Genomic DNA, 56,994 nt, shown 5'->3' with positions numbered 1-56,994 from the left:
CGACGGATTTAAAAGATTTTTAAAAGGGGGAAGGAGGGGAAAGGGAAATTAGCTTGCAGGTGTACAAATGTACACCTGACCTGACTATTATATCTTTCTTTGTTCCAATTAAGGGTTTCCATGTAGACGCATAACATCGCGCATCAGTTTGTCGTACGCTTCTTGTTTGAATTCAATCGGTTTTAATGGCGCACTCTCAATTATTTTTAACTGATCGGCAGTCGTAATCGTTACGAAATAATGTAGTTTATCATCCAAAAAGGATGGACTACCGATAATTTCTCCTCTTACATCAACAGCATTCGCATAGCCGATATTAAACTGAATCAAATAGTCACTAAACTGTTTAGCAAAATAGCCTGTTTGTAAACTAGCTTGATGCATATAAAGCGGATTATAAAGAATTTTCATTTTTTCTTCATACCAATCGATTGCTTTATTCGCTTCTGTTTTCATTAAATAAGCTAAAAATTGGTTGAGCACTTCTTTATTATTATAGTAAGCATTAATTACAATATTATTTGCCTGCTGATTAGAACCCTTTTTCGGTAAAGTTATATTAAAGCTCGGATTATTATTAGGGTTGTGGAAAAATGATATACCGTTTACATTATCGTACCGTTCATAGTTGGTTGAATTTAACTTCAAGTCTTTCTTTACAAATTGCTCTACTTCATCAGGAGTAGGCATGCTGTAATTGGAATGTTCGGCTATTTTTTTAGCCACATCATCTGAATAATAATATTCATTTTCACCCGTTTTCATTAAATACTTCACTGGTTTTACTTCATAACCTAAAGAGGGTGTCCAACTAGGGAATAATGGATGGATGACATGAGATGGTCTGTTATCACCCATAATTAAGTACTCATAGGCGAGTACAAACCGACGATAATCTTCACTTGTGTAATTTGTCGGTAAAAAGATGTCACCGGTCAACTCAGTTCCTGGCATCTTACCCATTTCTCGCAGTGCACGATAAATAAAAGCAGTGTAATGAGCGCGTGTTAAATACGTGTTTTCACGAAACGTTCCATCTTCATAGCCCGATGTCACATTTGCTTCGTAAAGTGCCGTTATATAAGAATTGTATTTCGAGGATACATCGCGGAACGGATGTTGTCCTGTTGTATCTAATTGATAAGCGGTAGTAATGATTTTCGCCATTTCGCCACGTGTTAATGGAGCATCGGGTTTAATATTACCCTTCTTATCCAGCTCCAATAATCCAGCTTCCATTAATATTTTCATATCATTGTAGTATGCGTTCTTTGTTAATAAATCTTTAGGTGCTTTAAACACGGTTGTTTTCGGCAATGTTTTGACGGTACGCGTAATAAGTGCCGCTGCATGTTTTCGAGACAATGTTTGATTCGGTTTGAACGTACCATCAGGATAACCACTAATAATTCCTTTATCTGCCATCAAGTGAATGATTTCAAAGTTTGGATTCTTTATTGTTACATCTTTAAAAAGTTTTGTATCAGTAGCCGCATCTGTTGTAGTTGGTGCGACGAACACAGGCGTCATTAAAGATAACGACAATGCCATTAATGCGACTTTATTATGTCGTAATTTCATTTTTTATCTCTCCTAAGTGAAGAATTGGTTTGTTGGTAAACTTTTTATTACTAAATACTAATATACTAGTAGAGAAATATAATTTCAATTTTTAACAAAAAAATCCATACATTTTGTTAGTTCAATAAAAAGTAAAACAAAAACGCTACTGCAAAATTTGGAATGGCAATCAATACCGAATGGAAAACAGTACCATTTCTTTGATTTCTATCTTCGACTGATTCAGCAGCTAAGTTAGCCCGCATTCGATCTCCACTTACAAATGCACCTGAAATAAGGAATGAGATTACAATAAAAAACAAGCCAATTCCACCTGTAATAGTAGTAACCATTTCAATATCCCATATCACAATAGATGCTAACGTCCCTATCAGAGCCAGAAGCGTACCAACTAATAAATACTTCATTTTATCCCCCCTAAGAGTTACTACGGCTATGTTTGGAAAAAGTTACAATCATTGAAGTATTTTGTTTCGTTAGTTTTAAAAAACTTAACCCAAAAAAATCGTAGGGAGAACCTAGTGGAACAATATATCATTTTCAAATTTTTCACTTGAACCTCAAGTTGCTTGAGGTTTTATAATAAACTTATACTTTTGTTGGGAGGAATTTTGATGAATAACAATAACAGGTTTTCCATTGGGGAGTTTTCAGAAAAAACAGGAGTACCTATTCCTACTTTACATTACTATGATGAAATTGGTTTATTACGACCAGAAAAGAATCCTGCTTCAGGGCATCGCATTTACAATTACCAAGATATTATAGTATTACAAAAAATTCTAAGTTTAAAATTCCTAGAATATAGTCTGGATGAAATAAAAAATTTATTAAATAAAACAAGCTTTACCGTTGATTTAAAAGAAAGCTTGTCTCTCCATTTTCAAGCTTTAGAAAAACAGAAAAAACAAATCGAACAATCAATGAAATCTATTAATAGAGTAATTAGGTTAATTGAGGAAGAGGGAACAGTGGATAGTAACTTAATACTTAACCTTATTCACGGTATGCGTATTCAACATCTACAAGAAGAATGGATGGATCGCCATATGTTAACGGATATCGCGGAAGAGTTAGAAAAGAAATCGGAAGAAGATAAAATCTCTTTAGATAAAACGATTTTTCAAGTGTCTAAAGAAGTGAAACAATTATATGGTAAACCTGTAGAGGACCCGGAAGTACAAAGAATGATTAAGAACTATGTAGAAGAATTTTTTTCATTTCTTGGTGAGGATTTGATGCAAAAACTCGCTGATAAGAAAATAGAAGGAGAAGTTGATATGCAAGAACTTGAAAATATGACACCTTCTCCATTTACAGAAGATGAACAAAAATGGTTTGATCAAGCGATGGAATATTATATTCAGCAAGAAGAAACGGAATAGATCGGTATCATATTAAAATAACAAATAAAACCTGTATCACTTCGTATGCCCCAATCTATTATGTATTTCAAAGTTGATGGCAAATTGTTTCATTTACTTTTACTTTTTGATGCATGAGGGAGGTTTGCCCAATTAAATATTACAAATGCTAAGAAAACAATTACAATAGCAATTACTGTAAGGGATAAATTTTCCCTCCATCTAATATTTCCACTTGTAAAATATTGACCAACTGTTGCAATAATAAAATATATTATAGGATAAATAAGATAGTATAATTGATTTTTTCTCATATAACCCCTCCACTTATTTCCAATCATACTATTAATAATAAATGAAAATGGGTTAATAAATTTAATTATCTTAAACTTGACAGAGAAATAACTAAGTATTAATATTTTTATATATTGTAAATAGCGTTTTATCCTTAGTTTGGTAGTCAATATTTTGGACATTGGTTATCCATTCAAAAAGGAATTAGAAAAATAATTTTAAATAATAGGTAGACATTTTAGAAAACCTAGATTAGGTTAGTTAAAAGTAAACCGACAATTTTAAAAGTAAATGGTTTGATAGTTGAAACCATTATTTTTGGATTGTCGGTTTTTCGTTTTTTAGAAAAGGTACAGAGAAAAAATATTTATATATGCATATGGGAGAAGCTAGAGGTACCATTGACTATAAAATAAATGTATAACAATTAATTGTGAAGTGGAGGGGTGGAAGTCACGATGGATAAAACAAAAGGTGCTCTTGAAGCCGAAATCAGTAAAGTGTTAACTAATTGGGAGAAAAGTTATCTAGGGCGCGGTTCCGTATCGGTTAAATCAGATATCTTGCGAGATATGGTAGTTGTGGTGTTAGGAGGGGTCTTAACACCTGCCGAATATGCAGTATGCCAAAATAAAGAGGGCCTATTATCAGTCAAAAAAATGCGAAATAGCCTAGTGGAATCTGGTGTAGAAGAAATAAAAGAAGCAATACTTACCATAACAGGTATAGAAGTCGTTAGTTTTTATAGTGATTTGAGTACAATCACTGGGGAACGCATTATGGTTTTTAAGCTTTCAGAGGATTTACAAAGTAAATTATGAGTAACGTAGTAGTGAATTAATAGTCTTCCAGGAAAAGAAAAGATTTATATCCCACATTATAATAGCGGAAAAAGGAGGTTTAAATTGATATGGAAAAGAATAAGACATCAGTACCTCACTTAGATACAAAACTTTACGATAATGAAATCCATCAAAATATAAAGGAAACGATCGCTAAAAATAAAGAAATAATAGAGGAAAATCGCGAAATTACGGAAGTATTGAATTATATATCCTCTAAATTTGCTGACGACTTGAAAAAAACAACATAATAAGTTTTCTTTCGTCCTTAAAAAAAATGTTCCAATAATAAACCGGTAAACGCTGTTACACCAACGTTTACCGGTTTTTCTATTGCCTTCAAACTTTGATTTGGGAATGTTTATTAGATAACAAATATCAACCGGATTCCACTTTTGAAAGTGCGTTTTTGGCTTTATAGACAAAGAATAATAGAATTGTAATGAGCAATAATGTAAATAATACACCTAGAATTTTAAAATCACCAAATACATTATGAAGGAATAAGTCATAATGTAGACTAATTCCGAACGATCTTAAAATAAACGACACCAATAATCCCGTAAGTACTCCTAACAATAACAAAGTATTCGTTTTTATAGTTTTCACCCCCTTTCAAATTACTATAATAGTATGTTTATAAGTAAGGGATATTAGTCCTTTAAAAAAATGAAAATAATATATGCCTTATCTGATAGGTTATTGGTGATTTTGAAACGAAAGCTATGTAACCCCGTCTAATGATAAAAGGAGGAGTGACTAAATGAAAAAAATAACAATAATTTTATCTTTCGTATTTATATCAATTATTTTATTTGGTTGCCAACAAAGTAATGACAAGAAGCTTGATAATGAGGTGTCCTACACGGATAAGCTGGAAACACAGGCCGAAGTCACAGAGGGGGATTTTACCTATCGACTTGTAACCGAGAAAGCAGAGTATAGTGAAAATGAGCCGATAAAAATATATGCAGAACTAGAATATACAGGTGATAAAGGAGAAATTGAAATTTTCCATGCTGCTTCGCCATTTTCTTTTCCAATGGTTGAGACTACAAGAAATTATGAAATTGAATACGCAATGGATATGCCATTATTAAGTAAGACATTAGTTAAGGGAGAACCACTTCGAGGAGAATATGTTGGTAGTGGAGGATATAGTTCCGAAGACCAAAATGAATATCAAGATTTCATGAAACAAATTATGAATAAAGAATTCCCTGCTGGATATTATGTCGTAAATGGTATTGCTGATTTTGATATTAGAGTTTCAGAGGGGACTGAATCAGAGGAAAAGTACCAATTAGAAGCACAGGTAGGATTTAGTGTTATTAATTGAAATCACATTATAGTTATTCAACAATCTGATGCTTTTCTTAAAAAGGAATTGCGCCTTATTCAGCTAAATATCCAATTTCTTGAGTAAGATTTCAAAGAACTTATTTTTTACTCTAAAACATGGGTCTAAAATATTTGTTGGGGATATAGAGTAATGGAGCATTGTTCATAATTTATAAAGAGGATGATTTAAATTAAACTGGAATATTTATAAAGAAGGACATGGGCAATGTTCTATCCCAAAATGAGGGGGGAATGGTTTTGATAAAAAAAGAAGCACCAATACTTAAAACGCATGATCATCGAAAAATTTATAAAGATATATACCAAATCAAACCGGATAAAACTATTATTCAGCAGTTGCCAGAACTTAAGTATGTCTCGCAGCAAATGACAACTTCATATAATATGAACTGGGACGGACGACCTGAACCGATAGATGAAAAGTGGTTGGCTTGGAAAGTTGTGAATCAAATAAAGCAATTTACTAAAAATCAGTTAGATTATAAATTTAAATTAATGCCGCCCGAAATCATCTGGCATGAAGAAAAAGAGAACAAATGGCTAGTCGATCAAATGATGGTCGTCGCGGATTGTGTGACGGATGACATTTATGAGTATGCACTGAATCGAGTAATTAAAAATTTACGTGTAAGTGATTTACCTACACTTACATTTGTGAAAAGTACCCCAATATTATGTGCTCAAAGGTTACATGTAGGTGATTATAAAAAAACAGTGGAAACGCTAGCAGTGCTAAAAGAGGATATAGAAAAACAAGGCTACCGCGTAAAAGGTCCTCACCGTGAAATCTATTTATTGCCTGCAATGGGCTGTTATCCTGCTGAGAAATGTCATACGATTGTAAGGGTAGAGTTAGAAGCCTTGAATTAAAGAAGTAAAAGCGTCATTAAAGTTATATCTAAGTGCAATAAGATAAAACAAAAAACCACTGAGATCATTCTTCAGTGGCCTCTTTTTGTTTCTTTGATTCAAGAATTTTACGGTTTTGCTCTATTATTTCTTTATTCTTCTCTATTGTAACCTTGATGTTTTCAAGCATTTCTTTATCTTCATTACTGCTAGTTTCAGAATTATTCTTTAGGTGTTCATCTAAATGGGATGATCTTGTATCTTTAATAATCATTAAATTCACCTCTCATACTATATTTTTAGTATAAATGATAAAAAGTAACTTTTATATTAAATTTATGTATCATTTTTAAAAAGTAAGTTTATTTTACTCATATGATGGGTAAAAAGTTGCTGTTTTCGGAGAACGAAATAGCTTCTTTTCCAATCTACTACTTCCTGTTCCTGTCCTTTTATGTATTTATTTTTTATAAAATATGTTCTTCTTACTAAAAACACGAAGGAATCAATTTAGATTCCTTCGTATTTTTTATCAGCTTAAATTTAATTTACTGAATTTGAACTTTAATAGGGTCTAACCGAACTTGCTTAGAAGGGCTATCGCTGTTGATTGAACGATAGTTCGCTTTGACTAAATTTCCATCTTTATCTACATCAATTATATCGTTTTCAGTGAGCGTAACAATTGGCGTTAAATAAAGAGCCTTCGCACGAGCATCCAATTGATCGTAAGTAGCAAGCCAATTTTCCGTAAAATCTGTTCGCGCTCCATGATTTAAGCCATTTAAGGAAGTATATTTATTTCCTAAATCATCCTCTATATCTACAGATACGAAAATATTGTCCCATTGATTAGACAGACCGGCTGTAACGCTTGTTTCATATGAAAGAATGAAGGACATTGGAGTGACAGTTAGGTTTTGTGCTGTAAATGTAAGCCCATCTTCCTGTAAGGTTTCATTTACTACAATCGAGTTAGTATCGACTGCAGATAGTTGGAAGTCGAAATTCCAGCTGCCTTCATAAACGGTACCTGAATGGTTAATACCTGTTGAAATGCTCGTAATATCCCATTTCACGTCGATATCAGTTAGCGGGTGACCAGCATAGTGATCAATTGTCATGAGACTAATATATTTTCCTTCCTCGGTTTTTACTAGCTGTTCACTACTTACTAGCCCTGTATCGCCATATATCGGTAAACTATTGATAGCTGGCTTTTCACCTAAATCATTGTCTGTTTCGATTGTGTACGTAAGGAATAGCGTTTTTCCATCGAAAACTCCATCTATAATACTAAGCTTTATGCCATTGCTTTCTTCAACGAGGTGAAGCTTTTTAGCATTTTGTTCATAAGCTACATAGCTACTATTAGAAGTAAATAATTTGAAAATGCTTCCTAGTAAAGGAATATCTTTTGCATAAGTTGTGGTAGAGAGACCTGCAATGGAACCTGTTAGAATGACTAATGCAATAATAGATGCGACTAAATTTCTTTTTCTTTTCTTTTTTACTATTTTACTTTTTAAAGCTTTCGTTACCTTTTTCTTTTCGAATTCAGAGACAGGGGCAAAATCGTCATCAGATAGATCTACGTTAATATCATTTAATAGCTCATAAATATCCTTCAATTGATATTTCCTCCAATCAGATTAATTGCATAATGTTTTAGCTTTTTCTTCCCTCGAGATAAGCGACTGTCGATAGCTGACTTAGAGATTCCAAGTTTCTCGGAAATTTCATCTGATTTCATACCAAGGAAAAGGCGCATTATAATTATTTTTTGGTCAAGTGGATCTAATGTGTGGATATAAGCGAGTATTTCTCTTTTATTTTCAGAAGAAATTATTTGCTCTTCGACGACGTCACTTTGAACAAGCTCAATATCCTCAGTTGGTACTACAGTGTTTTTAACTGTTTTGCGATAATAATCAATCGCTTTAAATTTAGCAATCGAAGCAATCCAATATTTAAAGTTGGTCGTGTCTCCTTTGAATTTACTAGCATGGTTCCAAATGGATAGAAATATATCATTGACGCATTCATCGATTAGCCCGTCATTTTGAAGTGGACTAAGAATTTTTAATGAGATGCCTTTAATGAGTGGCAAATATTGATGGACGATATATTCAAGTGCATCTTCTTTTTCCATTTGGAGGCGTTCAACAAAATTATGTTCATTTGATTTATTCAAAATTAAACCCTCCTATTTTATTGTAAAAGCTTTTACATATAATAAGACGAAATAAAAAATCAAAATTTGCAAAATTAGTAATTTTTACAGATATTATACTCAATGTTTATGGAGAGAATATTGACTCTTTTCAATATGAAATAAATGAAGGCGTTTTTATAAAAGATGTAATCCTTACAAAGGAAGAGGGAAAAAGCTTAAAGAACACGAATTATATATGTTCTCTAAGCTCTTTTATTAGATGCTAACGGGAAGATTTATTGGTTGCAAAATTGTTTCAGCAATATCTTCTATTGAGATTTTTTTGGAAGCATATTGCTGCACTTCATTATCACCTACACATACACTATAGGCTGCTTTTTCGAATAAACATTGGTCGTTGCTATCGTTTCCAAAAGCAATAAAATCATGGATGTTTAATTTTTCAAGACCGACTACTTTATTAATACCTAATGGACTGATATCAATCGCATTTTCTTTTTTATAAGTTGTGATTGAAACAGGTAATTGTTCAAGCTGAGTGATTACTTGTTGTGCAGGATTAAAGATGACTAATTTGCAGATTTTCTCAAGCTCTGTAATAGCTAAATTTTTTGCGGAAGTTTGGTTAATATTTTTATAAATAGGGTGTTCAAAGCTGCCAGTGAATGCATAATCCCATTCGCCATCCGCTAAATAAGTAAGTTGATATGTATGGATTATTTCATGTAGCTGCTCTCTTAAAATAGAATCAAAGAAAGTAGAGCTAACTTGACCGTTTACGGAAGTGTAACAACCGTTACCACCAACTAATTTCCCCTTGATAAATTGGGCTGGAATAACGGAAACTAAATCCCGAATCGGTCGTGCAGATGCAAAAATAACTTCATGGCCAGCATCGGATAATTTGGTTAAAGCATCTATTATCGATGGATGAATCGTTTTTCCATCAAAGCAAAGTGTACCATCAATATCAAAAACAAAGTTCATTCGAATCGCCTCCTGTAAATAGTATAATAAGAAGAAATGGCTGCTGAAAGGACAGGTGTCTTCAGGTAATGGATTTAAAAAAATTTGCGCGCATTATATATGAAATATAGAAATGTGGGCATGAGATCATAAGCAAGTATAAATTATTCATACGATGATTATCATCTTAGGTATTATACAATTAAAGCATCCGATATTTGAATCGCTAGGTGTATAAAATAAGTATACTTCTTTCTTCATTTTGTACTTATTTTTATAAAACATTTGGAATATTAAAATAGATAGTGAACTATGCATACTTATTAATCGGAGAAATTAAAATCTGTATTTTTTAATATCCAAGTCACTGATGTAAAGTTACATAAGGAGCATTCCTGTTAGAAAGATTTTCGGGGACTTGAAAATAAAAAAGCCCTCTTGTATGATGCTTGAGTGTCAACGGTCATTGACTCATACATCTACAGAGAGGACTCCATTCCAATGAATTTTAATACGAATGAGAAAATTAATCAAGTTTCTGAAAATACTCTAGTTATCGGCATCGACATTGCTAAACATAAACATTATGCATGTGCAATTGATGATCGAGGTCGAGTGCTCCAAAAATCATTTCCAATCGCGCAATCACGTATTGGTTTTGAAAACCTTTATGAACGCCTAATGGCGCTTAAAGCAACTTATGATAAACATGAAATTCTCGTTGGGTTCGAGCCAACGGGTCACTACTGGATGAACTTAGCTGCTTTTTTAACGAACTATGGGATTCCATTTGTGATGGTCAATCCAATGCACGTCAATCGTTCGAAGGAATTAGATGACAATCTGCAAACGAAGAATGATCAAAAGGATGCGCTAATCATTGCTCGCCTTATGAGAGACGGTCGTTTCAGCTATCCCCGACATCTTGAAGGAATCGAGTCTGAGTTACGAAATGGAACGACTTTACGTTCAAAGGTTCAAGAAGATTTAAATGCCCTACAAAATCGCATTATCCGTTGGCTGGATCGCTTTTTCCCTGAATTCACACAAGTGTTTAAAAGCTTTGGGAAAATGGCGTATGCGGTCCTTGAAATGACACCGTTGCCAACAGATATTGTAGGCAAATCACCAGAAGAATTACTATTTTTATATCGGCAGGTAGAGGGTATGAAATGCCCGCAGTTACCAAAGGCAAAGCAATTAGTCGAGGTTGCAGAAAGCTCAATCGGACTGACAGAAGGTTTAGTGATGGCCAAATTCGAAATTGCCACGCTTCTTTCACAGCACAAATTGATGCAGGTTCAGCTTGATGAATTAACAGCTCAGCTCGTAGAGTTAGCCAAACAAATGACGGATTATGAATATTTAGCATCGGTACCTGGAATCGGTGATGTTACAATTGTCGATTTATTATCAGAGGTAGGTTCCTTAACGCAATATGCACATCCACGCCAATTAATTAAACTAGCGGGACTCACATTGCGTGAAAACTCTTCTGGTCAGCAAAAGGGAAAAAAAAGGATTTCCAAACGAGGGAGAAGAAAACTTCGCGCCCTCCTCTTTCGAGTAATGATGCCTTTAATCTTGCATAATCCAGCGTTCAAACAACTACATGAATATTACACTACACGCACCATCAATCCGCTTCGAAAGAAGCAGTCCATCGTCGTGTTATGTGGGAAGTTACTGAAGATTTTACATGCCCTATGCAAAAAGAAAACAATGTTTAACGAACATCAAATGATGACCGATTTCGCTAGTCTCCAAACGGCTGCTTAATATCACTAGTAGAAGTCAAAAACAAGAGGATGACACAGAGAAGCCGGCATTATTTTCACCATCCGACCGTTGAATGAATTCAAATGAGTCCCTAAAGGAGCATCGCCAGCCTCTGCCTTATGAATAGACCGAACGAAGGAATGTACGCGCAATTAGACGCCTAGAGACATGGGAGGGTCCGTCATCATAAGCAACGCAGAGATCCAAATGTGCATCAATATACGGCACTAGATCAGGATAGCTATTACCAATTAATGGATCATCCTTTAGCGAAGCGTTCGGACGCATTGTAAAAAAAATCAAGAATTACAAAATAACGATAGATGTATGTGTCATAAAAAAATTTTTTGACACTCAGAAATGGCGCTAGCCATTGATATATCAACATTTATAGAGGGAGTTGAAAATATGTTCGAACAAATTGATTTAAAGAAACAGATGTTGGATGAAAAAAGACCGCTACCGAAATATACAGTGCAAAGTTTACGTGAAAAGCTTTTTCTTGAATGGACATACAACTCAAATGCCATAGAAGGTAATACACTAACAATTAACGAAACAAAAGTTGTGTTAGAAGGTATTACAGTTGGCGGCAAAACGATGCGAGAGCATTTAGAAGTGATTAACCACCGAGATGCGATTTCGTACGTTGAGGATGTTGTGCATAAAGAAGAACCTTTTTCGGAATGGCAAATTAAAAACTTACATCGTCTTGTTTTAAAAAGGATCGATGATAGCTATGCAGGTGTTTACCGAGATCAGCAAGTATTTATTTCAGGTGCAGTGCATACACCCACGCCACCATTTAAAATTCAAGAAGAAATGGATGCGTTAATGTCATGGTATAAAAGTGAAGCACAAAATTTACATCCAATTGTACGTAGTGCAATGTTACATGCAATCTTTGTTGGCATTCATCCATTTATTGATGGGAACGGTCGTACTTCACGACTTTTATTGAATTTAGAGTTAATGAAGTCTGGTTATCCACCAATTATCATCCGAGTAGAAAACCGATTAGCATACTATAATGCTTTAGATAAAGCGCATACAACGACGAACTATGATGATTTTGTTGAGCTTGTTGCAAAAGAAGTAGAAGCCTCATTAGATTTATATTTAAGTGCAATATAAAACCGCATGCTCATATTATGGAGAACCGTAACATTAAAAACACAGAAAAATTAATCTGTGTTTTTTATGTTATAGGTTACTATTTTCTTCCACAAGTACGCCCGTTAGTGCTAGAACATTTCCTCTATTGATTTAAAAGTCTTGTAATAAACCCATCATCTTCATCCGTCACTAGAAAATCAAAGCCTAAATACGCGGCACCGCCAAGTGAAACTGCCCAAAATGCGATGCTTGCTGTCATTAATACTAAAGTTTTTAGGCGTGTACCACCAAAAGTGACAGCTAGTAATGCTGTTAAATGAGTACCTATAAAAAACGGACCGATAAACGCTAAACCTGGTAAACCATATTTATCGCGAATTTTCTTCGCACGTTGATGACGTTTAGAATCATTTGTTTCTACATTTGTTTTTCTCTTTTTACGCCAATTACGGATCGAGTCTACAAATATAATAAATAAAGCAACCGTTAATAAATTCCCTAAAATGGCAATAAGAATGACTGGGATTGCCGGCATACCCCCGATAATGGCAATGGGTACGATCATTGTCACTTCAAAAAAAGGAATTGCAGCTAATATAAAAATAATAAAATATGTCCAAATCATTTATAATCCCCCTTACTCAATTTCTCCTTAAAAGTCCTCGAATTTCTTCTTTGCCTTCTGTTTTAATTTAAAACCAAACCGGCCAGTATGCTCATCGTTATTAACCAATAATTGATATGCGGAAAGAATGGTAAGACCACGTACCGATATATAAAGACCAACAGCGATTAAAAAGACAAAGATCGGATAATAAGGAACCAAAATGCCCATCTCTAATTTGTTCTCTAAGGCGAAAGCTAAGAATCCCACCGCAAGTAAACAAGCACCAATCACCATTACTCCTGAATATTTTCTTTTAAAGCCTTCGTATCTTCCTGTTAGCTCTTTGAAATAATTGGAATCAAACAATAAAACTTCTTTTTTGAGAATGGAATATTGCCCCTGATCAAAACCTAGTGTCGCAAAAGAAATGATTCCTAAAGTCGCAATGACAATAATCAAGAGAACCCCTAGCATTGAATTTGTTCCCATAATTAAGTACGGTTCAAATGCCAATGCAAAAAGTCCAAATCCCAACGCAATATGTTTCGCAGTTTTTTGTGTGCTTAATAAAAAACCTTCTGCCATCTCTTTGCTTACATAATAACCTTCTTCATTTCCTTCATTGTTTTCAACAGAATCTTTTAATAAGTAATCAATCGATACCTCAAAGATATTTCCTATCATTAAGAGCTTTTCTGTTTCAGGAAACCCTTGACCGTTTTCCCATTTGCTAATTGCCTGTCTTGAAGTGTTTAGTTTTTCAGCTAAAGCTTCTTGAGAAAATCCTTTTTCTTTTCTTAGCTTAAGTAGTTTTTCACCAAATCCCATTTATTTCAACTCCCTTGTATTTTGTTAGTTATAATGTATAAAAACATGGACCCTTTTTCTATCATGTGGGGAATGCAAATTGTCAAATTGAGGTTGCATTGTTGTTATAACGGGCTTTAAAAGCCTTTTCCACAAAAAAAGTTTGAAAAGTAATTTACGATAAAAAAATAAATTAAGGAGCCAGTTATTTATCATTATAGGGCATATCGAGGAGTAACTTTAAATTAAATTGGAAATTTATGTTATGATGAATAAGATTTAAGGAGGCAATTAATGAGGAAGATACTTATTGGAATATTAATATTAACGGGATTGATAACGTTATTTTTAATTTATAATCATAAACAACTGCCGACAGAAGAAGATGTATTTAACATGACGGACAAATGGTCTTTAAGAACTGAAGAGGTCTATTTTGTGAGGGAAATAGATGGGGACTGGTTAACCATGTTTAGAAATAGCCATTCAATTACGGTGGCTCGGTTAGAGCAAAATTGGTTGGGGAATTGGAAGGTGAGAGATGAAGAGGGATATGAATCTACATTAATTTCAACATCTTATCCGCCTAGAGAAGAGGATGAAATTACTTGGGCAAGCTCAGGTTCAAACGGTAAAAGCCTTTCATACTACTTTGGTCAAATTCTCAATCCAATGATTTATCGAATAGAAGTAGAAACTAAGAAAAACGTCTTTGAAGATGCTTTAATCTTTAGTCCCCAAGGATTGCGATTTTTCTTTATTAAATCCGATGAAGATATGTTCTTGCCTGTAAACATTCGGGCATTTTCTGAAGCTGGAGAGTTAATTTATTCTACAGTTAAATAAATTAAAGAGAGTAAATTAATTTAAAAGGTTTTTCAACTAACCAGCATTCACCTGAAACCCATTATACAAAAGAAGCGATTTTTTATGATAGTGATGGCTCTTCTTATGATAAAACATACAAAAGAATGGATTTAAGGAAGTTGTTGAACTAATGAAGAGCATAAGTCACGATAGCGCAATTCTTGAAAAGGAATTGCGCTTTCTTTAGCAATCTGGACACTTTTCATGAATAAGACATAATAAAGGAATTGGATATTTATGTTAAAATCAAGGGGTGGATGTTAATTACACTTTGGTATGGATGAAACGCTTTAGTTCAGGAGGGGAGTTTGTATGGACTTTACAATTCGTAAAATGCAATCAGAAGATATCAAACAAGTACAAGATGTAGCAAAAACAAGTTGGAATGCTACTTATGAAGGAATAATTCCTTTAGAGGTGCAAGAGAAATTCTTGAAAACTGCTTACAGTAATGAAAGAATGCAACAACGTTTAGAGCAATCTTTTCTCTTCGTGGCAGAGAGAGCAGGTAAAATTGTTGGATTCGCTAACTTTTCTCCAGTAAGAGAAGATGGTAAAGCTGAATTAGGTGCTATTTATCTCTATCCTGAAGAACAAGGTAAAGGAATAGGTTCAGCATTGTTACAACAAGGAATCGATAATTTAGACGGTATAAAAGAAATTTATATCAACGTAGAAAAGGACAATAAAATAGGAAAGACTTTTTATGAAGCAAAAGGTTTTGACGTTGTGAAAGAATTTGATGATGAATTTGATGGCCATATTTTAAAAACGGTACGAATGGTTTTAAAAGTTTAAATCTAATTGGATAAGCGTTTAGTATTGTTTCATGGAGTGAAAGGATCATTCTTTTTTGAAAACAGTTTATTTATTGCGAGAGGGCTTACGAAATAATGTACTTAAATGACCGGGAGCTGATAAATTGACTAATTTATATTTTGTTAGGCACGCACATTCTATATATACACCTGATGAATTAAATAGACCTTTATCGGAAAAAGGTTTTGCTGATGCAGCAGTTGTTACAAAATTATTAAAAACAGAGGAAATTGGTATTGTTGTGTCCAGTCCGTATAAACGAGCTGTTCAAACAGTCAAAGGCATAGCAGAATACATAAATACAGAAGTTGAAATTATAGAGGGTTTGAAAGAGCGTACTTTAACCACAGTCCCAGCCAACGATTTTACTCTTGCAATAACAAAAGTATGGGAGGACTACAATTTTTCGTGGGAGGGTGGAGAGTCTAACATCGTCGCTCAAAAAAGAGGTGTAGAAACCACTTTTAATATATTAGAGAAATACAAAGATGAAAATGTTGTTATCGGAACACATGGAAATATAATGGTTTTAATCATGAATTATTTTGATAGCCAGTATGATTTTTCCTTTTGGCAAAATCTCGATATGCCAGATATATATAAATTAACTTTTAAGGGTAAAGTGCTGAAAAACGTTGAGAGAATATGGGGAAGAATATAATATAATTGTTCGACAATCCCGCCAGATTGTTGAATAACATTTTTTAGGTGATTGTTAGAAAAGATGCGGATTTATAACGATAAGTGATTAGCTATACAATTTTTTATGCAAATTAAAGAACAAGCACAGAAAGTATAAATGTTGCTGGATCATTCGTTTGCGCCATTTTTATAAAAGCTGTATAAGCAATAGTCCTCAAAAAAAGGCACGAACGTTGATTTTACAACATGTGTGCCATTCTAGTGTCTTCCCTAACTTTTATTTGGGAATGTTATTTCAATTTTCGATACACGAACATACATTGAAAAACTTTTTGAAATGTATCGTGCTAATATAGAAGGAGATTTTCGTTTAAAAAAGGAGCAATCAATTATGTTTTCTAGAGAAAAATTAGAAAATAATCAAGTTTGGTTATATGTTGTCGTCATTCTGTTGGCAGCTGGATTTGGCTTGTTATTTCCTGAATTCGGTACAAAATTAGACGGTACGATTTCTATTATTATTGCGATTTTAATGTATAGTATGTTTTCGCAAATTCCGTTCACATCATTAAAAAAATCATTCTCTAATCGCCGTTTCATTTGGGCGTTACTAACAGTCAATTATATTGCAGTGCCGATTGTGGCATGGCTATTAACAAGGTTATTACAAGACTATCCGCCGTTACTCTTGGGCGTCTTTTTAGTTTTACTTACACCTTGTATTGATTATGTCATTGTTTTTACAGCATTAGGTCGTGGAAATGAAAAACTAATGCTTATTTCTACACCCATTCTCTTTATTACACAAATGCTTTTATTACCGCTATATCTAGTCTTGTTTATTGGAAAAGAGGCAGCCTCGATTGTAGAAATCGGTCCATTTCTTGAAGCCTTTTTAATGCTTATTGTTATTCCTTTAGCAATTGCGATTCTTGTGCAATTGTTTATGAAAAAGTCATCTGTTGCAAATAAAATCATCGACGCTTCAGCTTGGCTTCCTGTTCCATTTATGGCACTTACGCTTTTCGTTATTATCGCTTCTCAAATCGGTAAATTATCAATGTACATAGATGAAATACTCAAGGTAATTCCTATCTATATTCTCTTTATGATGATAATGCCTTTTGTTTCAAAGCTTGTTGCAAAGTGTTTCAAACTGGATGTTCCATCAGGACGAGCATTAATATTTAGTGGCTCCACACGGAATTCACTTGTAGTGCTTCCACTTGCTTTAGCTTTACCTGATAATGTGAGTACAATGGTCGCAGCAATCATTGTGACGCAAACAATTGTAGAAATTGTAGGGGAAATAATTTACATTCGAGTGGTACCGAATATAATTTTGCGTGATAAGGATTCTTTAGAAAACAGTTTATAAAGTATGGATATAAGGTTCCCAAAGCGATGTTTGGGAATATTAATTTCATAAACTTTTGGACGAATAAAGCTAAAGGCATTCGTTATTCAACAATAAGGCACTATTCTGTAATAAGAATCGGCGCTCTGTTTAGTTATAGGGCCATATCGTTGAATATAGGTTTGTATTGAAAAAATTAATTAAACAAAAATGAAATAAAGACATACTGTTTTAAATTCAGTAAAATTATGTAAAAGGATTTTTGGGGGTTAATACTTGAATATTGTAATTTTAAGTAATACTGATAAAAAGATTAAAGCGAATGATTTAATTAAGTTGTATCAAAATGTAGGTTGGTGGGAGGAAAGAAAACAAGATGATATTGAAGATATGCTACTAAAAGTAAAATCCGTAGGTGTGTGGAAAGACGATACCCTTATTGGTTTCGCAAGAGCAGTTTCAGACGGAAAGTTTAGAGCGTATATTGAAGACGTAGTTATACATAATTCCTATAGAGAAGAAGGTATAGGAACAAAAATGGTATCAAAATTGTTAGATGAGCTATCACATATCGATGTAATCAGTTTGTTTTGTGAAGAAAGGTTATTACCATTCTACGAGAAGAACGGTTTTAAATACAGCAAATCACAATTTATAATGCATAAGAAATAATCGCGTAAAAAAGTTTAATGTTCAATAACATCTTATTCATTTAATAGAAGCTATAGTTGGAAAAGTATCTTTAACAATCGGGCACGATTCTTTATACGCAAGGCGAAAACAACCAGCATATAAGTTGCTGGTTGTGATTGGTAACTATTTATTTGTTGTTTTTAACTTGTCGGATTTTCTGATTCATTTTTTTAATATCCGTCTCATTTCCGAATTCTGCATTAGAATTCGAACGGGAAGCTTGTCGTTCTTCAGCTTCAATATGTTGGATTATTTGCTTAACTTGGTCACCATCAGTCCCAAATCTTTCATGTGCTTTTTTGTTGTTTACCATGGCTTTCACCTCCTGAATTTAGTCTTTACAGAGGCTTTTTAATTATGCATTTCAAATGATTAATGAAAGGTATTAAAAATTTGGACCATATTGTGGAGTAACTTTTTTTCTTTGGTGATTGTTAGAAAGGATGCAGATTTATAACGATATAAGAAGCGCTATACAAGTTTTTATGCAAATTAAGTATCGTCTCCACCAAGTATAAAAGCTAATTTTAACAATGTTCCAATAAAAAATAGGTAAACGCTGCTACAACAATGTTTACCGATTTTTGTTTTGACAGCAAACTTTTATTTGGAACGTTATAGGGTATGTATAAGTAAATAATTGGTACTGTTAGTTTAATTTTTGGATACTAAAAATTCCACCAAGTTTGGGGATTGATTATATTTAATTGCAGCTTCCTTATCTTTTTCGATAATTGCTTTTGTTAAATCAATATTATTTACACTTGCAATGGCAATTGCATAATGTAAAACATCAACTAACTCTTTTTCTAAGGAAGCATGTAAGTCGATTTTCTTTCGACCTTCTAACTGGTTTAGTACTTCAGCAACTTCACCAATTTCTTCTACTAATTTCATAAATAATGCAGAAGAAGTACGTCCTTCCTTGTATTTTAATGCTAAGTAGTTTTGTAATTCACCAAATGTTAATTGTTCCATATTAATACTCCCTTAAATATACTTTTAATAAATATACCAATAAATTTCCATAATAGTAACTTGTAAAGTGCTAAATAGATTCCCAAAGCGGTGTTTTCCCCAATTATTAGATACAACTAACAGGTGATGGTTTACTTTCCGTTATATAATTTGAATTGAAAAATAGAATAAATTTTACAAATATTGTTATTAGCGTTATGTTCATTATATAAATTTCTAATTGCATAAAAGGGGGAATAGTTAAATGAGGAAACTACTTTTAATTTCTATACTTTTACCGCTACTGACTGCCTGCTCTATTACTTCAAGTAATAATACGGACGAATTTTTAGAAAGTGTTCCATATCCAAAGTCAACAGAGATTTTAGATAAACAGCAAAAGGATGATTATGAAATTGTTTTCTATAAAGATGAAACCGGATTTCGTATTGGATATAAAAAGTTGGATTATGATTATTGGACAAATACTTCCAACGGGGAGATAAATCCAGAAGACGGTTTTGACTGGGTAATGATTAATAACCCAAAAATACCGATAACTTTGTTTGGTGGAATTATTACAAATGAACAAATTACAACTGTTCTTGTAAAACAAAAAACAATAGAGAAAGAATCAACAATTGTTGAAACGAATGAAGGGTTTAGAGGTTGGTATGTTACCTTTGATTCTTTAGAAAATGCAAATCCTGGTGAACCAGACCCATTGAAAATCGAAGCATTTGATACTAATGGAAACATATTGTGGAAAGACGGCGTGTATGAAGATGAGTAAGTAATTAACCTAAATTTTCTAACAAAACCAGCTAATTTGAATTTGCGCGGACGCCTACAAAGGAAACGCTATTTGATTAAAACTCTAGTCGTCATAAACGTATTAAAGTAAAAAGATAAATGAAGAATGAAAAAGATATATCGTTATGTATCTTAAGGGGGAAGTAGTATGAAAAAGTCTTTATTGATTTTTTTAGTAGTAATATTAGGGCTAATTATTTTAAGTGGTCTAATGGCTATTGCATTGTTTTTTAAATATATTTAACTATCTCAAAGGGGTGCAAGTCATATGGATGGATCGCTTATTATCTTATATTTTATAGTTAGTAATCTTTTAGCCTTGTATTTATACCGCAAAAAGAAAATTCAATTATGGATTTCTGGAATCGTTATGGCTCTTTTAGTTCCAGTAATAACCTATAGTTTTATATCATTAGACATTTATTATAGTAATAAAAATACCGGAGATGGTTATAGTGATGCATCTTTTGGGGGAGGCACTATAGCAATAATCCTAGCTCTCAATGCAATTGTTATGTTTGTCATAGGAGTTATTTTAAATATTTTCACATTCATTATAAAGAAACGAAAAGCAAGAGAAAGCCATGTGTTAGAACGATAAAAATACATCCCAAAAGGTATCGGATCACAGATTTCCAACTGTGTTCGATGCTTTTTTACTGAAATTTCTTTCAAGTGTATTTTAATGAAGACAAGGTCTAAATAAAAAGGAGATGCCGTATTCAAATTGAGACATCTCCTTTTTACTATTAATAAGTAGTTACTTTCGCTATTTTTTGTGCCATGTAAATCCAGCGCTGCCACCAGGAGAGGTTATCCTGATATTCTTCCACATCAAGCGTGTAGAGGGCATCTTCATTTTTCCATAGCCGTTCAAAATAACTTTCCATATCCAAGGCAAGCGCGCTATCATTTGGAGCGAGGATGCGGATGTTATTTTCCAGATTGTAATCATCCAATGTTCGTTCTGTATAGTTGGAAGAACCGCTTGAAATGATTGTTTGTTCCGCTGTTTGAATCCAGATGGCTTTTGTATGGTATTGACCGACTACGGTATTGTACCAGCGAATGTTGATCTGTTCCTCTGTATCCCCAAGTAGTTCGTTCACAACCGGTCGATTTGGCAGACCGGACTTTTTCTGACCGAATGAGTTTTCATTTGGATCTAGAATCATATTCACCTGCACACCTCGGTTTACTGCATCGGTTAAGGCGTTGACAATGTCACGCTGGGCAATAAAGAACATGCCTACCCAAATTTTATCTCCTGCTTTTGTCGCCGCTAAATCTTCGAGTAAGGCATCCAAAATCTTCTTCTCGGTCAAATATTGCACTTCATACTGGCCATCACCTTGCTGAGGAATCTCAGCCCTTGGCAATTTCGGACCATCCGACATAAGCGACACCGCCTCTTCTGATTTTAGAATATCGTTTATGATGGGCCCTGTTACTTTTAAAGCAAGATTTCCGTGGAAGCCACTTGCATCATGTGGGTTTGATGATGTGATAATCGCTTCCTTTTCCGAAACGGCCGCTTTACGGTGGTTGGCTTTCACATTGAGCAGTTCTAAGTAAGAGGATAATGTCATTTTTGGTGCTTTGCTCGACATGGCATTGGCAATCCATCCTTTGCCGTCGTTGTCGAACCATTGAAAAAATAATCGGTATAAGCCTGAATAAATCGGTGTGGAATCCCGAAGCGGCTCTAAATTGGTGTAAACAATTTCTACCCCGGCTTCACGCATCTTCTTGAACCACGGGGTTTCATAGGAGCCATAGCCTTTATTTAGCGGATCGGTTATAAATATAACAGGCATATGGGGATTGTTTTTCTTTTTCTCGGTAAGCTTGTCAGAGAGGAGATTTGCGATTGGGGGGAAATCTTCTTTTTCATCGAAATACCCATCAACCAAAAAGAAATCGACAACCACAAATTGTTCGGCTTCATCAATCAATGTATAAACCTCATCAAATATATAATTCTCATGTTTCCGATTGGTCCCTTCTTTGTCTTGTGCATAAGTTAAATCCGTCAGCATTTCAATATTGTCTGTTCTATGCAAGTCTCCTTCATAGGAAATACCATCCGGCAACGGTTTATATGTATGCCATAACATTTCTCCTATATATAGCAAAATCAAAAGAAGTAAAAGAGCGCTTAGAACTTTATATTTGCCACTCCGGCTGTTCCATTTCTTCAGAACTTTTTTCATTCAAATTCCTCCAATACTCTTGCTGTTTTAGTTCCCGTGGAAAAGCAAAGTTAAACAGCGTTAGCTTGCATGGCGGCGGGTAATTTTTAAGGGAAAATAGAGACGCTAAAGTAAATATCATACAAAGTAAGTCTTAGTATTGTGGGCAAAGAGTATACAATTGCTATTAAACCTTTGGGTATATAACATAGACATTTATTTGATGGGGTGTACTTCGGTCTTTGTATATATTTCTCCTATTGAACTTTCTCTAAAAGAGTATAATAGTATTTGTAAGAATATTACAGGCTGTTACGAAGGGGATGCGTCAAGATGTGGGGACAAAAGTTGATTGAAACAACCAGAGGTACTTTCGAATATTTTGTAAAGGGAAGCGGTCAGCCTCTTGCTATTACGCATTTTTACAGTGCGTTTAATGAAAAAGGCAGTTGGTTTGCTAATCCATTCACAGAGCATTATCAAGTATTTTTAATAAATGTCCGTGGTGCAGGTAATTCAGATGGTATTGAAGCGGATGAGCAAATGACTTTAGAAGAAATTATTTTAGATTTAGAAGCGATTCGTGAAGCATTACATATTTCAAAATGGGCTTTTTCAGGGCATTCAACAGGAGGCATGCTTGCCTTACAATATGCTGTATTAAAGCAACAATCTTTAACAAAATGCATTTGCGGTTCCAGTGCAGCAAGTAAAGCTTACGCAGCCCATCCAAATAGCATTTACTGTATGGAAAATAAAAATTTTAATCGGATTATCGAAATAATGGAGAGTTTAAATGATCCGAATACGCCACAAGAAATACGAAAAAAACTGGATTTTGAATGGGCGTTGATGTCCTTTACTAGTGAAGAAAACCTAAAACAGGCCCTCACAATTCCGAATAGTGGGCGTACTGTTGGTCGAGCACTGGATTACTTTAGAAAAGTAGCAGTAAAGTCATTTGATTTACGTAAAGAGCTGCCGACAATTGATGTAGATACCTATGTGTTTGGCGGGAAATATGACGCGCAATGTCCAGTTGAGTTTAGTGTTGAAATTGCTGAGCTCATCCCTAACGCTGAATTAACTATCTTCGAACAATCCAATCACTTTCCGTTTGTTGAAGAAGAGAAAGTATTTAAGGACTTTGTTGAAGAAACTACCAAGACACTTAAGCATGTATAGTATATAAATTAAAGTTAACTGAAAGATCAGGCGCTTTTCTGAATAAGGAAAGTGCTTTATTTTTATTGAAGGGCCAGATTGTTGAATAACTTTTATATAAGCAAGATGACACCATGGTAAGCTATTTTTATAAAGGGGGGAGTTTAATTAAGTGAAAAGAAAATTATATTTCAGACTTTCAATAGGTTTGAACATATTACTCGTGGCAATTGTAGCTTGGGGAATTATAAAGATGAACTTCGTAAAGGAGCAAGTTGTTGTTACAGAAGTTCAAAGTAATTTAGTAGAGTTGGAAGGCTTGATTGCTAACCAGATGGAAGAAAATTGGTCTGAACCTAATTTGGTTACAACTGAATTAGGCGATGTATTAAACGGTATTTGGCTTGGAATGACAACTGGAAAGCAGTTGGGAACGCTTTCTAAAAGTGAAAAGGAAATTCTTGAACATTTATATTTCAAGTTAAACCAATATCCAACTGATGAATTATATAGATTTGCTGATTTAACCGTAGAAGATAAGCGGAACTTTGAAAACTTAAGGGAAGCACTTCGTGAAGTTGGATTAGGATTACGTATTTCTAGAAGTGCCAATATGAATTCTTTTATGAGTCAAGCAGAAGCGTTAAATAATATAATCGAATCCCCATTAAATTAACATGTTCTTGATATAAGACACGATTTTAGTTAATCAATTAAAGGGCGCAATTCTTCAATAGGAAGATCGCGTTTTTCCGTTATAGGGCCAGATTGTGGAATAAAATTTTTATTAAAGGTGGATTAACTTTTAGTTGGTAAAAAAGATAATTTTAGGATAATTTGGTAATTAATTTAAAAAATGAAACTTTATGTTATTTTAACCGTATAATTAGTTAGGGACAATACCTAAGGGGGAATTTAAATGCGAACTCATTACTCGCCTCGTCTAATCTTTTTAGTGCTCGCCATAGTAGCCCTTATCAGCATACCTGTTGTTGGAGCAATATTTCCTATGTTCTATGTACAAACATTTTTATTTGATAGATTGGCAATCATACTCTATCCGGAAGAAATCAATTTTAGACTAGTAATGGCTGCATGTTTTATTTTATTTATCGGATTAATGATTCCGGTAATTAAACAGAACAAACTCACTTTTAGCCTATCAAGTATTGTTATTGCAGGTGGACTCTTTGTTTTCTACTTATCGATTTTAAGTTACACATATATAGGAAAAGAACAAGTGGTCTCAAATAAATTATTTGACGAAAAAACGTTTCAATGGTCTGAAATCGAAGAAGTAGTTCTCGAATATTATGTCGATGATATAGGTAAGCATGAAGAATACATTTTCACTTCAGTTGAAGGAGATTCTATTCGAATTCCTTTAAATGGTCAGTTCTTGCACGAAGATAAAAGTGAAATTTATAGGGTAGCTAAAGAAAATAATGTGGAATTTATTGAACGGGAAAAAAAGTAATGCCCTTATACGAACTGCCCCTCCATTGTTAGATTTGGTCTAATAATGGAGGGGCAATTTTTATTAGTAAAGGTATGAGCTATTTATCATGAAGTAAAGTTCTTAACATGATGTTCAACTAAAATTTTCTTCTTCAACAATCGGGCGCGATTCTTCAAAAAGAAGATCGCGTTTTTTCCGTTATAGGGCTATTTAATTGAGGACACTTCTTAAGTAAAATAAAATAGACTATTTATGAAGGGGATTGGGCTATGGAAAAATCAATAAAAAGTGAATTAATTGGGGTATTTGCATATGATGAGGATTGTAAAACATTTAAGGCAAGTAATGGGGAAATACTTTGGACATTAAACATAAGAAATGAATTGGTTGATAAAAATGAGATGATTAAAAGAGCAGAAAAACTTTTCACATTCTTAGAGAAATTCGAGCAAAAGGCTAAAATAGCCATAACAGAGAAATTAATTAATTACAAAAATGATTTTTGGCCCGAGTATGATGAGGATGATGAAAATCTAAATTGGGATGCTGTAGATGCAGGGGAATATGATATAACCAAAGAAGAATTTGCCGAAGCAATTACCCTCTATGCAATTGAAATTAGAGCAGATGATATATACTGTGAATATTATGATGGAGATTTATTTGGTGGACACAGAATACATGCCTATTTTGATAATGATTACAAGTTATTAAATGCAGATGTGTAGTTTTAAATAGCTAAATAGTTTATTTGATATTCAATTATAGGGCGCAATTCTTGAAAAGGAATTGCGTTTTCTTTTGCAGAATTTTTGTTGTTTTCTAATGAGGGGAAAATTTACAAAATCCATCAATTGAAATAGTGGAGGATTAAAGTTAAAAAAGAAGGGATTTTACTAGCTGGTTTGAAATAAAAATATCATCATATGGCTCATACTTTGAATAGCTGAAATTTCTTAAATAGTTTAAATGGAAAAAATATCGGGCAATTAAGGAGTAAGAGAACAAATCAAAATATAAAGGAGCATAAAATATGACACAAACTTCTTATAATGATGTATCGACGACCACTGAAAACGAAAATAATGGGAAGCTTTTAAAAGGTATGGTGTTAGGAGCAATTATTGGTGGTGCGCTGACACTGCTTGATTCAACGACACGAAACAAAGTAACTACCACAACAAAAAATATGAAAGATTCGACACTGGATATGTATAGCCATGTCAAAAATAATCCTTCAGAAGTGAAGGATGACTTGCAAGAACGACTGAAGTCCGCTTCTTCTGTTCTTAAAGGAGCTATAAGCGATGCTCAAAATCTTTATGAAAAAGTAAACGAGAACATTATTATCCCAGTTAGTACAGTAAAGGAAGAATCAAGTGAAATTCTTGCCCAAGCAAAGGAAGCCAAGACGGACTTAAAGGTAATTAGCGGGAAAGTGAAAGAAGCCGGCGAAGAAGTGATCGATAGTAGTAATGGTCAAAATCAAGGTGCAAAGAAGTAGGCATAGCAATTTGAAAGCAAATAATCTTTACATCAGGACACTTTTCTTTAAAGGAAAGTGTCTTTTTCTGTTTCGAGGAAACGGTAATCGGAAGAAATTCTACATCTTTAATCCAAAATAAGGAAAAATGAGTTACTATTTGAATATAAAAGAAAATGAGGTGTGATGATGAATGATAATCAAAAATAAAAAAATCTATGGAATAGGCGTATTGTTTATCGTAGCTCTAATTGTAATAGTAGTCGCTGTCTTTCCTTTTAAAAGCAAAAACGAAATATTGGCCAGTGACGAAGTTTTTAATGATGTAGATTTTAAATCAAAAAACCTAGATGTGAACGGCTCCTATATTGACTTTGAAAATGCGAATAAATATTTAAAAAAACTGCAACTGTCAGATGATGATAAATCTGCAATTATACAAGCTATAGAAAACTCTAGGTTTGAAAAAATACAAAAGCCAGATAAATTGCTCGATGATTACGACTATATTGTTTATATTACATTAAATAAACTGTATGAGTTATATCTCGATTCAACTGAAAAAATATTAGTATTCGCCAATGAATATGATAACGATAGTGATCATTTGTACTATAAAATTTCTAATGACAGTAACTTATTTGAGTTATTAGAAGATGCGGCTTTTCCTAACGGGTGAAAATATTAAAACGGTCACTGCTCTCCAGGAGTTAAGTGACCTTGTTTACTATCGTGGTAATATTATTAAATGATTACTACATGAATTTCACCTGTAATAAACATTTTTATTCCTATTAATGAAATGATAATACCAAGATAAAATGGCCAAGGATTATCTTCTTTCTCCTTATCGAATGTAAAATAGGTTAATATACAAAAAATGAGCGTAAGGAAGGATAGTCCATATTGTGGAAACAGGAATGCAAATCCACTCATAACAAGACCTATCATGCCATAAGGGTTTTGATTTTTAATATTTTTACTATACTTGGTTTGCTCCACATCGTTGTCTCCCCAAATATCAATGTGTTTCATTTTGTTAAGAAAATTAATTGTTTTTTTAAAGATATTCATTAATCACCGGACTTTTCAAAACTTCGTGTTTTAACTTTGAATAAAGGTTTGTAAACTGCTTTATCTCACCTTGATTTTTATGAAGGTTGTGATGACTATTGTAAGTGGCTATCCCTAACTTCGTAAGTTGATTTATCAACATTTTCCACTCGGCCCATTCTGCTGATTGACTTAATAACCCATTATAATACTTATCGAATTGTTCAATGAGGTAAAAACTTGAGAGTTCCTCGGAAATAGCATTAGCTGAATCCAGTGCAACAATACAAAAAGGTATTATTTGTTGCGAGGTTGGTATAGATTCTGAAGAAAAACTAATCCTCGTTTCTAACCAATGCTTCATACCAAATACACCAAAAGCTGTATCTATAGGAATCCACCGGTTAGAATCTTTGTTGTAATACTCAATCCATCTATGGTCATTATGGTTCCATCCAAAAATGGAGTAGAAATTCCCATCCTTTTCAATGAGATTTTCAGAAAACTTTTGTCGATCCTCCCATTCCGGCTGTGAGTTTATTTCCAAAATCCAACGTGTTTTTATTCCTATATGGTTTAAAACTTTTTCAACGACCTTCGCCTGTTCCGCACAGTTCCCAGCCTTGCGTATTAAGATTTCTTCCACAGTTCTTTCCTGATAGTCCGTTTCAATCCATTCAAATTCATCATTGATCCAGGAGAAGATGCATTTTACTTTCTCATCTTCCTTTGTTGCACCCATTATTCTGTCGCTTATTTGATTAGAAATAGTTGTGTTGAAAGACATTTAATATACCACTCCTTTATTTTAAATATTTTACCATTTGTCCAAATTTTAGGCATTCGATTCTTAAAGAAAAACACCAGGTTAGATATTTGAATATAATAGAGGACAATATAAAAAATTGGACGCGATTCAAACAAGGAATGCGATTATTTTCTTTAAAAGAGTCTTTTAGACAAATGAAGTGAGTTTATTTCTTCTTATTCAGTCATATCCTTAGAATAAAAAAGGAAGCGGATAAAATGAAAAAGGTTGGAATCACTTTAATCGGAGCTGTCATATTTTTGTTTGTAGGAGCTTTCTTAATTATCAATAGTTCTTCATCAAAAGGAAATGAATCTGAATTTTCATCTACAGTAAGCTCTGAGGAGATGGAAACTTTCCTATATAAAGATAATGGAATCGTAAATCAAGTGCATAATGAATTATCAGAAAAAGGTTATAGATATAGTATTATGATTGCTGCTTATTCGAAAGAGGATATTCAGATGAAAATTATCCTATCAAACAAAGAAGTGACAGAAGCAACGCAAGAAGAAATAAAATCAATTTTCTATGAATTAGTTAAAAAAAACAATTTAAATCCCAATTCATTTACACTTAAAGTGAGTGATTCTGATGATGGACCAGATTGGTAAAAGGTCTTATTTCGGTTTGAAGCTAACACCTTGTTTACAATTCACTGATGGCTGTTTAAAGAATTCCAAGATTAAATGAAAAGGGGAAACAAAATAAAAACAAAATGGCTTTTGAGTAGTAGTGCCGTGGTAATGGGGTTTTTGGGGTTGGCAGGAACCTTTCTTCCTGAAGAAATTTCAAAAATATTAGGGATTGATCCTTCACCCGTTACTCTCATTCTTCTACAAATCATCGGGGGGCTATATTTAGGGTTTGCAATGTTGAACTGGTTTACACGTTCGTCCCTGATCGGCGGCATCTATAACAAACCTGTCGTATTGGGAAATCTGATACATTACATCGTTGTCTTTTTTGCTCTAATCCGGCAGTTAGCGGAGCAGTTTCATTTCGTATACGTTATTTTGACATTAATTTATTTTGGGTTTGCCGTTTGGTTTACATTGGTTATGCGCTCGAACCCTTTTTCGAAGACTGTTAAATAAAAATAAAAGAGGTCCTCCACAAATTAAATTGTAGAGGACCATTTTTTAAAATTATTTAGCTTATGAAGCTCGGCGCATTGATTTCATAATGAAGCTTACTATGAATACAAGTATAACTGCTCCAATGATAGCTGGGACGATATAGAAATCTGAAACTTTTGGCCCCCAGCTTCCTAGTAGCATACCACCAATCCAAGCACCAACGATACCTGCAATAATATTACCTATAATTCCGCCCGGGACATCTTTCCCCAAAATTACACCTGCAAGCCAACCGATAAGGCCGCCAATTACTAAAAACCAAATGAAACTCATACTATTCATCTCCTAATTTTTATTTAAAATATTTCGCCATAGTGTTTTATAACCTTTATTTAACGAGTTTAAACTTTAAGGAGAAAAAATTATTTTTATAACGAAAAGAAGCTATGTACCTTATCTTCTTTGAGACCAGATTAAAAGGTTTGGAAATGGATAGTCACACTTAATTATAGGATATCTGAAATAACACTGCGTAAAGCCGATATTTTTTAACATACTAAGAATAAAAATAAAAGGTGTGATTGAATTGAAAAGGGCAGTTTTTTTAGATCGAGATGGCGTAATAAATGAGGTTCTGACACATCGAGTGAAATTTGTAAACGAACCGAAGCAATTTTATTTTTTACCTGGTGTAGAAGTAGCAATTAAAAGTTTAAATGACTATTTTGATTATGTGTTCGTCGTAACAAACCAAGGTGGAATCGGATTAGGTTTTATGAAGGAAAAGCAATTACATAAAATTCATGACCATATGGTAGCTGAATTGGAGAAAAAGGGAGCCACGATTCATGAGGTTGCCTATTGCCCACATAAACCAAAGGCTGGGTGTAAATGTAGAAAACCAAATAGCAAAATGATTGTAGATTTAGGCAAAAAATTCAAAATTGACCTTGAACAATCATACATGGTTGGAGATACGGATACGGACATTCAAGCAGGTAAAAAAGCGGGCACAAGAACGGTTTTTATTGGGAAGCACGATCCATTAGCAGATGCAGTGTATCCAAATTTAAAAGAGGCAGCACAATGGATTATTCAGGATTTAAAGATAGGAAATAACCCACAGTGAAAATTTCACTGTAGGTTTTATAGAATGGTTAAATTAAGCCTTCGTTTGCACAGTTTTAGATGGTACAAAGAACGTAAGAACAATCGCGATGATGGCTAGGCCTAGCATCCATATATAGGTGTTGCCTGCTGCCGTAGCAAAGCCTTCATTAGAAGCAAGTGATACGTTAGTTAACTGTATTGTGTAAATGGTTACGATAATCGCTGTTCCAATGGCTCCGGCTAATTGACGGACTGTGTTATTAACAGCCGAACCATGGGAAGCAAGCTCTTTTGGTAATGCATTTAAGGCAGCTGTGTTAAGCGGCATCGTAATGAATGCTAATCCGACACGTAATAAAATGGTGCGCATCACGATATACGTCACGGACATCGTAGTTGTTAAATCAATGACTAGTACCATTGAGAAGGCAATGAGTACGGTCCCGATGATAAAGAGCGGTTTTGCCCCAAAGCGATCGAACAATTTACCGGTAACAGGGGATAAGAATGCATTGATAATCGCGGCAGGTAGTAAAATTAAGCCTGCTATAAACGGATTAAAGCCAAGCCCATCCTGTAAAAAAATCGGCAGCAAAATTAAATCCGCATACATAAGTACAGTTATCGCGATATTAATAATGCTTGTCATCGTAAACATTTTGTACGAGAACACGCGTAAGTTGAGTAACGGTTCCTTAAAGGCGAGCATTCTGCGACTAAATAAATAAATGCCTACTACCCCGATTAAAATCATTGTTAGGACGAGCCAGTCACCCCAGCCTCGGCTCCCGGCGCTACTGAATCCGTAAAGCAAGGCACCGAAGCCAATCGTTGATAAGATAACACTTGTAAAATCGAGCGATACTTTTGAACCTTCTTCTATGTTAATCATGTATTTAAGCGCCAATACAATGATGGCAGCTGAAATAGGAATCATCATGATAAATAAATAACGCCAAGAAACAAACTCAAGTATAAAGCCGCCAACAGTTGGTGCAATGGCAGGGGCAAAAATAATCGCAAAGCCCATTTTCCCCATAATCGCCCCACGTTGCTCTGCCGGGTATAAATAAACGATAACCGTCATCATGAGCGGTAAAATAATACCAGCCCCTGCAGCTTGAATCATGCGCCCTGCTAATAGTGTGCCAAAATTTGGTGCGCATGCGGCAACAATGGAGCCAACTAGTAAAAAGACCATCGAGCTAATGAACATTTTACGTGTTGAAAAACGCTTCATTAAATATGCTGTAATGGGCACAAGTACACCATTTACGAGCATGAAGCCTGTTGCTAACCATTGAATTGTGGCGGGTGTGACACTAAAAATTTGCATCAATTCACTAAGTGCCACGTTCAGTAACGTTTGATTTAATGTAGAGAAAAAGCAGCCGACAATTAAAATAATCACAAGCAGTTTTTTCGTTTTAGGTGATATTTCGTTTTGCATAAAGTCTCCTAACCAATTATATTATAGACACTATGTCTATAAAATATCATAACAAGATGTATAACAAGTTGACCATGAACAATCGTAGACGAAGTGTATAGTAGTAGACAAAACGGGAAAAATTGTCGATAAAAATTGGAGGGGAAGCAGTGCAATATGAAGATCCGCGTGTTTTACGAACACAGCAACTATTAAAGGACGCATTAATGGAGCTTTTGCTAGAAGGGAATCAGCTGCATCAATTATCCGTACAAAAGGTAACGAAGCAAGCCAAACTAAATCGGACGACATTTTATTTACATTACAAGGATCTAGAAGACTTACAGGTACAAATGACGGATGAAATTTTAAAGCAGCTAACAGTTAAAATAAGTACGCTGATGCACGAAAGAAATAGTTCAAGACAAGAGCAAGTCGTCGATTTACTCCATTATTTGCAAAAGCATTGGTCAATGATTACAGTGCTTGGGCAACAAGAAGCGGTCGAACGCCATTTATTTCAACTATTTAAAGAACTGATTACGGCGCGGCGACGCAATCCGATGAAACCGAAGCGAGACTTTTACATAGATCGCGATGTAAAAACAGCATCGATTATTGGAGTCATTATGTGGTGGCTGCAATATGAAAATGAATTATCCGCACAAGACATATCAGAACAAATAGAGTTGATGAATAGGCGGTAGTGCCAAGCGATAACAACTCGGCACTATGTTTTTCACATTACAAAAGTCTTTAATTTAGCTAAGTTTTCTTCTAAAAACACAGCGTTTTTTTCAATACCTCGACGCTTAGACCAACCAATACTATTGAAGGCATCTATAAATGAATAAAACGGTAAGACAGTCTCTAAATCAATGAGCGGTCTAATACTTTTATAGCCTTCCTGAAATGCCTCATAGAAAGCGGGGTTGAAGCTTAGGAAATCACGGTTCAATTTGGTGAAATCGATTTCAGTGGAACCGAAGCGAACGCTTTCAAAATCAATCATGCCTGAAACTCGATCACCGTCAATAATAATATTGGCCGGCCGGAAATCCATATGTACAAAGCTAGGTCCATCATGAGGAGGGAGTTGCTGCTTCATTTCCTCAAACTTTTCAATGGCTTTCCTGTACAAATGTTCGTCCACAACAGTAATCACATCCTCAGCAAAGCCATAAAATTGTTTTTCGATAAAATGAGACCAGTTTGAAAATTCATTTTGTATGCCGGTTAACAATTTCCCCTCTGGCGGACGAACTGTATGCATAGTAGCTTGTAGGACACCTACTTGAAATGCTACGGTTGGTAAAACATCTGTTGTTAATGGTTTTCCTTTTAATTCAGACAATAAAAAAGCGCCGGGACAGGCATCATCACCAGACCAGTAATCCAACATTTCCGGAATAGCAACACGCCCCTTCAAAACCTCATAAGCTTCCAATTCGCGCTGCCATTTCAATTTCGTATAGGGGATTTTCAAAAAAACGTTTTCCCCATTTTTTAATGTACACTTATAGACGGTAGAACTATGAGAATTTTCCACATCACTAACAGATTGCACTTGCAGCCCAAATCGATCAATTAAACTATTTAACAACAAACAAACCTCCCTTATTATTAACTCGCAATCTAAATGAGAGCCACTAAATTCTGTTAAACTGCTCAAATCCGTACGTTTAAGTATAACAGCTTGCAGTCTTTAAATGGTATAATTTTACACATGAACTTTTTAAAATTTAGGTGAGGTAATTAGTGTGAGATCAAAAAAGTCTTCACTATGATGGAAAGGAGGTCCCGCTTTGCTAGAGTTAAGAACAATTAATCAGGACAATTATGAAGAATGTTTAAATTTGCGTACAATTGATACCAATGTGGACTTTGTAGATTCTGTAGCATGGTCATTAGCCGAAGCGTGGGTGTTTTATGATGATTCCCGCCCTTTTGCAATTTATGCCGATAATGTGATGGTAGGTTTTGTTTCAATGTATATTGGCGAAAATAACCCCCAAATCATCAATTTTATGATAGATAGCCGGTTTCAAAGAAGAGGCTATGGATCAGCAGCGGCTAAGCTTTGTATTGAGTATTTGTGTAAAGAATTCAATGCACATAGGATTTCCGCACCAGTTAATCTAGAAAACATTACTGCACAAAAATTTTGGAGCAACATCGGCTTTGAAAGAACAGACGATGTGGAGGATGGTTATCTTTATATGCGGTTGTACATAACGGAAAAATAGGTCTTAGTGTCTTTCTCCTCCATAATCAGCATAGGATACGTTTATGGAGGGGTGGTCTTGAAAAAAGATAAGCAAATTCTCTATTTTTATATGATTTTGGTCACAATCGGAATCACACTCATTGCTTTGGCTATAATGAAGTATATTGTTGAAGTAAATGAACCTAGAGGATATTTAATAATACTTATTGGATTTGTACTTACATTTAACTATATTAATTACTTAGAAAAAAAAGCAGGGATAAGTAAAAAAATCATTTGGATTAGAAATAGTGTGTATATGGTGTTAGTAGGTTCCTTAACATATTTTTTATATTTCTAATTAGTGTAATAAGGATTAATAACGTATCCAAAACAAACGGCACCGCCTTGTTAGAACAAATGGGGTGCTTTGGAATGTATAGAGGAATGGAGGTTCAATACTTTGGGTATCAAGACGTTTCTTCTTAGTTTTATCGTTATCTATATATTGATTAGCCTTCCTACGATGTTAGGGATTGGGTACGTTATTGATTGGATGCCAGAAGCAACAGAACTACAAAAATTTAAGGGATATGTTATGGAAGGACTTACAAACAACTTCCTCATCAAAATTGTCATTTCAATAACAATCAGTGCTATGTTTAGCTTCTTTCTACAAAACGGTAATTTTAAATTGGATTAATCCATTTAATTTTTTGCTTTTATTCTAGAATTAAAATTAAGTATAAACTCATACCCAAAAGCTACTAACAATCCAGTCCAAAAGATTACGCCGGAAGTAAGAGGCTCACTTTCAAATATTAGTGAGGAAACATAATTTATAAATAATAGCAGCATATAAGTGTAAAAACCGAGGATGGCTCCTTTTCTCCAATTATTCTGCTCAACCTTAGCCATCTTTCTGAAGAATTTCATTTTAAGCCTCCATATTGTTAGTTAACAAAAGATGTTACAGCAATACTCCATACAATTAAAACAAATGACGCTGTTAATAAAAATGTATTGAAAGTAGTAGGTAAGCCTTCTTTAACTTTCTTTATTATAATTACTAAATTAACACAAAATATAATAGCTAAAATAGGCATCAAATAAAGGCTAATTATTAGAAATACTATCATAAATTTCACCCCCATCATTCCATCAAAAAAGCCCAATTCCTTATGAAGAATTGTGCCCTTATGTAGAAAACAAATATTTTATTTCATAACACTTTCAAATTCTGCAATCGTCTTAGTAAACTTTGATTGAGTTTCTAGGACAATTTTTTGTAAGTCGTCAGTAATTTTGCCGACATTTCCTACGTCTTTTAAAATGGTTTCAACATTCAGATTGACATTTTTAATGGCATCATCAACATTACCAGCCAATCTTCTCACTTCTTCAGCTACTACTTTGAATCCTCGACCTTGTTCTCCTACGCGGGCAGCTTCAATTGCTGCATTTAACGCTAGCACATTCGTTTGCCTAGAAATATTGCGAATCGTTTTAGTAATTTCCGTGATTAAATCAATGTGATTCTTTAATGATTCTACTGCCTGTATTTTTTCATTAGAATTCTCAACGACGAGATTTACTAATTCGATGGGCATTTCCTTTAATTCAGCAGTAATTTTATTGGTAGTATTTTCACGCTCGTTAATATTAGTCGCTATTTTAAGAACGGCTTCTACTTTACCATCAGGATTTATAATGGGGATATAGGTAGCCTCCAACCAAATGATATTGCCAAATTTAGTGACCCGTGGAATCTTTGATTGAAACTTTACCCCTTTACTGAGGTTATTCCATAATTCTTTATATTCTTTACTATTTCTAAACTCCGTCGTACAAAACTGCTCATGCTGCATATTTTTCATTTCATTAACTGTATAGCCTAATGTTTCTGAAAAATTTTCATTTACCCAAATTACTTTTCTGTTTAAGTTGAACTCAATCATTGCTAAATTTGTTTCCATTGCAGCCAGCACAGATTTTTCATTTAGCATTTGAGTACTTATGTTAACGCCCGGAGAAAAGAACACTCCTTAGAAACCCCCTTATAAAGAATTATTAATTTCCTATTAACTAGGAAATCTAATTATATAGTAATTTAGTGCTATTTCGAAAGTATTTTGCTTGAAAAGATTGAAATATATGTAAAATTTTTATTTCGATTTGAGGAAGTATATAGTTTAATACTTTTAAATAATAATTTGATAAAGTATCCACTTATTTTTTATAATATGCTACATTTAAAGAAAAAAATGTTAGAGAGGATAAACCAACTGTGGGCTCGCAATTGTACATGTATATTACGCTTGTTTGTATGTCGGGAGTACTTAATTTGTACTTATGTCTCTATGCCTTTAGCAAACGCCATAAATATACGAATATCGCAAATTACTTTATCTTTTACACAGCAGCTCTAAGCATTTACAGTTTTGCTTCTGGTATGAGTTTAATTTCTACGACGCTTGAGCAAATAAAGTTATGGAATTTCATTTTATATTTAGGAATGCCCTTGTCTGCACCATTAGGGTTATTATTTGTGATGAGCTATTTAGGTGTTAAACTTACGGTAAAGAGAAGTATGCTCATACTGCTTATTCCTTTTATTACGATCTTAATGGTAGCGACGAACAGTTGGCATCATCTGCATTATCGTGTTTTTGAACTGGATCCGAATTTAGGTGCTCCTTACGTTTACCAGGAGATTGGTATTTGGTATACGGTGCATGGCATGTATACATTTGCCTCCTTGTTTATTGCCTTGTTACTATTAATCTTTCATTGGAAAGAAACGGCTAAGGCATATCGTCCACAATTAATTGCGTTAATGTTCGGTCAGCTTATACCTATGGTAACAGCGTTTCTCTATTTGACAGGATTTACACCTGCAGGAATTGACCCCGTAGCCATGATCTTATGGATTTCTTCTCTGCTTTATTTATTATCGATTAGCACTTCCAGTCTGTTTACCATTATGCCAATTGCTAAAGACAAAATCTTTAATAGCATAAATGATGGCGTAATTGTATTGGATGAATCCTTTCGATTAATTGAGTACAATCAGGCCTCGAAGGCAATGCTCCCACATTTGAATAACTCACTTTTCGGTAAGAACTTTGTTGAAATATGGACGGATCATACAGGAGGAACTTTACCTTTTAAATTAGGAGCCGATGTAGGAGACATTCAGGAATTAAAACTGAAGTTAGATGATGGGGAGCGTATTTATCAAGTACGTACGACACCACTAGAGCAAGCGAGAAATAGAAAAGGTTTACTCTTAGTCTTTACGGATATAACGGAAATCAAAAGGCTGCAGGAAAAACTGGAGCAACAGGCTTATTATGATGAGCTCACACAAATTTATAATCGCCGCGCCTTTTTACAACAATGCGAGCAGGATTTTTTGGCAGCCAAAGAAACTGTCTATCCGTTTACGGTGATGTTACTAGATATCGATCATTTTAAACGGGTGAATGATACGTATGGGCATTAGGTAGGTGACCAAGTTATCATGCACGTAGTAAATGTTTGCCAAAGACAATTGCAGGAAGGAAGCTGTTTCGCTCGTTATGGCGGAGAGGAATTCGTCATTGCACTAAATGGATACAATGAAACAGAGGGCGAAGTATTAGGCAACCGACTTCGAACAAGCGTGGAGAAGGCACCACTTATTACTCCGGAAGGAAATATTCCGGTTACGTTAAGCATTGGAGTTGCAGAGGTGAAGGATTGGACAGAGGAAACATTACATCAGTTATTGCATAAAGCAGATACAGCTTTGTATGCTGCCAAGCAAGAAGGACGCAATCGGGTGAAGGTTTTCGGGGTGGGCGCGGAAGTACTGGAATGTCAACACTAAACTGGACAAAAATTATAAGGGTTGCAGCTTGAATTCCACAGGCGTTAAATAGCCAAGTGTTCCGTGAATTCGTAAGTTGTTAAACCAATGGACGTAATCTCCAAGTTCAAGAGCGAGCTGTTCAAGAGAGGTGAAGTGGGCTTGATTAGCGAATTCTGTTTTAAATACCTTGAATGTTGCTTCAGCCACGGCGTTATCATAAGGACATCCCTTCATGCTCAGTGATCGCTGGATTCCAAACGTTTCAAGTGCCTCTGAAATTAGTTTGTTATCGAACTCTTTTCCACGATCCGTATGAAACATTTTGACGTCATGCAGGTTGGCCTGAATGCTCGAGATTGCTTGATATACAAGCTCTGCTGATTTATTTTTACCAGCACTGTAACCTATGATTTCACGATTAAACAGGTCGACAAATAGGCATACATAGTGCCACTTTTTTCCGACACGGACATATGTTAAATCGCTGACAATGACAGCTAACTGTTCTTCTTGATTGAATTCGCGTTTCAATTCGTTCTTAACAGGTGCTTCGTTACAGCTTGATTTATATGGCTTAAATTGAGCTACAGTATAGTTTGAAACAAGCCCTAGTTCATTCATAATCCGTCCAATTCGACGACGGGAAACCTGTTTTGGTTTAGATAATCTCATTAATTCTTTCTTGATTTTACGTGTACCGTAATTATTGCGGCTTTCTTTAAAGATACTTGCGATTTCCTTTGTAAGTGCTATTTCTTCAACTTTCTTTTCACGCTTCCCAGAAAGGTCGGCATGGTAATAATACGTGCTTGTTGGAATATCTAGGACGGCACACATTGCTGATACCGAATACTTGTGAGTGTTATTACGAATCACATTTATTTTCGTCCCATGATCAGCGCCGCTTGCTTTAAAATATCGTTCTCCATTAATAAACGTTGGTTTTCCTTGCGTAATCGAGCCATTTCATTTTCTTCTTCTGTTCGATTATCCTTCGCTGAAAACGAACCTGTTTCCTGGTGATTCTTAATCCAGCGATCTAACGCAGAAGGCGTAATATCATATTCTCGGGCAATGTCTGCACGAGACTTACCGTTTTCATAAAGCTTCACTAATTGCAGTTTAAATTCGGGTGTAAATGTTCGACGTTGACGTGTCATAATAGCACGCTCCCTTTAATTGATAGTCTAAGTTTACAATCCCTTATTTTATCTGTCCAACTTAGTGTAGCCTATTCATACGCTCCTCTCATTGAGCTAGGAAAATAAGCGGAGAATTTCCGTCTATTTGCTTCATGACCGTTGTTCGGGGGTAAAATAAGGGTTAGTTTTCCGCTTATCACCTCAGAAAATCATATATTTAAGTGTGTTTTCGTTAAATAAGCGGAATTTCTCCGTCTATTTAGGCTAATTTTCCGATGGGATTCAAAATAAGCGGAATTTCTACCGTTATTTCTTTAATCCACCAGAAGTCACATCATTGCAGGAGCTAAAAATGAAGAAATACAATTTTATAAAAAAACAATTATCGAAAACTAATAAGAAAAATGATGAAAATTATGTAGTATCTCGTATTTGGCATTTGCTGAATAATTCGGATGTGAAGATGATTACCCAGCAATACATTGTCCGTGATGTGGCAACCAAAACATATGCGCTTGCCGACATTTATTTTCCACAAATTAATACGATTGTAGAAATAGATGAGCCATATCATTTATCAGATGAAATGGTGCTGAGTGATACGATGCGTCAACACGATATCGTACAAGCGATTGAATGTGAAGTCTTTCGTATAAAGGTGACAAATGATTTGCAGGAAATGAATGAAAAGATTGATGAGATAGTTTTAGCGCTTCGTCAGCAGTTTGACCGTATAGATTATCAGGTGTGGGATGTTGAGCAGGAGTACAATCCAATGACCTATGTACAAAGAGGGTATCTTGATGCGACTGAACATGTTGCATTCAAAACGGTAAAAGATTGCTGTAATTGTTTTGGAGCCGGCTATAAAGGGTTGCAAGGTAGCGGAGCCAAGCACAAATTTCAGGATGCCATCGATATTAAAGCGTTAAAGTTTTATCCGAATGCGAATTGGGATAATGAGTTAAGCGCGAATGAACAATATTTCACCGAGTATCATACTGATGCGGAAGTAAATGCTTCCTATATGAAGAAACGTTTGGATGAGCTGAGACAGGAACTTGCATTATTTGCCCATGTCCGTAGTGAATTTGGCGGCTTCGAATATGTATTTAAAGGATGGTACAAAGTGAATCCGAAACGGTCCCTAGAGTTAGGTAAAGTATGCTATGATCGAATATCAACAACGATGCCGACATATTTTGCATCGGATCAAGTAGCTTATGTGAAAGTGGCAAAAGCTATAGAAAATAATCGAGAAATTGCATTCTTCTATGATAAGGAAGAACTTGAGCGCTTTCAGGAGAGGTATAAGGATGCGGATATTACATATGAATTGATGAGCAACTACAGCTAGGAAAAATAAGCGGAGAATTTCCGTCTCTTTGCTGGATGACCGCTGTTCGGGGGTAAAATAAGGGTAAGTTTTCCGTTTATCACCTCAGAAAATCATATATTTAAGTGCTTTTTCGGTAAATAAGCGGAATTCCTCCGTCTATTTAGGCTAATTTTTCGGTGGAATTCAAAATAAGCGGAATTCCTACCGTTATTTTAAGGGCCGAGGTATACCAGTTGTTAAGCGACACGAACTAGCTAAAGTGAGGGATTGTAAATGTTTGGATTGATAATGAGTGGATTACTTTGGATATTTTTGATTATGAAATTTTATAAAAACAGAAGCCTTTTTAAACAGCTTTCAAAAAAAGAATGGGTTCAGTTTGGCGCAGGATTTTTAGTTGCATGGGCTGCAGCTGTGATTGTCATTATTGGTGGCTCCAATTTTACGGATACTGTACAAATTTCTTGGCTAGTAAACATTTTGGAGATTGTAATTATTTTGATGGGATTGGCTTTAGCAGGCTTCATTATGAATAAAACCTTGCCGGAAAAAATAAGAGAATTTTACTCATAAATTCAGCAAGAGAACGGGGGGAAATACAATGGATGACATTATAGGATATGCAGTAGTTTTTATCATCATTTCAGGGTTAATTAGCGAAAATAGTGGGGGGAATCCTTTATTTCGGAAACAGTTGAAAAGAAAAAATATGATGATGACTGCTACGTTATTCGGTATTTTATTGTTTTTTACATTAAACATTATTAGCGGTATAACAAGTATGCCGGTATCAAATTCCATTACTGCCATCGGGATCTTTGGTAGTTTTTCTTTTTACATATATGCAAAGTTTGTAATGTCACCAAAAGAGGAAAATCAACGCTTTTTAAAGAACTCAAGATGATCATCTCCAGGAAGAAAAGAGCAGCATATCCTAGTCTGGCAGTAATTATCTAAATGGCAAACTGAAGATATATCCGATATAAAAGAACAACTCTCTGAAGAAAAATGGCACTTTACTATTCAATGTCTTATATACTGAACTTTGGGTAGGTGATGAATATGCCTCCATCCCAATATCTTTTGCCATTAAGATGGCTCTTTTCATATGCAAAGGGTCACTTACAATAGTAAAAGTTTTCAAGTTTTTCTCATTTGCGATTTCATAAGCGTATTTTAAATTTTCTTCTGTAATTTTTGATTTAGTTTCAATAAGAATATCTTCTGAATTAACATTGTTTTTAATAGCATAATCTCTTGCTACCTCTGATTCTGCATATTCATCATCCTCACTCTTACCACCAGTAAAGATAATTTTCTCTACATAATTATTCTCATAAAGCCAGATAGAATGATTAATCCGTTCTCGAAAAACAGGAGAAGGTTCATCCTCCCAAATAGCAGCACCAAGTACTACAGCTGCATCAGTTTTAACTAATTGATTTTTGTTTCCAAAAGACCAAATGCTAATAGCTGAATAGCATATGAAAATAAGAAAAATAACTATTATGGCAATGAACAATCTTAGCACGAACTTTTTGGTCAATTGAAATCAGTCCTTTTAAAAATAGTAATGTAATTCCCGAACACCTAGTATATTCCTCATTCAAACACATCAAAAACTTTACTTTCACCCTCTTCAAATGGGCAATGAACAATTTGTAGATCTTTCATTTCCCAAGATGAGGAACGTAAATAAATATATGAGTGATCCAGTTCAACAACATTGTGACTCGTACCATATTCTATATCGTCGTATTGCTTATGAAAACCAGGTTGTTCAATTGTTTTAGGACTATACAAATTTGATGGCTGTTGTGTAGTTTCTTTAATTAATCGCGTACGAATATCGTATTGATGCGTATAGATAAATTCATTAGACGACATCGACAGATTATCATTTCCGATAAAGATAGTTGTACCATCTGGCGAAACAGCTGCCATCATCATTGTAATGCCATATGACTTGATTTGTTCATATGAAATGCGATTAGTCACGACTGTATCTTTCATATTGAATACGACTACTCCAAAAGTACCTTGCATAACGACTATGTTGTTAGCGGCATATAAAAGCCTTGGCATCTCAGCACCGATATTCATTTGTTCAATGTCAGACAAGTCTACTGCTAATTCTGCCCCTTCTATGTTAGACGAACAACCAAATAGCAACAATAATGATATAGCTACAGATAAAAATTTCAATTTCAAATACCTTTCACCGCCTTTTCTAAATTAGTCGTTAAAAACCCATTAAAGTTTCATGAAAATTCAGTTAATATTAAGGTGGTAGAAATTTAATTAGGAGGTGTTTTATTTTGAGAGAAAACTCATTCCGCCATTTTCTTGATTCGTATTTAAATATTTGGCGAAATTCATCGTTATCAGACATGAAAAGGATAATTTCTAAAGATTATAAAGCAAGGGAGATTTCAGCTGGTGAAGTAGTAGACTTTGGTTATGAACAGTCTATAGCTGGATGGGAACAGGGGTTTAATTTTGTTAAGAGAGAGGGAAATAGCTGGGATTTAAATGAGGTTTCAATAATTCCATTACGAGAAGATGAAGTGATGGCGATCATATCAGCTACATTAATCATTGATGGAAAAAGATTAGAGAGTGTTAGCTTATTTTTTCAAACGTTTAAAAAACAAGAAAATGATGATTGGACATTAATAAGAAGTTACATAGAAACAGGCGTTTTGAGTAAAAATGAATTCCCCGGTACGATTCTGTAGCTAAGGTACTTTTGAGAAAAAAATAAGCGGAGTTTTTCCTGTTATTTTTACAACGACACCCATTTCGCCATGAAATAAGGGGAAAAATTCCGCTTATCAACCAAAAAACCACCAAATTTCCCCGTCCCACAGGCCAATAAGGGGAATTCCTCCGCTTATTTAGGCGCATAATCCGTAAATTTTCGAAATAAGGGTAAATTCTCCCCTTATTTTCACAACGCCCACGCCCCCCGAGAAGATAACTAACTTAACTCATAGTACATATCCGTTATTTTTTTTGCCTTTATTTAAGTGAATCCAAGTGCTTTTTACATACAAAATGGTTTATCACAATAACATTAACAGTTGTTGATTATAAGGGATTGAGTTTATCTAAGGAGAAGTAATTGCATGATCTAGGATTGTTTGTATTTCTGAGAAGAGTAAGGGAGACCGCGTTTTTTTAACATTTCTTTGATTTCTACTGTTTGGACGCCTTCTTCCACACATTCTGCGATGAGGCTGAGTATTTCGATATCTTTTAAAGAAAATTTTCGTGTACCTTTAGACGAACGCGCGGGGAGGATGAGGCCACGCTCCTCATAATATCGGATTTGACGAATGGATAATCCAAGAAGCTCACTTACATTACCGATTGAAATGATTTTCTTATCGCGAAAAGATTGATAGTTTTCTTTCATAATAGACCACCTCTCGTGAATTAATGTTACATAATAGTAATTTCCTTCTGTAATATATTGCTTTCATATGCATTATGTTAGAATATCTAACATTTTATTTCAATAAAACATCTAAAAACGAGAAGTATGTTAGAAAATCTAACAAGATAGTAGTCAGAAAATTATAAAAATATATACTAAGGGTATCTCAAGCGAATGACCTTATCGAAAAATGGAACGCATTCCGTATCGTGAAACAGGTCTCTCGAACACATTTTAGAGGAGGAAACCAAGATGATGAAATTACAAAAGAATGGTTTTTATTTACTAATGCTGATGATGCTTCTTTTATTAAGTGCATGCAGTAAAGATGAAGCGAAAACAAAGGCTTCAGCCGAAAATGGCGGTGTGATTCCTTTAAAAGTTGGTATTCAGAAAAATGCTGCTTTAACGAATGCCTGGATTGCAGAAAGTGTTGGGATTTATGAAGAGCACGGATTAGATGTCAAACTGATCGAATTTAAATCAGGCTCCGAATCGATCAATGCACAGCGTTCTGGCAGTGTAGATATTATTTTATCGGCACCAGGTACGGCGATGGTGGCCAATGAATCCGGATTTGACCTAGTATCCATTGCTCAAAATGAAATTGCACAAGCAGAAGGACCGGATACAGCCTCTGTTCAAGTATTAGCCGATTCGAATATTGAAAGCTTAAAAGATTTAGAAGGAAAAAAGGTAGCGATTTACGACTCACGTAACCAGTTAGTTTTAGGACTGAAAAAGATTATTGAAGAGTCCGGTGCAGATGTGGACAAAGTTGAATTTGTAGAAGTACCGTTTTCAAGTATGGGGGATGCCCTTAAGAACAATCAGGTTGACGCCATTTCCTTAGTGGACCCTTATACAACACAGCTCGTTTCTGAAGGGACAACAAAAGTAATCTCTTGGAATTATGTAGAAAGTATTCCGGAACAACCGGTAGGCGCATGGTATGCACGCAGTAAATTTGTTGAAGAAAATCCGGAAGCTGTTTCCCGTTTTTATGATGCGATCTCTGCTTCGATTGAATATATGTTAGAGGATGAAGAGCGTGCAAAAAAACATATCGTTGATTTCACAGGTGTGGATGAAAAGTTAATTACTGATATGCCGCAAATCGCGTGGAGCAATGAATTTAATGTAGACGTATGGCAGCAAATTGTTGATATGTATATGGAAGCAGGCGAGCTAAAGCAAAAGCATGAAGCAACAGAGTACTTTTCACAATATGTCACGGAAACTTTGAAGTAAAAGAAAGGGTGGATTGTTATGAATTTATCAAATGTATATGAATTAGGTACAGACAGTGAAATGCAAATAGAGACAGGGCGTCCGAAAACGCTAATCCATATCGAAGGAGTGAACAAGGAGTTTTCTGTAAACAAAAATAAGATTACCGTATTTGAAAACTTTTCGTACAAAATCCCGGAAGGCAGCTTTCTTTCCATTGTCGGGCCATCCGGATGCGGGAAATCAACACTGCTGAAACTCATTTCCGGGCTGGAAACTCCTACAGGCGGAACAATCAATTTCGATGGACAAGTCATTAGCGGACCGCCAAAAGGAATGATTTATGTATTCCAGCAATATACGAAATCCATTTTCCCGTGGTATACCGTTTTAGAAAATATTGAATTTGGACTGAATACGCAAAAGAAAAATATTTCCAAGCAAGAAGCGAAAGAGCGCTGCATGGAATATATAAAACTCGTTGGTCTTGAAGGATATGAAGACTATTATCCATCTCAGCTGTCAGGTGGTATGCAGCAGCGTGTTGTCATTGCCCGCGCATTAATTTGCGAACCGAAAGTACTTTTAATGGATGAGCCGTTCAGTGCGGTCGATGCGATGACACGAGCAATCTTGCAGGAGCTTCTACTGAGTATTTGGGAGAAGCTGCCGATCACGATTTTGTTCGTAACACATGATGTAGATGAAGCCGTATTTTTATCAAGCCATATTATTTCATTAGGGAAGGCCCCTATTGGATTAAAAGAAGATATCGTTGTGAATCTGCCGTATCCGCGAAACCAAATTGATACGAGAAAAAGTAAACACTTTACGACGATGCAGTTGAAGCTGTTTTCAAGTATCTTCTCGCAGGAAAAAGGACAGGCGTAAATATGAGATAGGAGGAGATGTATATGTTAAAACGTTGGCCGGGATTTGTATTAATAATAGCACTTTTAGTAATGTGGGAGATTGCCTCCAAAACGGGGATCGTTGACTCTGTAAGCATGCCTCCAGTCAGTCAGGTATTTACAACATGGGGCGGCATTATTGCCAATGGAGAGCTATTAAATTACTTGCTGCCGAGTTTAGGAAGAATTTTCAGTGGCTTCTTATTAGCAGCATTAGTAGCGGTTCCACTTGGTTTATTAATGGGTACAACACCATTTATTTATCGTTTGCTAGAGCCGATTACAGAGCTTATTCGCCCAATACCGGCTTCTGCTTATATTCCGGTAGCGATCTTATTTTTAGGAATTGAAAATGAAATGAAAGTATTTGTTATCTTCCTTTCAAGTTTATTCCCGATTTTATTAAACACTTACAGCGGTGTACGTGGTGTAGATCCAATCTTAATCGATACAGGCCGTACATTTGGTGTTTCGAAAATGAAGTCGTTGTTTAAAATCATTTTGCCGGCAGCACTTCCTTCTATATTAACTGGTATGAGGGTTTCGGTTGGTATTGCACTTGTCGTAGCTGTCGTAGCGGAAATGATTACGGGCAACAGCGGCATCGGGTACTTCATTTTGGACATGCAGCGCATTTTCCGCGTAGCAGAGATGTTTGCAGGTATTTTCACATTAGGCATTATCGGTTACTTAATTAACTTCGGTTTCTTAAAAGTAGAGCAATACTTCTTGCGCTGGAGAGGAAATACAGGCGGAGTTTAAGGACGCATCTAATAAAAGGAACGAACGATAAAGGAGGAATTGACGATGACAAGAATTTGGGATGAACTGCTTTCAGAAACGGATAAATTGGTGATAGAAAGAGGCGGCTACGGGAAGTCGAGAGGGCTAGGCAAAAGCCCGCTGCTGTTAATCATTGATCCGCAATATAACTATATGGGAGAAAATGTGCCGATTGAAGAGCAACTGCATAAGTATCCGAGCGGTGGCGGCGAAAAAGCATGGGCAACGCTTGATAATGTGAAGCAGCTAAAAGCATTGGCGGATGAAGTGGGCATTCCGACAATTTACACGCGAAATGTGCAGAAAAAATCAATACAGTTCGATTCCTTTGCTTTAAAGGCAAACCGCGACAATTCGAACTATGTAGACGGCATGCCGGGAACGATGATCATTGACGAACTATTGCCGTCAGATAAAGATATCGTCGTGGACAAAAGCTATGCCAGTGCATTTTTCGGTACACCGTTAATTAGCTATCTAGTGAAATTAGGTGTCGATTCGTTAATTGTTGTCGGTGGCTCAACTGGTGGCTGTGTCCGGGCAACGATTGTCGATGCTGTTACACATAATTTCAATGTGGCGATTGTAGAAGACGCGGTATATGACCGGATTGAACTGTCCCATAAAGCAGCTTTATTGGATTTATGGATGAAATATTGTGACGTTGTACCGACCGAGGATATTAAAGAGTACTTGCTTAACTTAAAGACGGCCGTCAGATAACTATTTGAATGGAGGTTGTGGGATGAGGCAACAAACTTCAAACGTTCAATCAGTAGAAAGAGCTTTGCAAATTTTATCTTGTTTCACAATCGAAGAGAACAGTTTATCCGTTAAAGAGATTTCAGAAAAACTGCTGCTGCCTAAAAGTACAGTAGTCAGGATTTTACACACATTAAAATCACAGCGCTTTATCGAGCAGGACAGCTTAACGCAGCTTTATCAATTAGGCTTTAAAGTGTTTGAACTAGGGAATGCCTATGCGGCGACAATTGATTTAAGACAACTGGCGCTCCCGGTTATGCGGGCGCTTAATGAGGAAACGTTGGAAACGGTGAGTCTAAACGTACTCGATGGCTACAACCGTGTCTGTATTGAAAAAGTGGAAAGTAGTCAGCAAATCCGAAACTTTGTGAAAGTCGGGGGACGTAGCGCACTTTGCTACGGGGCTTCCGGAAAGCTGTTATTCAGCTATTTATCGAATGATGAGCAACGAATGGTGATGCAGCAGGAGGCACTTGATTTCAGTCAGCAGGAAGTTCTTTTGGAGCAAGCCCGGCAAATTAGGAATGATGGCTATGCGATAAGTTTAAGCGAGCGAATTGAAGGGCTGCTATCGATTTCATCCCCGATCTTTGACAACAAGCACCAGATCATTGGGGGATTATCGATATCTGGTCCTGTAGCGCGGATGGGGGTCAAGCAGGAGCAGATGATTCAGTCATTATTAAAGGCTTCTGTAGAAATCTCCGAAAAAATGGGCTACATCCAACTGATTATAGCTTCTGAGTAATGGGATCATGAGAATGGAGTAGATGTGTATGGGGGACAAGTTTAATCCTTGGAAAGTACTGATGATAACGAGCTTAGGTGTTCTGCTAGTCATGATGAATATGAGTACGTTAAATGTTGCGCTTCCCTCGATCACAACGCATTTCCAGGCATCATCTTTAGAAGCGAGCTGGATATTGCTTTCCTACATGCTATTCAATACGGTCTTCATACTAGTTTTTGGGAAGGTCGCGGATTTATTCGGACGTAAAAAGCTTTATATTATCGGCATTGGGAGCTTCACTATATTCAGCCTTCTATGCGGATATGCAACAGATGTTGGCATGCTGATTGTATTAAGGGCATTGCAAGGAATTAGCGGGGCGCTTGTCATAACGAATACGACGCCAATGATTGTTTCCGCATTTAAAACAGAAAAATTAAGTTCCGCGCTCGGAATTAATGTAGTCGTTTCTTCGATTGCACAGCTCGTCGGACCAGTTGTAGGCGGGTACTTCACCTATATGTTCAACTGGCAATGGGTGTTCTGGTTCAATATCCCAATCGGTATAATCGGGACGGTTTTAGCAATATGGATGCTGCCGAAAAATGTAGTGAAGCATTCGAAAATAACGTTCGACTATTATGGAAGCTTACTTATATTAGCAGGTTTAGGCGGATTAATTTACGGGATATCAAGCAGCAGTGAGCTTGGCTGGACACATATATCCGTTATTGCAGGGATTACGATTTTCGTACTACTGGCCATTGTATTTTATTTTGTGGAACGAAAGGCGAAGATGCCCGTTGTGAACTTTGCATTATTTCGTCAACAAACCTTTTCAATGGCGAATATGACGACGTTTTTAAATTCTCTTGCACGATCATCGGTTGTGCTGCTAATGGCATTGTTTTTCCAAATCGTGTACGGGGCGAATGCTTTTCAGGCAGGCTTATGGGTATTGCCGATGACGGGAGGCACAGTCGTCGCATCACTACTGATCGGAAGGCTAAGCAGTTTCGTACCTACAAGAATGCTAACGACAGCAGGTCTTTTCATTTCAACGATCGGCATGAGCTTACTGGCACTAAACATGAATGTGGAAAGCTCGTTTACCGCATTAATGATCGGGCAGTTCCTGATTGGATTTGGATCAGGTATTTTTATGACCCCGAATACACAGCTAATTATGATGAGTGTTCCGAGTCATTCAACAGGTGTCGCAAACGGACTCCGATCAATGCTGCAAAATATGGGCGGGGTACTGAGCACAGCATTAGCGTTAATGATCGTTGTTTCGGCTGTTCCCGGCGATTTAAAGGAAGCTGTATATGCCGGTGCGGCAGCGAACGTTTCGGTAAACGGCTTAGTATTTATTACAAATGGATTCCAGTTGGCATTTATCATTACAACGATGATTACACTATGTGCTGCATTTGCAGCTTTTTGGACAAGAGTACCAACAACACAGGAAAAGGCAATGGAAGTACAGGAAAAGCGTGATGTTGCCTAAACTAAAGGAGGAATGAGTATGAAGACGATTATAAAAGGTGGAAATTTAGTTATTCCGTATGAAGGTGTAAAAAGAGCAGATATCATGATAGAGGATGGAATCATTGTAGCAATTGGCAACGATTTAAATGAACACAATGCCGAAATTATTGATGCAACAGGCAAGCATATTTTCCCGGGCGCAATCGACGGTCATAGTCATTATGGCGTTTACGGCAGCTTAGCGGAAGACTATTACAAAACATCACGTTCTTCTGCCATTGGTGGGGTAACGTCAGTCATTAACTTTATGCGCAGCTCCCAATCGTACAAAGATCAGCTGCCAACGGAAATCGGGATTGGCGAAAACGAAAGCATCATTGATTTTTGCTTCCATTTAGGCATTATGACGAACAAGCATTTGGATGAAATGCGCTCCTACGTGAATGAATTTGGTTCCACTTCCTTTAAATTATATTTAGGCTACCGCGGTCAGGAGCAAAGCCGCTTTGGCACGGACCGCTTATTGGATGATGAGCTATTATTGGATATTTTTGCTGAAATGAACAGTATTTCAAAGGATCTCGTATTGGCCATTCATTGCGAAAACGTGGATATGGGGAAACATTATACGAAAAAGTATGAGGGCATTTCCGATAAAAATGAACTGATTTTCTTTGAAAAATATAACCCAGACATCGTCGAGACAGAGTCGGTAGTACGTTGTGCGACATTAGCCTTACACTATGATGCAAAAATTACAGTCGTGCATATGAGTGCCGGTACAAGTATGCAGGCATTGGAAAAAATGACGCATTTCAATCCGGATATCGTGAATGTAGAAACATGTCCGCACTACTTACTCGAAACGGTTGACAATAAGAAAGGCTTAGGAGCAATTGTTAAGCCACCACTGCGATATAAGGAAGATAATGAACTGTTATGGGAAGGCATTAAAAAAGGGATTGTAAAATTTGTCGGGACAGACCACGTATCGATTTTCTGGAAAGATAAATTTAAAAATGGTTATGATATTGATAAAACGGTATTAGGATTCGGAGGCGCGGAATTCATGTTCCCGCTAATGCTAAGCGAAGGCCATTTCAAGCATGGATTACCTTTGGAAAAAATAGCCGAGCTGACAGCCGCGAATACAGCCAAAACATACGGCATGTATCCTCAAAAAGGAACAATCGAAATTGACTCAGACGCAGATTTAGTGCTAGTCGATTTAGAGAAGAAGCTAACAATCGATGCAAATACGATTCCGATCAATTCGGACTATACAATTTATGAAGGTCGCGACATTCAAGGCTGGCCGGTAATGACGATACGCCGCGGCGAAGTAATCGCAAAGAACGGCGAGGTTGTGGAACCGAAGACAAAAGGCAGATACATTTTCCGAAAAGCAGAGCCGGTGGGGAATGTAGCGTTAGTTGAAGCAGCAGTGAATTAAAGGAATGAGAACGAATCGCCCCTTTTAGTAATGAGGGGCGGTTTGTTTCTTTTTATGGGCAGTAAAATAAGCGGAGGAATTCCTGTTATTTGCTAGTTGACCACTGTTTTGGGGTTAAATAAGGGTAAGATTTCCGCTTATTGGTTAAAAAATCACACATTTTCATGATTTACAGGTCAATAAGCGGAATTTCTCCCTTTATTTCGGCAGATTTTCAAAAGAAATTAAAAATAAGCGGAAATTCTCCTGTTATTTACCAAAACCAATTATATGAACCTGCCTATTCACCAAAAATAAGCGAAGAAATTTCCGCTATTTACTGATCGACCGCTGTTTAGGGGTTAAATAAAGGAAAGATTTTCCCTTATCGTTGAAAAAGTCATACATTTTCAAGATTTATAGGCTAATAACGGAAATTTCTTCCGTTATTTCAGCGGATTTTCAAAGGAAATTCAAAATAAAGGAAATTACTTCCGTTATTTTCACAGAAAAAGTTTGTTGATCGTGAAGAAAACGCACTTTTCAAAATATTAAGGTCAATAAGCGGAATTCCTCCCATTAAAATATTATGAAGAGAACAACAAGTAATAAGAAAACCCGGTAGCATCCATTCAAGATGCTGCCATTTTTTTATGGGGAATTCCGTTATCAATAACCATCTTCATAGATAGCTGGAATTTGGTTAATCTATTAGCAATATAACTTAGCAGGAGATGATTGAATGGGTTTCTTTGACTTAAAAGCGACTTGTGGTGTGTGTAATCAACAGGTTGGATTGAATCGATTTAAACTAAAAAAATCAAATGCGTGGATTTGTCCGAGCTGCTTAAAGGAAGCTGGCGGAGCAACGCGTATTAATGTGAACAAAGTAACAATTGAAGAAGTGAAAGCCATTATTCAGGAAAAAGAAGACAAGCTCGGTGATGATCCAATGTCACGAGCAGAAAATATGTACCAGTACTGTGTAGATCATCAATTCGGATCGGGCTTTAACCAAAGTTGGGGAGTAAAGCATTTTAAAGTATTGCAGGATAATTTAATCCGTGATGAAAAAGTATTGATGACATTTATAGGGTTGCACAATTACAACTCGGTAACAAAGCATGATAGTAATTATGCATACGCAATTACGAACAAGCGCATTATATTCGGACAAAAATCAATGACAGGTGAAAAATTCAAAGCAGTTAACCATGAAAGAATTAACGATATCTCTTTCGAAAAAGGGATGGTATTTGGTGTTTTAACAATCGATACACCCCAGGAGAAATTTAAGGTTGGTCTGGATAGCGGTTCTGCCACAGCAATAAACAATGCCATTCATGAAATACTGGATAAGTTAAAAACAAGTAACAAAAATGATCACACATCGGTCCCTGTACCTATATCAAATACCGAAGAGATCATAAAATATAAAGAGCTACTAGACGCAGGAATTATAACTCCCGAAGAATTCGAAGCAAAGAAAAAGCAACTTTTAGGATTATAGTGCAGTAAGAGAATATGAAGGTGTTGTTAATAATTGTTAAAAGAGTTATTTTTTCATTGAAGTTGGAATATAGTTATCGATAATTAGGGTAAGGAGAGATAAGAACAAAAAAAGAGGAAAGGCGGTAATGGGGTAAAAGGAAGCAAGATTGATATTTCTCCATATGTGAAAGATCGTTTTGAATTATTCGAGAAAAGGGTGAGATAATATGAATCAAATTTTCAAAAAAGATGAGTTCATTATTATTCCTTTTTATAAAGGGCGAAAGCAAGAATTTATGGTAGTTAATACAAAGAAGGAATTCAAAAATGGACATACCCACTTAAAGTCATTTAAGATGGCCAAGTATTTGATTAATCTTGCACGTTTCCAAAAAATCAATTCCGGATTAAGACCCTATTTATTAACAAGCCTTACAAGAATATCAACGGATCATGAATATATTCAGAAATTAGAGGAGCTTCTAGCCGTCAAAAGAAGTAAAGGAACGAAAGCTTCTTATTATAACCGAGCAATTTAACTATAAATAGATAGACCGCTTTTTCAGAAAATTGAAAGAGCGGTTTTTTGCATGTAAATTTGGTTATCAAACCAATTTAAATCATTTTTAATAAAGCCTCTTCACCAATCATACCTTCTTCGATGCCACACACTTTCGCTTCATGTGTGATGGATTCTAATGGCGCTTTAAGTAAATCATCAATTGTTCTGACACCAACTGCACGACCCGCAATAATTTTGCGATCAGACAATTTTTCATTTAACAGACCGACATCGAGCGCACCACACATAATGTAACCACGCTCATTCGAAATCGTCAGCAATGTTGTCTTAGGTAAATGAACAGTTACAGCATAAAATAAATGACCTTGAAGATCAATCGTTTCCGTATAGACGATAACCCTCGCCCCCCTTCATATAAATCATATGAAACAATTAGAAATAGGTACTTGTTTTGGGAGAAATTTTAGGGGTGTGTTCGAGGGATTGGTTAAAAAATGAGTATGATTTGATGAATAGTTAAAAAATTTAGCGGGAGTATAGACTTAGTTCATTAATATTACTGTTGTGTATATTCCTTATATTGGTAGAATAGAACTGTAGGATTTTAGTAATCCTAACAACCGGATTCAAGATAATTCTAGCTAAGAAATAAAGTAAAAGAGGTGCTATAAATGACAACATATCCACTTAATTATAAAGTTTCAAGATTAATTGAATATATAAAGGAACTGTCAAAATTAAGACAAAAGCCTGTATCATCTTTTCGAAGTTTTGAGGAAGTACTATGGTTACATAATGATATTCCAAATGAACCTGAATGTAGAGATGCTTTTCGTAATTTGATAAGTGAATGGTTAATTGTGAAAAGACCGATGCAACCTTCTGAGCCAAAACTCCCTAAAGAATTAAAAGACTGGATAAAATTAAATAAGCTAAATTATACTTACACTTTAATAGACTCGACGATTAGAGAATTTACTATTGGAGAAGAAAAAGAAGACATTGAAGTTTTTATTAAAGAGTTCCCAGAAATAGTGAAAGCAAGAGCTACATTTATCAACGAAGAGTGGGAACCTTTTGTGAAAGAATTAAAGAGAGTAAAGCATATTCAGAGTTTGTATGATAAATTATTTACCATTTATCAAAATTTACAGACTAACTCTGAGTCAATGGAATTGATATTAAGTATTGGGTTATTACAATGGCGAATCAATAATAACACTTTTATAGAAAGGCATGCCTTAGTAACCAATGTTGAATTGCAATTCAATAAAGAAAATGCAACATTTACTCTTCTTCCTGCAAATAAAGGCAAAGTATTCGAATTTGAAGAAGATATGTTACCGGTAGAATACCAATTACAGGGTGAAGATAGTAAGGGAATTAGAAAGCTGATATCTGAAATTAATGAAGATGAAATCTTAGTTCCACAATGGGAATTGATAATAAAAAGTATATCCAATGCCTTGGATTCGAAAAGTAGCTATCTGAATACTTTAGAAATACCTGTAGCAAAAGGAAGTGAAGTACCGGTTTTCTCATTAAGTCCAGCATTTATATTAAGGAAAAAAACACAGAAAAGCTTTCAAAAGGCTTGTGATACTGCAGTAGAACAACTGACAAAATTAGATATAAGTGAAAAAATCCCTGAAAATTTAGCGAATATGTTTTTAGGTGATTCATCCGAAAATGACCTGCTAAATGAAGAAAGCGAAGACAATAAGATAAAAGTTATAGAGAACGAAGAATTCTATTTTCCGCTTTCATCAAATGAAGAGCAGGGTAGGATAATTAAATCGCTTAGTAATAAAAGCAGTGTATTAGTTCAAGGACCTCCTGGGACTGGGAAAACCCATACAATTGCAAATTTAACTTCACATTTACTTTCAACAGGTAACCGTGTATTAATCACAAGTCATACAGCCAAAGCATTAAGCGTATTAAAAAACAAATTACCGGAGGATCTACAGGATTTAACAGTTAGTTATTTAGGGGGAGATTCTGCCTCAATTAAAGATTTAGAAAAAGTAGTTGGTACTATATCTATTAATAAGGAAAGATTTGATCTTAAAGAAAAAGCAGATTTTGTTCAAAAAAAGGAAGAAGAATTAAAGTTACTTAAGCAACAGTTAAACAAAACAAAAACTGAATTATTTGAAGTGCGTGAAGCAGAGACATATCAACATAATTTTGGTAATTCATATACTGGAACAGCACAACAAATAGCTGAAAAACTAAAAAAAGAAGAGACAAGATTTAGATGGTATTTAACAGATATAGATTCTAATACGCCAGAAGATTTTTGGAGTCAAGAGAAAGATTTAGTCGAAAGATATCTAACACTCAAGAACTCATATACAGATGTACCTGTAGAATACATTCATTATGATTACCCTACTTTTTCAGATGATCTAAATATTACTGAAATCAGTGAGAGATTTGAAGAAGAAAAAGAATTAGAAATCAAAATGAAAAAATTGCAAACATATGAGGTACCGGAGTTTAGTGAGACTTTCCGCAGTATTGACAAAAATAAGAGGGATGCTTTATTTAACGAATTGAATAGGTACGATGGTTTAAGAGAAGAACTACTTTTCAATACATATCCAAATTTAAAAAAGATTTTAAAAGATATTTTTATTAATCGCGGTCATATTTGGGTGGAGATATATTCAAAAATAAATAAAGCTTTGCAAATTATTTTAGAAAATGAATCAAAAGTAGATGAAGAACTTTTTAATATTCAATCACTTCAATTAGCAAGTGTAAGGATTATGGCAAAGGATTTAATTAATCACATTAATCAGGGGGGAAACTTAGGGAATGTTTTTATGAAGCCTAAAATTGTAAAGCAATATCAATCACAATTAAAACAGGTTTCTTATAATGGTCAGGCGGTAAAAACTGCACATCATATACAATTGTTAAATGACTATGTGAAATTATGCACAGCAAAACAAGATATTAAAGAATTACTAATCCCTGCTTTTTTAGAAGAAAGTACGTTAAATAATAATTTTACGTTTATAAGCGAAATAGAATTAGTACTTAGTCAATTGGAAAAAGTTTTAAGAATACACAAATGGCGTGAAGATATTTTAAGTAATTACCATTTTTTAAATAGAGATATATTTAATGAAGGTTTCGTACAAAGTGCAAAGTTAAATATACAAATAGTTAGTTTAGTTGAAAATGCTGAAAAAAATAGTAAAGATATTCAATCTTATGTTAATCGTGTTGAATCAGTAATAACTCTTATTGCTCATCCCTTATATCACAGCTTAATAGAAGCAATTAATGTGAGAAATATTTCGGAAGTAAAAAAACAGTTGAAAAACTATTTTTATTATCAAGAAGTAATGAAAAGGGATGTTACACTACGTGAAGTAGAAAATAAGTTAAAGGAAATTTCTCCTTTACTCGAAAGACAATTACACGATTCTTATGATAATCCTGTTTGGGAAAATCATATCGGTATATGGGACCAAGCATTTAAATATAAGCGAGTGAATTCATGGCTAAATGAATTTTCTGAAAGAGATGAAAGGAAACTATCGGCCAATTATGATTCTACCGAAACGCTTATAAAAAAAACAATTATTGATATCGGAACAAATAAAGCATGGATCAATATGTTACAGTCTATGACAAATTTACAAAGTCAACATTTAAAAGCTTGGATGAAATCTGTGAAAAATATTGGAAAAGGAACAGGTAAACATGCAGCAAAATACCGTGCCGAAGCCCAAAATCATATGGAAAAATGTATAGATGCAATACCTGCTTGGATTATGCCGATTCAACAAGTTTTTGAAAACTTCGAAATACAGCCAAATCTTTTTGATGTTGTAATAATTGACGAAGCCAGCCAATCTTGGCATGAGGCATTACTGTTGAAATATATAGCAAAAAAAATAATTATTGTAGGGGACGATAAACAAATTAGTCCTACAATCATTGGTATCGAAGAGAATGATGTAAAAAAACTTCA

67 protein-coding genes and 1 pseudogene (2 of these 68 only partly in view) are annotated in these 56,994 nt (G+C 35.2%); 43 read left to right on the top strand and 25 right to left on the bottom strand.

The features are described from left to right. On the top strand, positions 1-23 hold the 3' portion of the coding sequence (locus MKY13_RS16145; protein WP_339213849.1) for a hypothetical protein. The gene continues 667 nt to the left of window position 1, outside the view; 23 of the gene's 690 nt are visible here — the last part of the coding sequence; the start codon falls outside the window, past its left edge; it ends in the stop codon at positions 21-23. Positions 24-108: 85 nt separating this feature from the next. Here the strand turns inward: MKY13_RS16145 and MKY13_RS16140 are convergent, their stop codons facing one another. Further along, on the bottom strand, positions 109-1,581 hold the full coding sequence (locus MKY13_RS16140) for an S-layer homology domain-containing protein (RefSeq protein WP_339213847.1): 1,473 nt from the start codon (positions 1,579-1,581) through the stop codon (positions 109-111). Between the two features lie 116 nt (positions 1,582-1,697). Further along, positions 1,698-1,988 (bottom strand): DUF5316 domain-containing protein, encoded by a 291-nt coding sequence (locus MKY13_RS16135; protein WP_339213845.1) that lies wholly within the window; start codon positions 1,986-1,988, stop codon positions 1,698-1,700. 207 nt (positions 1,989-2,195) lie between these two features. Here MKY13_RS16135 and MKY13_RS16130 point away from each other — a divergent pair, with 207 nt between their 5' ends. Further along, on the top strand, positions 2,196-2,966 hold the full coding sequence (locus MKY13_RS16130) for a MerR family transcriptional regulator (protein WP_339213843.1): 771 nt from the start codon (positions 2,196-2,198) through the stop codon (positions 2,964-2,966). A gap of 89 nt (positions 2,967-3,055) precedes the next feature. Here the strand turns inward: MKY13_RS16130 and MKY13_RS16125 are convergent, their stop codons facing one another. Continuing rightward, positions 3,056-3,259, bottom strand: a complete 204-nt coding sequence (locus tag MKY13_RS16125; RefSeq protein WP_339213841.1) for a hypothetical protein — start codon at positions 3,257-3,259, stop codon at positions 3,056-3,058. A gap of 438 nt (positions 3,260-3,697) precedes the next feature. On the opposite strand from MKY13_RS16125, the gene MKY13_RS16120 reads away from it, so the two are divergent. Next, positions 3,698-4,060, top strand: coding sequence for a DUF2294 domain-containing protein (locus MKY13_RS16120; RefSeq protein ID WP_191705379.1), 363 nt, complete (start codon positions 3,698-3,700; stop codon positions 4,058-4,060). 89 nt (positions 4,061-4,149) lie between these two features. Further along, positions 4,150-4,332, top strand: a complete 183-nt coding sequence (locus tag MKY13_RS16115; protein WP_191705380.1) for a multidrug transporter — start codon at positions 4,150-4,152, stop codon at positions 4,330-4,332. A gap of 127 nt (positions 4,333-4,459) precedes the next feature. Here MKY13_RS16115 and MKY13_RS16110 read toward each other — a convergent pair whose 3' ends face one another. Then, a complete protein-coding gene (locus MKY13_RS16110; protein WP_339213838.1) occupies positions 4,460-4,660 on the bottom strand; it encodes a hypothetical protein in 201 nt (66 codons plus the stop codon). Positions 4,661-4,844: 184 nt separating this feature from the next. Between MKY13_RS16110 and MKY13_RS16105 the strand changes: the two genes are divergently transcribed. Next, positions 4,845-5,420 carry a hypothetical protein gene (locus MKY13_RS16105; protein WP_339213836.1) on the top strand — a complete coding sequence of 192 codons (576 nt, stop codon included), beginning with the start codon at positions 4,845-4,847 and terminating at the stop codon, positions 5,418-5,420. A 260-nt stretch (positions 5,421-5,680) separates the two neighbouring features. Next, positions 5,681-6,313: a hypothetical protein gene (locus MKY13_RS16100; RefSeq protein ID WP_339213834.1), complete on the top strand. Its 633-nt coding sequence runs from the start codon at positions 5,681-5,683 to the stop codon at positions 6,311-6,313. A gap of 64 nt (positions 6,314-6,377) precedes the next feature. Here MKY13_RS16100 and MKY13_RS16095 read toward each other — a convergent pair whose 3' ends face one another. The 4 genes from MKY13_RS16095 to MKY13_RS16080 all read right to left on the bottom strand — a co-directional run bounded on the left by MKY13_RS16095 (position 6,378) and on the right by MKY13_RS16080 (position 9,455). Further along, positions 6,378-6,566 (bottom strand): hypothetical protein, encoded by a 189-nt coding sequence (locus tag MKY13_RS16095; RefSeq protein ID WP_191705382.1) that lies wholly within the window; start codon positions 6,564-6,566, stop codon positions 6,378-6,380. A gap of 274 nt (positions 6,567-6,840) precedes the next feature. Further along, positions 6,841-7,923 carry a DUF4179 domain-containing protein gene (locus MKY13_RS16090; RefSeq protein WP_339213831.1) on the bottom strand — a complete coding sequence of 361 codons (1,083 nt, stop codon included), beginning with the start codon at positions 7,921-7,923 and terminating at the stop codon, positions 6,841-6,843. Next, positions 7,920-8,444 (bottom strand): sigma-70 family RNA polymerase sigma factor, encoded by a 525-nt coding sequence (locus MKY13_RS16085; protein ID WP_339216962.1) that lies wholly within the window; start codon positions 8,442-8,444, stop codon positions 7,920-7,922. Before MKY13_RS16085 ends, MKY13_RS16090 begins: the two co-directional genes overlap by 4 nt. A 279-nt stretch (positions 8,445-8,723) precedes the next feature. Then, positions 8,724-9,455, bottom strand: a complete 732-nt coding sequence (locus tag MKY13_RS16080; RefSeq protein ID WP_339213829.1) for an HAD-IIB family hydrolase — start codon at positions 9,453-9,455, stop codon at positions 8,724-8,726. Positions 9,456-9,935: 480 nt separating this feature from the next. On the opposite strand from MKY13_RS16080, the gene MKY13_RS16075 reads away from it, so the two are divergent. Both MKY13_RS16075 and MKY13_RS16070 read left to right on the top strand, forming a co-directional pair. Continuing rightward, positions 9,936-11,213: an IS110 family transposase gene (locus tag MKY13_RS16075; protein ID WP_339212637.1), complete on the top strand. Its 1,278-nt coding sequence runs from the start codon at positions 9,936-9,938 to the stop codon at positions 11,211-11,213. Positions 11,214-11,621: 408 nt separating this feature from the next. After that, positions 11,622-12,347, top strand: coding sequence for a Fic family protein (locus MKY13_RS16070; RefSeq protein ID WP_191705385.1), 726 nt, complete (start codon positions 11,622-11,624; stop codon positions 12,345-12,347). Positions 12,348-12,471: 124 nt separating this feature from the next. Here the strand turns inward: MKY13_RS16070 and MKY13_RS16065 are convergent, their stop codons facing one another. Both MKY13_RS16065 and MKY13_RS16060 read right to left on the bottom strand, forming a co-directional pair. Further along, the gene (locus tag MKY13_RS16065; RefSeq protein WP_339213826.1) at positions 12,472-12,954 is read right to left on the bottom strand and encodes a small multi-drug export protein; all 483 of its coding nucleotides are present in this window, start codon (positions 12,952-12,954) and stop codon (positions 12,472-12,474) included. 27 nt (positions 12,955-12,981) lie between these two features. After that, positions 12,982-13,764, bottom strand: a complete 783-nt coding sequence (locus tag MKY13_RS16060) for a helix-turn-helix transcriptional regulator (protein ID WP_339213824.1) — start codon at positions 13,762-13,764, stop codon at positions 12,982-12,984. Positions 13,765-14,037: 273 nt separating this feature from the next. Between MKY13_RS16060 and MKY13_RS16055 the strand changes: the two genes are divergently transcribed. The 5 genes from MKY13_RS16055 (at position 14,038) to MKY13_RS16035 (ending at position 18,100) form a co-directional block, all read left to right on the top strand. Next, the gene (locus MKY13_RS16055; protein ID WP_339213822.1) at positions 14,038-14,589 is read left to right on the top strand and encodes a hypothetical protein; all 552 of its coding nucleotides are present in this window, start codon (positions 14,038-14,040) and stop codon (positions 14,587-14,589) included. A 333-nt stretch (positions 14,590-14,922) separates the two neighbouring features. Next, complete coding sequence (locus MKY13_RS16050; protein WP_339213820.1) at positions 14,923-15,408, top strand: GNAT family N-acetyltransferase; 486 nt, start codon at positions 14,923-14,925, stop codon at positions 15,406-15,408. Between the two features lie 124 nt (positions 15,409-15,532). Next, positions 15,533-16,090 carry a histidine phosphatase family protein gene (locus MKY13_RS16045; protein ID WP_339213818.1) on the top strand — a complete coding sequence of 186 codons (558 nt, stop codon included), beginning with the start codon at positions 15,533-15,535 and terminating at the stop codon, positions 16,088-16,090. Between the two features lie 372 nt (positions 16,091-16,462). After that, the gene (locus MKY13_RS16040; protein ID WP_339213816.1) at positions 16,463-17,449 is read left to right on the top strand and encodes a bile acid:sodium symporter; all 987 of its coding nucleotides are present in this window, start codon (positions 16,463-16,465) and stop codon (positions 17,447-17,449) included. 261 nt (positions 17,450-17,710) lie between these two features. Then, complete coding sequence (locus MKY13_RS16035) at positions 17,711-18,100, top strand: GNAT family N-acetyltransferase (RefSeq protein WP_339216960.1); 390 nt, start codon at positions 17,711-17,713, stop codon at positions 18,098-18,100. 148 nt (positions 18,101-18,248) lie between these two features. On the opposite strand, the gene MKY13_RS16030 is transcribed toward MKY13_RS16035, so the two are convergent. Further along, on the bottom strand, positions 18,249-18,434 hold the full coding sequence (locus MKY13_RS16030; protein WP_191699691.1) for a hypothetical protein: 186 nt from the start codon (positions 18,432-18,434) through the stop codon (positions 18,249-18,251). A 341-nt stretch (positions 18,435-18,775) separates the two neighbouring features. After that, positions 18,776-19,099 carry a MazG nucleotide pyrophosphohydrolase domain-containing protein gene (locus MKY13_RS16025; RefSeq protein ID WP_191699692.1) on the bottom strand — a complete coding sequence of 108 codons (324 nt, stop codon included), beginning with the start codon at positions 19,097-19,099 and terminating at the stop codon, positions 18,776-18,778. 244 nt (positions 19,100-19,343) lie between these two features. Between MKY13_RS16025 and MKY13_RS16020 the strand changes: the two genes are divergently transcribed. Together MKY13_RS16020 and MKY13_RS16015 are read left to right on the top strand one after the other, a co-directional pair. After that, positions 19,344-19,871, top strand: a complete 528-nt coding sequence (locus tag MKY13_RS16020; protein WP_191699693.1) for a hypothetical protein — start codon at positions 19,344-19,346, stop codon at positions 19,869-19,871. 288 nt (positions 19,872-20,159) lie between these two features. After that, complete coding sequence (locus tag MKY13_RS16015) at positions 20,160-20,492, top strand: hypothetical protein (protein WP_191699694.1); 333 nt, start codon at positions 20,160-20,162, stop codon at positions 20,490-20,492. 148 nt (positions 20,493-20,640) lie between these two features. On the opposite strand, the gene MKY13_RS16010 is transcribed toward MKY13_RS16015, so the two are convergent. Further along, a complete protein-coding gene (locus MKY13_RS16010; RefSeq protein ID WP_191699695.1) occupies positions 20,641-22,104 on the bottom strand; it encodes a phospholipase D family protein in 1,464 nt (487 codons plus the stop codon). 312 nt (positions 22,105-22,416) lie between these two features. Here MKY13_RS16010 and MKY13_RS16005 point away from each other — a divergent pair, with 312 nt between their 5' ends. The 6 genes from MKY13_RS16005 to MKY13_RS15980 all read left to right on the top strand — a co-directional run bounded on the left by MKY13_RS16005 (position 22,417) and on the right by MKY13_RS15980 (position 26,868). Further along, positions 22,417-23,268, top strand: coding sequence for an alpha/beta hydrolase (locus tag MKY13_RS16005; protein WP_339213812.1), 852 nt, complete (start codon positions 22,417-22,419; stop codon positions 23,266-23,268). Between the two features lie 151 nt (positions 23,269-23,419). Beyond that, the gene (locus MKY13_RS16000) at positions 23,420-23,923 is read left to right on the top strand and encodes a hypothetical protein (protein ID WP_339213809.1); all 504 of its coding nucleotides are present in this window, start codon (positions 23,420-23,422) and stop codon (positions 23,921-23,923) included. Between the two features lie 243 nt (positions 23,924-24,166). After that, positions 24,167-24,724: a hypothetical protein gene (locus MKY13_RS15995; protein WP_191699698.1), complete on the top strand. Its 558-nt coding sequence runs from the start codon at positions 24,167-24,169 to the stop codon at positions 24,722-24,724. Between the two features lie 251 nt (positions 24,725-24,975). Next, entirely contained in the window at positions 24,976-25,434 is a 459-nt protein-coding gene (locus MKY13_RS15990; RefSeq protein ID WP_191699699.1) for a DUF2262 domain-containing protein, read from the top strand. Between the two features lie 305 nt (positions 25,435-25,739). Then, entirely contained in the window at positions 25,740-26,210 is a 471-nt protein-coding gene (locus tag MKY13_RS15985; protein WP_191699700.1) for a YtxH domain-containing protein, read from the top strand. A 172-nt stretch (positions 26,211-26,382) separates the two neighbouring features. Next, the gene (locus tag MKY13_RS15980; protein WP_191699701.1) at positions 26,383-26,868 is read left to right on the top strand and encodes a hypothetical protein; all 486 of its coding nucleotides are present in this window, start codon (positions 26,383-26,385) and stop codon (positions 26,866-26,868) included. 65 nt (positions 26,869-26,933) lie between these two features. Here the strand turns inward: MKY13_RS15980 and MKY13_RS15975 are convergent, their stop codons facing one another. Together MKY13_RS15975 and MKY13_RS15970 are read right to left on the bottom strand one after the other, a co-directional pair. Next, positions 26,934-27,224 carry a cell division protein FtsK gene (locus MKY13_RS15975; RefSeq protein WP_318245191.1) on the bottom strand — a complete coding sequence of 97 codons (291 nt, stop codon included), beginning with the start codon at positions 27,222-27,224 and terminating at the stop codon, positions 26,934-26,936. Positions 27,225-27,249: 25 nt separating this feature from the next. Continuing rightward, positions 27,250-28,029 (bottom strand): transglutaminase-like domain-containing protein, encoded by a 780-nt coding sequence (locus MKY13_RS15970; protein WP_191699703.1) that lies wholly within the window; start codon positions 28,027-28,029, stop codon positions 27,250-27,252. A gap of 239 nt (positions 28,030-28,268) precedes the next feature. Between MKY13_RS15970 and MKY13_RS15965 the strand changes: the two genes are divergently transcribed. Both MKY13_RS15965 and MKY13_RS15960 read left to right on the top strand, forming a co-directional pair. Beyond that, entirely contained in the window at positions 28,269-28,664 is a 396-nt protein-coding gene (locus tag MKY13_RS15965; protein ID WP_191699704.1) for a hypothetical protein, read from the top strand. 111 nt (positions 28,665-28,775) lie between these two features. Further along, positions 28,776-29,147, top strand: coding sequence for a multidrug DMT transporter permease (locus MKY13_RS15960; protein WP_339213805.1), 372 nt, complete (start codon positions 28,776-28,778; stop codon positions 29,145-29,147). Positions 29,148-29,207: 60 nt separating this feature from the next. On the opposite strand, the gene MKY13_RS15955 is transcribed toward MKY13_RS15960, so the two are convergent. Beyond that, positions 29,208-29,462 carry a GlsB/YeaQ/YmgE family stress response membrane protein gene (locus tag MKY13_RS15955; protein WP_191699705.1) on the bottom strand — a complete coding sequence of 85 codons (255 nt, stop codon included), beginning with the start codon at positions 29,460-29,462 and terminating at the stop codon, positions 29,208-29,210. A gap of 253 nt (positions 29,463-29,715) precedes the next feature. Here MKY13_RS15955 and MKY13_RS15950 point away from each other — a divergent pair, with 253 nt between their 5' ends. Continuing rightward, positions 29,716-30,258, top strand: coding sequence for an HAD family hydrolase (locus MKY13_RS15950; protein WP_191699706.1), 543 nt, complete (start codon positions 29,716-29,718; stop codon positions 30,256-30,258). Positions 30,259-30,291: 33 nt separating this feature from the next. Here the strand turns inward: MKY13_RS15950 and MKY13_RS15945 are convergent, their stop codons facing one another. After that, positions 30,292-31,689, bottom strand: coding sequence for a DHA2 family efflux MFS transporter permease subunit (locus MKY13_RS15945; protein ID WP_191699707.1), 1,398 nt, complete (start codon positions 31,687-31,689; stop codon positions 30,292-30,294). 149 nt (positions 31,690-31,838) lie between these two features. Here MKY13_RS15945 and MKY13_RS15940 point away from each other — a divergent pair, with 149 nt between their 5' ends. After that, positions 31,839-32,375 (top strand): TetR/AcrR family transcriptional regulator, encoded by a 537-nt coding sequence (locus tag MKY13_RS15940; RefSeq protein ID WP_191699708.1) that lies wholly within the window; start codon positions 31,839-31,841, stop codon positions 32,373-32,375. Between the two features lie 32 nt (positions 32,376-32,407). Here MKY13_RS15940 and MKY13_RS15935 read toward each other — a convergent pair whose 3' ends face one another. Continuing rightward, positions 32,408-33,271: an aminoglycoside phosphotransferase family protein gene (locus MKY13_RS15935; protein ID WP_191699709.1), complete on the bottom strand. Its 864-nt coding sequence runs from the start codon at positions 33,269-33,271 to the stop codon at positions 32,408-32,410. Between the two features lie 202 nt (positions 33,272-33,473). Here MKY13_RS15935 and MKY13_RS15930 point away from each other — a divergent pair, with 202 nt between their 5' ends. From MKY13_RS15930 to MKY13_RS15920, 3 genes are all read left to right on the top strand, one after another. Further along, entirely contained in the window at positions 33,474-33,914 is a 441-nt protein-coding gene (locus MKY13_RS15930; protein ID WP_191699710.1) for a GNAT family N-acetyltransferase, read from the top strand. Positions 33,915-33,971: 57 nt separating this feature from the next. Then, complete coding sequence (locus tag MKY13_RS15925) at positions 33,972-34,235, top strand: hypothetical protein (RefSeq protein ID WP_191699711.1); 264 nt, start codon at positions 33,972-33,974, stop codon at positions 34,233-34,235. Between the two features lie 102 nt (positions 34,236-34,337). Next, positions 34,338-34,577 (top strand): hypothetical protein, encoded by a 240-nt coding sequence (locus MKY13_RS15920; RefSeq protein WP_225231195.1) that lies wholly within the window; start codon positions 34,338-34,340, stop codon positions 34,575-34,577. Positions 34,578-34,582: 5 nt separating this feature from the next. On the opposite strand, the gene MKY13_RS15915 is transcribed toward MKY13_RS15920, so the two are convergent. Continuing rightward, complete coding sequence (locus tag MKY13_RS15915) at positions 34,583-34,810, bottom strand: hypothetical protein (RefSeq protein ID WP_191699712.1); 228 nt, start codon at positions 34,808-34,810, stop codon at positions 34,583-34,585. A 281-nt stretch (positions 34,811-35,091) separates the two neighbouring features. Continuing rightward, on the bottom strand, positions 35,092-35,880 hold the full coding sequence (locus MKY13_RS15910) for a methyl-accepting chemotaxis protein (protein ID WP_191699888.1): 789 nt from the start codon (positions 35,878-35,880) through the stop codon (positions 35,092-35,094). A gap of 299 nt (positions 35,881-36,179) precedes the next feature. On the opposite strand from MKY13_RS15910, the pseudogene MKY13_RS15905 reads away from it, so the two are divergent. Continuing rightward, positions 36,180-37,745 (top strand): annotated as a pseudogene (locus tag MKY13_RS15905) (diguanylate cyclase). A gap of 12 nt (positions 37,746-37,757) precedes the next feature. Here the strand turns inward: MKY13_RS15905 and MKY13_RS15900 are convergent. Next, positions 37,758-38,887, bottom strand: a protein-coding gene (locus MKY13_RS15900) for an IS3 family transposase (RefSeq protein ID WP_339212252.1) whose coding sequence is annotated in 2 segments (ribosomal slippage) — positions 37,758-38,641 and positions 38,641-38,887 — 1,131 coding nt in all. Because the reading frame shifts where the segments join, the coding sequence is not laid out codon by codon here. A gap of 334 nt (positions 38,888-39,221) precedes the next feature. Between MKY13_RS15900 and MKY13_RS15895 the strand changes: the two genes are divergently transcribed. From MKY13_RS15895 to MKY13_RS15885, 3 genes are all read left to right on the top strand, one after another. Further along, entirely contained in the window at positions 39,222-40,226 is a 1,005-nt protein-coding gene (locus tag MKY13_RS15895) for an AbaSI family restriction endonuclease (protein ID WP_191699714.1), read from the top strand. A 255-nt stretch (positions 40,227-40,481) separates the two neighbouring features. Further along, positions 40,482-40,781 carry a hypothetical protein gene (locus MKY13_RS15890; RefSeq protein WP_191699715.1) on the top strand — a complete coding sequence of 100 codons (300 nt, stop codon included), beginning with the start codon at positions 40,482-40,484 and terminating at the stop codon, positions 40,779-40,781. A gap of 28 nt (positions 40,782-40,809) precedes the next feature. Then, positions 40,810-41,112: a 4-aminobutyrate aminotransferase gene (locus MKY13_RS15885; RefSeq protein ID WP_191699716.1), complete on the top strand. Its 303-nt coding sequence runs from the start codon at positions 40,810-40,812 to the stop codon at positions 41,110-41,112. 45 nt (positions 41,113-41,157) lie between these two features. Here MKY13_RS15885 and MKY13_RS15880 read toward each other — a convergent pair whose 3' ends face one another. Both MKY13_RS15880 and MKY13_RS15875 read right to left on the bottom strand, forming a co-directional pair. Beyond that, a complete protein-coding gene (locus MKY13_RS15880) occupies positions 41,158-41,754 on the bottom strand; it encodes a YdcF family protein (protein ID WP_191699717.1) in 597 nt (198 codons plus the stop codon). 56 nt (positions 41,755-41,810) lie between these two features. Further along, complete coding sequence (locus MKY13_RS15875; protein ID WP_339213799.1) at positions 41,811-42,419, bottom strand: hypothetical protein; 609 nt, start codon at positions 42,417-42,419, stop codon at positions 41,811-41,813. Between the two features lie 107 nt (positions 42,420-42,526). Between MKY13_RS15875 and MKY13_RS15870 the strand changes: the two genes are divergently transcribed. After that, positions 42,527-42,946 (top strand): flavoprotein, encoded by a 420-nt coding sequence (locus MKY13_RS15870; protein WP_191699719.1) that lies wholly within the window; start codon positions 42,527-42,529, stop codon positions 42,944-42,946. A 395-nt stretch (positions 42,947-43,341) separates the two neighbouring features. Here the strand turns inward: MKY13_RS15870 and MKY13_RS15865 are convergent, their stop codons facing one another. Then, complete coding sequence (locus tag MKY13_RS15865; protein WP_339213796.1) at positions 43,342-43,626, bottom strand: MerR family transcriptional regulator; 285 nt, start codon at positions 43,624-43,626, stop codon at positions 43,342-43,344. A 273-nt stretch (positions 43,627-43,899) separates the two neighbouring features. On the opposite strand from MKY13_RS15865, the gene MKY13_RS15860 reads away from it, so the two are divergent. The 9 genes from MKY13_RS15860 to MKY13_RS15820 all read left to right on the top strand — a co-directional run bounded on the left by MKY13_RS15860 (position 43,900) and on the right by MKY13_RS15820 (position 53,019). Continuing rightward, a complete protein-coding gene (locus tag MKY13_RS15860; RefSeq protein WP_339213794.1) occupies positions 43,900-44,898 on the top strand; it encodes an ABC transporter substrate-binding protein in 999 nt (332 codons plus the stop codon). 18 nt (positions 44,899-44,916) lie between these two features. Continuing rightward, complete coding sequence (locus MKY13_RS15855; protein WP_339213792.1) at positions 44,917-45,768, top strand: ABC transporter ATP-binding protein; 852 nt, start codon at positions 44,917-44,919, stop codon at positions 45,766-45,768. Positions 45,769-45,791: 23 nt separating this feature from the next. Next, positions 45,792-46,550, top strand: coding sequence for an ABC transporter permease (locus MKY13_RS15850; protein WP_191699722.1), 759 nt, complete (start codon positions 45,792-45,794; stop codon positions 46,548-46,550). 45 nt (positions 46,551-46,595) lie between these two features. Continuing rightward, positions 46,596-47,294 (top strand): isochorismatase family protein, encoded by a 699-nt coding sequence (locus tag MKY13_RS15845; RefSeq protein ID WP_339213790.1) that lies wholly within the window; start codon positions 46,596-46,598, stop codon positions 47,292-47,294. Between the two features lie 22 nt (positions 47,295-47,316). Beyond that, entirely contained in the window at positions 47,317-48,084 is a 768-nt protein-coding gene (locus MKY13_RS15840) for an IclR family transcriptional regulator (protein ID WP_339213788.1), read from the top strand. 28 nt (positions 48,085-48,112) lie between these two features. Next, positions 48,113-49,576, top strand: a complete 1,464-nt coding sequence (locus MKY13_RS15835) for an MFS transporter (RefSeq protein WP_339213786.1) — start codon at positions 48,113-48,115, stop codon at positions 49,574-49,576. A gap of 18 nt (positions 49,577-49,594) precedes the next feature. Further along, positions 49,595-51,010 carry an amidohydrolase family protein gene (locus tag MKY13_RS15830; protein ID WP_339213784.1) on the top strand — a complete coding sequence of 472 codons (1,416 nt, stop codon included), beginning with the start codon at positions 49,595-49,597 and terminating at the stop codon, positions 51,008-51,010. Positions 51,011-51,731: 721 nt separating this feature from the next. After that, positions 51,732-52,499, top strand: coding sequence for a PH domain-containing protein (locus tag MKY13_RS15825; RefSeq protein ID WP_339213782.1), 768 nt, complete (start codon positions 51,732-51,734; stop codon positions 52,497-52,499). Between the two features lie 208 nt (positions 52,500-52,707). Next, positions 52,708-53,019 (top strand): hypothetical protein, encoded by a 312-nt coding sequence (locus tag MKY13_RS15820; protein WP_191699728.1) that lies wholly within the window; start codon positions 52,708-52,710, stop codon positions 53,017-53,019. 76 nt (positions 53,020-53,095) lie between these two features. Here the strand turns inward: MKY13_RS15820 and MKY13_RS15815 are convergent, their stop codons facing one another. Then, entirely contained in the window at positions 53,096-53,398 is a 303-nt protein-coding gene (locus MKY13_RS15815) for a DUF1805 domain-containing protein (RefSeq protein WP_339216958.1), read from the bottom strand. Positions 53,399-53,674: 276 nt separating this feature from the next. Here MKY13_RS15815 and MKY13_RS15810 point away from each other — a divergent pair, with 276 nt between their 5' ends. After that, positions 53,675-56,994, top strand: partial view of an AAA domain-containing protein gene (locus MKY13_RS15810; protein WP_339213780.1) — the 5' portion only. 1,786 nt of this gene lie beyond the right edge of the window; only the first 3,320 of its 5,106 coding nucleotides appear in the window; it begins with the start codon at positions 53,675-53,677; the stop codon falls past the right edge of the window.

The organism is Solibacillus sp. FSL W8-0372 (assembly GCF_037969735.1).
Lineage (GTDB): Bacteria > Bacillota > Bacilli > Bacillales_A > Planococcaceae > Solibacillus > Solibacillus faecavium.
The sequence above is the reverse complement of the archived record's forward strand: the minus strand, read 5'-3'. Positions and strand labels throughout refer to the sequence as shown.

What these genes read in the sequence shown, in the direction of transcription:
- MKY13_RS15855 (WP_339213792.1), top strand. Translation starts at nt 44,917, where the DNA reads ATGAATTTATCAAATGTATATGAATTAGGTACAGACAGTGAAATGCAA.
- MKY13_RS15970 (WP_191699703.1), bottom strand. Translation starts at nt 28,029, where the DNA reads ATGTCTTTCAACACAACTATTTCTAATCAAATAAGCGACAGAATAATG.
- MKY13_RS16020 (WP_191699693.1), top strand. Translation starts at nt 19,344, where the DNA reads ATGAGGAAACTACTTTTAATTTCTATACTTTTACCGCTACTGACTGCC.
- MKY13_RS15995 (WP_191699698.1), top strand. Translation starts at nt 24,167, where the DNA reads ATGCGAACTCATTACTCGCCTCGTCTAATCTTTTTAGTGCTCGCCATA.
- MKY13_RS15990 (WP_191699699.1), top strand. Translation starts at nt 24,976, where the DNA reads ATGGAAAAATCAATAAAAAGTGAATTAATTGGGGTATTTGCATATGAT.
- MKY13_RS16030 (WP_191699691.1), bottom strand. Translation starts at nt 18,434, where the DNA reads ATGGTAAACAACAAAAAAGCACATGAAAGATTTGGGACTGATGGTGAC.
- MKY13_RS16125 (WP_339213841.1), bottom strand. Translation starts at nt 3,259, where the DNA reads ATGAGAAAAAATCAATTATACTATCTTATTTATCCTATAATATATTTT.
- MKY13_RS15885 (WP_191699716.1), top strand. Translation starts at nt 40,810, where the DNA reads ATGGATGACATTATAGGATATGCAGTAGTTTTTATCATCATTTCAGGG.
- MKY13_RS16070 (WP_191705385.1), top strand. Translation starts at nt 11,622, where the DNA reads ATGTTCGAACAAATTGATTTAAAGAAACAGATGTTGGATGAAAAAAGA.
- MKY13_RS15910 (WP_191699888.1), bottom strand. Translation starts at nt 35,880, where the DNA reads ATGCTAAATGAAAAATCTGTGCTGGCTGCAATGGAAACAAATTTAGCA.
- MKY13_RS15820 (WP_191699728.1), top strand. Translation starts at nt 52,708, where the DNA reads ATGAATCAAATTTTCAAAAAAGATGAGTTCATTATTATTCCTTTTTAT.
- MKY13_RS15865 (WP_339213796.1), bottom strand. Translation starts at nt 43,626, where the DNA reads ATGAAAGAAAACTATCAATCTTTTCGCGATAAGAAAATCATTTCAATC.
- MKY13_RS16050 (WP_339213820.1), top strand. Translation starts at nt 14,923, where the DNA reads ATGGACTTTACAATTCGTAAAATGCAATCAGAAGATATCAAACAAGTA.
- MKY13_RS15860 (WP_339213794.1), top strand. Translation starts at nt 43,900, where the DNA reads ATGATGAAATTACAAAAGAATGGTTTTTATTTACTAATGCTGATGATG.
- MKY13_RS15890 (WP_191699715.1), top strand. Translation starts at nt 40,482, where the DNA reads ATGTTTGGATTGATAATGAGTGGATTACTTTGGATATTTTTGATTATG.
- MKY13_RS16140 (WP_339213847.1), bottom strand. Translation starts at nt 1,581, where the DNA reads ATGAAATTACGACATAATAAAGTCGCATTAATGGCATTGTCGTTATCT.
- MKY13_RS15985 (WP_191699700.1), top strand. Translation starts at nt 25,740, where the DNA reads ATGACACAAACTTCTTATAATGATGTATCGACGACCACTGAAAACGAA.
- MKY13_RS15825 (WP_339213782.1), top strand. Translation starts at nt 51,732, where the DNA reads ATGGGTTTCTTTGACTTAAAAGCGACTTGTGGTGTGTGTAATCAACAG.
- MKY13_RS16055 (WP_339213822.1), top strand. Translation starts at nt 14,038, where the DNA reads ATGAGGAAGATACTTATTGGAATATTAATATTAACGGGATTGATAACG.
- MKY13_RS15840 (WP_339213788.1), top strand. Translation starts at nt 47,317, where the DNA reads ATGAGGCAACAAACTTCAAACGTTCAATCAGTAGAAAGAGCTTTGCAA.
- MKY13_RS16130 (WP_339213843.1), top strand. Translation starts at nt 2,196, where the DNA reads ATGAATAACAATAACAGGTTTTCCATTGGGGAGTTTTCAGAAAAAACA.
- MKY13_RS16040 (WP_339213816.1), top strand. Translation starts at nt 16,463, where the DNA reads ATGTTTTCTAGAGAAAAATTAGAAAATAATCAAGTTTGGTTATATGTT.
- MKY13_RS16135 (WP_339213845.1), bottom strand. Translation starts at nt 1,988, where the DNA reads ATGAAGTATTTATTAGTTGGTACGCTTCTGGCTCTGATAGGGACGTTA.
- MKY13_RS15975 (WP_318245191.1), bottom strand. Translation starts at nt 27,224, where the DNA reads ATGAAACACATTGATATTTGGGGAGACAACGATGTGGAGCAAACCAAG.
- MKY13_RS16075 (WP_339212637.1), top strand. Translation starts at nt 9,936, where the DNA reads ATGAATTTTAATACGAATGAGAAAATTAATCAAGTTTCTGAAAATACT.
- MKY13_RS16025 (WP_191699692.1), bottom strand. Translation starts at nt 19,099, where the DNA reads ATGGAACAATTAACATTTGGTGAATTACAAAACTACTTAGCATTAAAA.
- MKY13_RS16115 (WP_191705380.1), top strand. Translation starts at nt 4,150, where the DNA reads ATGGAAAAGAATAAGACATCAGTACCTCACTTAGATACAAAACTTTAC.
- MKY13_RS16080 (WP_339213829.1), bottom strand. Translation starts at nt 9,455, where the DNA reads ATGAACTTTGTTTTTGATATTGATGGTACACTTTGCTTTGATGGAAAA.
- MKY13_RS16085 (WP_339216962.1), bottom strand. Translation starts at nt 8,444, where the DNA reads ATGGAAAAAGAAGATGCACTTGAATATATCGTCCATCAATATTTGCCA.
- MKY13_RS16060 (WP_339213824.1), bottom strand. Translation starts at nt 13,764, where the DNA reads ATGGGATTTGGTGAAAAACTACTTAAGCTAAGAAAAGAAAAAGGATTT.
- MKY13_RS15830 (WP_339213784.1), top strand. Translation starts at nt 49,595, where the DNA reads ATGAAGACGATTATAAAAGGTGGAAATTTAGTTATTCCGTATGAAGGT.
- MKY13_RS15845 (WP_339213790.1), top strand. Translation starts at nt 46,596, where the DNA reads ATGACAAGAATTTGGGATGAACTGCTTTCAGAAACGGATAAATTGGTG.
- MKY13_RS16010 (WP_191699695.1), bottom strand. Translation starts at nt 22,104, where the DNA reads ATGAAAAAAGTTCTGAAGAAATGGAACAGCCGGAGTGGCAAATATAAA.
- MKY13_RS16065 (WP_339213826.1), bottom strand. Translation starts at nt 12,954, where the DNA reads ATGATTTGGACATATTTTATTATTTTTATATTAGCTGCAATTCCTTTT.
- MKY13_RS16095 (WP_191705382.1), bottom strand. Translation starts at nt 6,566, where the DNA reads ATGATTATTAAAGATACAAGATCATCCCATTTAGATGAACACCTAAAG.
- MKY13_RS15980 (WP_191699701.1), top strand. Translation starts at nt 26,383, where the DNA reads ATGATAATCAAAAATAAAAAAATCTATGGAATAGGCGTATTGTTTATC.
- MKY13_RS15945 (WP_191699707.1), bottom strand. Translation starts at nt 31,689, where the DNA reads ATGCAAAACGAAATATCACCTAAAACGAAAAAACTGCTTGTGATTATT.
- MKY13_RS16015 (WP_191699694.1), top strand. Translation starts at nt 20,160, where the DNA reads ATGGATGGATCGCTTATTATCTTATATTTTATAGTTAGTAATCTTTTA.
- MKY13_RS16005 (WP_339213812.1), top strand. Translation starts at nt 22,417, where the DNA reads ATGTGGGGACAAAAGTTGATTGAAACAACCAGAGGTACTTTCGAATAT.
- MKY13_RS15955 (WP_191699705.1), bottom strand. Translation starts at nt 29,462, where the DNA reads ATGAGTTTCATTTGGTTTTTAGTAATTGGCGGCCTTATCGGTTGGCTT.
- MKY13_RS15895 (WP_191699714.1), top strand. Translation starts at nt 39,222, where the DNA reads ATGAAGAAATACAATTTTATAAAAAAACAATTATCGAAAACTAATAAG.
- MKY13_RS16105 (WP_339213836.1), top strand. Translation starts at nt 4,845, where the DNA reads ATGAAAAAAATAACAATAATTTTATCTTTCGTATTTATATCAATTATT.
- MKY13_RS15850 (WP_191699722.1), top strand. Translation starts at nt 45,792, where the DNA reads ATGTTAAAACGTTGGCCGGGATTTGTATTAATAATAGCACTTTTAGTA.
- MKY13_RS15835 (WP_339213786.1), top strand. Translation starts at nt 48,113, where the DNA reads ATGGGGGACAAGTTTAATCCTTGGAAAGTACTGATGATAACGAGCTTA.
- MKY13_RS15965 (WP_191699704.1), top strand. Translation starts at nt 28,269, where the DNA reads ATGAAAAAGGTTGGAATCACTTTAATCGGAGCTGTCATATTTTTGTTT.
- MKY13_RS16120 (WP_191705379.1), top strand. Translation starts at nt 3,698, where the DNA reads ATGGATAAAACAAAAGGTGCTCTTGAAGCCGAAATCAGTAAAGTGTTA.
- MKY13_RS15915 (WP_191699712.1), bottom strand. Translation starts at nt 34,810, where the DNA reads ATGAAATTCTTCAGAAAGATGGCTAAGGTTGAGCAGAATAATTGGAGA.